57 protein-coding genes and 2 tRNA genes (1 of these 59 running past the window's edge) are annotated in these 56814 nt (G+C 68.9%); 40 read left to right on the forward strand and 19 right to left on the reverse strand.

Annotated elements, in window-relative coordinates:
• Positions 1-100: 100 nt before the first annotated feature.
• The 4 genes from QM693_RS24800 to QM693_RS24815 are packed head-to-tail and all read left to right on the forward strand — an operon-like array spanning position 101 to position 4546.
• Complete coding sequence (locus tag QM693_RS24800) at positions 101-1813, forward strand: thiamine pyrophosphate-binding protein (protein ID WP_283333643.1); 1713 nt, start codon at positions 101-103, stop codon at positions 1811-1813.
• Positions 1810-2469 carry an SRPBCC family protein gene (locus QM693_RS24805; protein WP_280782432.1) on the forward strand — a complete coding sequence of 220 codons (660 nt, stop codon included), beginning with the start codon at positions 1810-1812 and terminating at the stop codon, positions 2467-2469. Before QM693_RS24800 ends, QM693_RS24805 begins: the two co-directional genes overlap by 4 nt.
• Before the next feature lie 3 nt (positions 2470-2472).
• A complete protein-coding gene (locus QM693_RS24810) occupies positions 2473-3495 on the forward strand; it encodes a 3-oxoacyl-ACP synthase III family protein (RefSeq protein ID WP_283353693.1) in 1023 nt (340 codons plus the stop codon).
• A gap of 1 nt (position 3496) precedes the next feature.
• Positions 3497-4546 carry an aminotransferase class I/II-fold pyridoxal phosphate-dependent enzyme gene (locus tag QM693_RS24815; protein WP_283353694.1) on the forward strand — a complete coding sequence of 350 codons (1050 nt, stop codon included), beginning with the start codon at positions 3497-3499 and terminating at the stop codon, positions 4544-4546.
• Here QM693_RS24815 and QM693_RS24820 read toward each other — a convergent pair.
• The 6 genes from QM693_RS24820 to QM693_RS37900 all read right to left on the reverse strand — a co-directional run bounded on the left by QM693_RS24820 (position 4482) and on the right by QM693_RS37900 (position 10128).
• Positions 4482-5237 (reverse strand): sirohydrochlorin chelatase, encoded by a 756-nt coding sequence (locus QM693_RS24820; RefSeq protein WP_283353695.1) that lies wholly within the window; start codon positions 5235-5237, stop codon positions 4482-4484. The two genes, QM693_RS24815 and QM693_RS24820, sit on opposite strands and share 65 nt — an antisense overlap.
• A gap of 4 nt (positions 5238-5241) precedes the next feature.
• Positions 5242-6528: a sulfate adenylyltransferase subunit 1 gene (locus QM693_RS24825; protein ID WP_280782436.1), complete on the reverse strand. Its 1287-nt coding sequence runs from the start codon at positions 6526-6528 to the stop codon at positions 5242-5244.
• 2 nt (positions 6529-6530) lie between these two features.
• Positions 6531-7484: a sulfate adenylyltransferase subunit CysD gene (gene cysD / locus QM693_RS24830; protein WP_280782437.1), complete on the reverse strand. Its 954-nt coding sequence runs from the start codon at positions 7482-7484 to the stop codon at positions 6531-6533.
• Complete coding sequence (locus QM693_RS24835) at positions 7481-8221, reverse strand: phosphoadenylyl-sulfate reductase (protein ID WP_283333647.1); 741 nt, start codon at positions 8219-8221, stop codon at positions 7481-7483. The genes cysD and QM693_RS24835 overlap by 4 nt, the downstream gene beginning before the upstream one ends.
• Positions 8185-9906: a nitrite/sulfite reductase gene (locus QM693_RS24840; RefSeq protein ID WP_009473957.1), complete on the reverse strand. Its 1722-nt coding sequence runs from the start codon at positions 9904-9906 to the stop codon at positions 8185-8187. The genes QM693_RS24835 and QM693_RS24840 overlap by 37 nt, the downstream gene beginning before the upstream one ends.
• A gap of 120 nt (positions 9907-10026) precedes the next feature.
• A complete protein-coding gene (locus tag QM693_RS37900) occupies positions 10027-10128 on the reverse strand; it encodes an Ms4527A family Cys-rich leader peptide (RefSeq protein ID WP_368681006.1) in 102 nt (33 codons plus the stop codon).
• 129 nt (positions 10129-10257) lie between these two features.
• On the opposite strand from QM693_RS37900, the gene hemW reads away from it, so the two are divergent.
• Positions 10258-11481, forward strand: a complete 1224-nt coding sequence (gene hemW / locus QM693_RS24845) for a radical SAM family heme chaperone HemW (RefSeq protein ID WP_283353696.1) — start codon at positions 10258-10260, stop codon at positions 11479-11481.
• A gap of 18 nt (positions 11482-11499) precedes the next feature.
• Here hemW and QM693_RS24850 read toward each other — a convergent pair whose 3' ends face one another.
• A complete protein-coding gene (locus QM693_RS24850; protein WP_005261240.1) occupies positions 11500-11817 on the reverse strand; it encodes a type II toxin-antitoxin system VapB family antitoxin in 318 nt (105 codons plus the stop codon).
• 209 nt (positions 11818-12026) lie between these two features.
• On the opposite strand from QM693_RS24850, the gene hrcA reads away from it, so the two are divergent.
• The 10 genes from hrcA (at position 12027) to era (ending at position 20614) form a co-directional block, all read left to right on the forward strand.
• Positions 12027-13070, forward strand: a complete 1044-nt coding sequence (hrcA, locus tag QM693_RS24855; RefSeq protein WP_105415156.1) for a heat-inducible transcriptional repressor HrcA — start codon at positions 12027-12029, stop codon at positions 13068-13070.
• An 86-nt stretch (positions 13071-13156) separates the two neighbouring features.
• The gene (gene dnaJ, locus QM693_RS24860) at positions 13157-14308 is read left to right on the forward strand and encodes a molecular chaperone DnaJ (protein ID WP_005247937.1); all 1152 of its coding nucleotides are present in this window, start codon (positions 13157-13159) and stop codon (positions 14306-14308) included.
• A gap of 2 nt (positions 14309-14310) precedes the next feature.
• Positions 14311-15072, forward strand: a complete 762-nt coding sequence (locus QM693_RS24865; protein WP_280782440.1) for a 16S rRNA (uracil(1498)-N(3))-methyltransferase — start codon at positions 14311-14313, stop codon at positions 15070-15072.
• Positions 15073-15078: 6 nt separating this feature from the next.
• Positions 15079-15840: an alpha/beta hydrolase family protein gene (locus QM693_RS24870; RefSeq protein ID WP_280782441.1), complete on the forward strand. Its 762-nt coding sequence runs from the start codon at positions 15079-15081 to the stop codon at positions 15838-15840.
• Positions 15841-15966: 126 nt separating this feature from the next.
• Positions 15967-16293: a hypothetical protein gene (locus QM693_RS24875; protein WP_283333650.1), complete on the forward strand. Its 327-nt coding sequence runs from the start codon at positions 15967-15969 to the stop codon at positions 16291-16293.
• A 95-nt stretch (positions 16294-16388) separates the two neighbouring features.
• Entirely contained in the window at positions 16389-17462 is a 1074-nt protein-coding gene (locus QM693_RS24880) for a PhoH family protein (RefSeq protein ID WP_005247930.1), read from the forward strand.
• A 36-nt stretch (positions 17463-17498) separates the two neighbouring features.
• A complete protein-coding gene (ybeY, locus tag QM693_RS24885; RefSeq protein WP_054248715.1) occupies positions 17499-18041 on the forward strand; it encodes an rRNA maturation RNase YbeY in 543 nt (180 codons plus the stop codon).
• 21 nt (positions 18042-18062) lie between these two features.
• A complete protein-coding gene (locus tag QM693_RS24890) occupies positions 18063-19379 on the forward strand; it encodes a hemolysin family protein (protein WP_283353697.1) in 1317 nt (438 codons plus the stop codon).
• Positions 19372-19704 (forward strand): cytidine deaminase-like protein, encoded by a 333-nt coding sequence (locus tag QM693_RS24895; protein ID WP_105415158.1) that lies wholly within the window; start codon positions 19372-19374, stop codon positions 19702-19704. The genes QM693_RS24890 and QM693_RS24895 overlap by 8 nt, the downstream gene beginning before the upstream one ends.
• Positions 19697-20614, forward strand: coding sequence for a GTPase Era (era, locus tag QM693_RS24900; RefSeq protein ID WP_011594322.1), 918 nt, complete (start codon positions 19697-19699; stop codon positions 20612-20614). Before QM693_RS24895 ends, era begins: the two co-directional genes overlap by 8 nt.
• A gap of 43 nt (positions 20615-20657) precedes the next feature.
• Here the strand turns inward: era and QM693_RS24905 are convergent, their stop codons facing one another.
• From QM693_RS24905 to pdxR, 3 genes are read right to left on the reverse strand one after another with little or no spacing between them, the layout of a single operon-like run.
• Entirely contained in the window at positions 20658-21230 is a 573-nt protein-coding gene (locus tag QM693_RS24905) for a TetR/AcrR family transcriptional regulator (RefSeq protein ID WP_061045285.1), read from the reverse strand.
• Between the two features lie 3 nt (positions 21231-21233).
• Positions 21234-22679 (reverse strand): amidase, encoded by a 1446-nt coding sequence (locus QM693_RS24910; RefSeq protein WP_164060555.1) that lies wholly within the window; start codon positions 22677-22679, stop codon positions 21234-21236.
• A gap of 39 nt (positions 22680-22718) precedes the next feature.
• Positions 22719-24167: a MocR-like pyridoxine biosynthesis transcription factor PdxR gene (gene pdxR / locus QM693_RS24915; protein WP_164060556.1), complete on the reverse strand. Its 1449-nt coding sequence runs from the start codon at positions 24165-24167 to the stop codon at positions 22719-22721.
• A 79-nt stretch (positions 24168-24246) separates the two neighbouring features.
• Between pdxR and QM693_RS24920 the strand changes: the two genes are divergently transcribed.
• The 12 genes from QM693_RS24920 to QM693_RS24975 all read left to right on the forward strand — a co-directional run bounded on the left by QM693_RS24920 (position 24247) and on the right by QM693_RS24975 (position 36398).
• Positions 24247-24876, forward strand: a complete 630-nt coding sequence (locus QM693_RS24920; RefSeq protein ID WP_164060557.1) for a pyridoxamine 5'-phosphate oxidase family protein — start codon at positions 24247-24249, stop codon at positions 24874-24876.
• A gap of 241 nt (positions 24877-25117) precedes the next feature.
• A complete protein-coding gene (locus QM693_RS24925; RefSeq protein WP_005561976.1) occupies positions 25118-25216 on the forward strand; it encodes a potassium-transporting ATPase subunit F in 99 nt (32 codons plus the stop codon).
• The gene (gene kdpA, locus QM693_RS24930) at positions 25216-26931 is read left to right on the forward strand and encodes a potassium-transporting ATPase subunit KdpA (protein WP_283353698.1); all 1716 of its coding nucleotides are present in this window, start codon (positions 25216-25218) and stop codon (positions 26929-26931) included. Before QM693_RS24925 ends, kdpA begins: the two co-directional genes overlap by 1 nt.
• Positions 26928-29033 carry a potassium-transporting ATPase subunit KdpB gene (gene kdpB / locus QM693_RS24935; RefSeq protein ID WP_164060559.1) on the forward strand — a complete coding sequence of 702 codons (2106 nt, stop codon included), beginning with the start codon at positions 26928-26930 and terminating at the stop codon, positions 29031-29033. Before kdpA ends, kdpB begins: the two co-directional genes overlap by 4 nt.
• Before the next feature lie 6 nt (positions 29034-29039).
• Entirely contained in the window at positions 29040-29690 is a 651-nt protein-coding gene (locus QM693_RS24940; protein ID WP_164060560.1) for a potassium-transporting ATPase subunit C, read from the forward strand.
• A 7-nt stretch (positions 29691-29697) separates the two neighbouring features.
• The gene (locus QM693_RS24945; RefSeq protein WP_164060561.1) at positions 29698-32235 is read left to right on the forward strand and encodes a DUF4118 domain-containing protein; all 2538 of its coding nucleotides are present in this window, start codon (positions 29698-29700) and stop codon (positions 32233-32235) included.
• Positions 32232-32912, forward strand: coding sequence for a response regulator (locus QM693_RS24950; protein ID WP_164060562.1), 681 nt, complete (start codon positions 32232-32234; stop codon positions 32910-32912). The genes QM693_RS24945 and QM693_RS24950 overlap by 4 nt, the downstream gene beginning before the upstream one ends.
• A 96-nt stretch (positions 32913-33008) precedes the next feature.
• Complete coding sequence (locus QM693_RS24955; protein ID WP_164060563.1) at positions 33009-33299, forward strand: DUF1905 domain-containing protein; 291 nt, start codon at positions 33009-33011, stop codon at positions 33297-33299.
• Positions 33300-33388: 89 nt separating this feature from the next.
• A complete protein-coding gene (locus QM693_RS24960; protein ID WP_164060564.1) occupies positions 33389-34351 on the forward strand; it encodes an alpha/beta fold hydrolase in 963 nt (320 codons plus the stop codon).
• A 58-nt stretch (positions 34352-34409) separates the two neighbouring features.
• On the forward strand, positions 34410-35225 hold the full coding sequence (recO, locus tag QM693_RS24965; protein WP_283353699.1) for a DNA repair protein RecO: 816 nt from the start codon (positions 34410-34412) through the stop codon (positions 35223-35225).
• Positions 35191-36000, forward strand: a complete 810-nt coding sequence (locus QM693_RS24970) for an isoprenyl transferase (RefSeq protein WP_164060565.1) — start codon at positions 35191-35193, stop codon at positions 35998-36000. The genes recO and QM693_RS24970 overlap by 35 nt, the downstream gene beginning before the upstream one ends.
• Positions 35997-36398 (forward strand): hypothetical protein, encoded by a 402-nt coding sequence (locus tag QM693_RS24975; protein ID WP_283353700.1) that lies wholly within the window; start codon positions 35997-35999, stop codon positions 36396-36398. Before QM693_RS24970 ends, QM693_RS24975 begins: the two co-directional genes overlap by 4 nt.
• Before the next feature lie 3 nt (positions 36399-36401).
• Here QM693_RS24975 and QM693_RS24980 read toward each other — a convergent pair whose 3' ends face one another.
• Both QM693_RS24980 and QM693_RS24985 read right to left on the reverse strand, forming a co-directional pair.
• The gene (locus tag QM693_RS24980; protein ID WP_283353701.1) at positions 36402-36827 is read right to left on the reverse strand and encodes a Fur family transcriptional regulator; all 426 of its coding nucleotides are present in this window, start codon (positions 36825-36827) and stop codon (positions 36402-36404) included.
• Positions 36828-36832: 5 nt separating this feature from the next.
• Positions 36833-37177, reverse strand: a complete 345-nt coding sequence (locus tag QM693_RS24985) for an ArsR/SmtB family transcription factor (protein ID WP_009473928.1) — start codon at positions 37175-37177, stop codon at positions 36833-36835.
• A gap of 221 nt (positions 37178-37398) precedes the next feature.
• Here QM693_RS24985 and QM693_RS24990 point away from each other — a divergent pair, with 221 nt between their 5' ends.
• Positions 37399-38790, forward strand: a complete 1392-nt coding sequence (locus QM693_RS24990; protein ID WP_005571613.1) for a glycine--tRNA ligase — start codon at positions 37399-37401, stop codon at positions 38788-38790.
• 7 nt (positions 38791-38797) lie between these two features.
• Here QM693_RS24990 and QM693_RS24995 read toward each other — a convergent pair whose 3' ends face one another.
• Positions 38798-39472, reverse strand: a complete 675-nt coding sequence (locus QM693_RS24995) for a hypothetical protein (RefSeq protein WP_283353702.1) — start codon at positions 39470-39472, stop codon at positions 38798-38800.
• A 161-nt stretch (positions 39473-39633) separates the two neighbouring features.
• Positions 39634-41691 carry a TPM domain-containing protein gene (locus QM693_RS25000; RefSeq protein WP_283353703.1) on the reverse strand — a complete coding sequence of 686 codons (2058 nt, stop codon included), beginning with the start codon at positions 41689-41691 and terminating at the stop codon, positions 39634-39636.
• A gap of 69 nt (positions 41692-41760) precedes the next feature.
• On the opposite strand from QM693_RS25000, the gene QM693_RS25005 reads away from it, so the two are divergent.
• The 4 genes from QM693_RS25005 (at position 41761) to dnaG (ending at position 47035) form a co-directional block, all read left to right on the forward strand.
• Entirely contained in the window at positions 41761-42453 is a 693-nt protein-coding gene (locus QM693_RS25005) for a YdcF family protein (RefSeq protein WP_009473925.1), read from the forward strand.
• A 7-nt stretch (positions 42454-42460) separates the two neighbouring features.
• Positions 42461-43759 carry a deoxyguanosinetriphosphate triphosphohydrolase gene (locus tag QM693_RS25010; protein ID WP_283353704.1) on the forward strand — a complete coding sequence of 433 codons (1299 nt, stop codon included), beginning with the start codon at positions 42461-42463 and terminating at the stop codon, positions 43757-43759.
• Positions 43760-43846: 87 nt separating this feature from the next.
• Positions 43847-45052 (forward strand): lipase family protein, encoded by a 1206-nt coding sequence (locus QM693_RS25015; protein ID WP_280782453.1) that lies wholly within the window; start codon positions 43847-43849, stop codon positions 45050-45052.
• A gap of 48 nt (positions 45053-45100) precedes the next feature.
• On the forward strand, positions 45101-47035 hold the full coding sequence (gene dnaG, locus QM693_RS25020) for a DNA primase (RefSeq protein WP_283333663.1): 1935 nt from the start codon (positions 45101-45103) through the stop codon (positions 47033-47035).
• A gap of 15 nt (positions 47036-47050) precedes the next feature.
• Here the strand turns inward: dnaG and QM693_RS25025 are convergent, their stop codons facing one another.
• A complete protein-coding gene (locus tag QM693_RS25025) occupies positions 47051-47299 on the reverse strand; it encodes a hypothetical protein (protein WP_283353705.1) in 249 nt (82 codons plus the stop codon).
• 138 nt (positions 47300-47437) lie between these two features.
• On the opposite strand from QM693_RS25025, the gene QM693_RS25030 reads away from it, so the two are divergent.
• Positions 47438-47510, forward strand: a tRNA-Asn gene (locus QM693_RS25030).
• A 125-nt stretch (positions 47511-47635) separates the two neighbouring features.
• On the forward strand, positions 47636-48805 hold the full coding sequence (locus QM693_RS25035; protein WP_280782456.1) for an AI-2E family transporter: 1170 nt from the start codon (positions 47636-47638) through the stop codon (positions 48803-48805).
• Here QM693_RS25035 and QM693_RS25040 read toward each other — a convergent pair.
• On the reverse strand, positions 48746-48976 hold the full coding sequence (locus tag QM693_RS25040; RefSeq protein ID WP_043778322.1) for a DUF6480 family protein: 231 nt from the start codon (positions 48974-48976) through the stop codon (positions 48746-48748). The genes QM693_RS25035 and QM693_RS25040 overlap by 60 nt on opposite strands.
• A 218-nt stretch (positions 48977-49194) precedes the next feature.
• Here QM693_RS25040 and QM693_RS25045 point away from each other — a divergent pair.
• Positions 49195-49268: transfer RNA gene (locus QM693_RS25045), tRNA-Ile, on the forward strand.
• A 94-nt stretch (positions 49269-49362) separates the two neighbouring features.
• On the forward strand, positions 49363-49845 hold the full coding sequence (locus tag QM693_RS25050; RefSeq protein ID WP_105415138.1) for an adenosine-specific kinase: 483 nt from the start codon (positions 49363-49365) through the stop codon (positions 49843-49845).
• Positions 49846-49861: 16 nt separating this feature from the next.
• Here the strand turns inward: QM693_RS25050 and QM693_RS25055 are convergent, their stop codons facing one another.
• Entirely contained in the window at positions 49862-50695 is an 834-nt protein-coding gene (locus QM693_RS25055; protein ID WP_283333667.1) for an MBL fold metallo-hydrolase, read from the reverse strand.
• 66 nt (positions 50696-50761) lie between these two features.
• Between QM693_RS25055 and QM693_RS25060 the strand changes: the two genes are divergently transcribed.
• The 4 genes from QM693_RS25060 to QM693_RS25075 all read left to right on the forward strand — a co-directional run bounded on the left by QM693_RS25060 (position 50762) and on the right by QM693_RS25075 (position 54017).
• Complete coding sequence (locus QM693_RS25060) at positions 50762-51280, forward strand: DinB family protein (RefSeq protein WP_283333668.1); 519 nt, start codon at positions 50762-50764, stop codon at positions 51278-51280.
• Positions 51281-51390: 110 nt separating this feature from the next.
• Entirely contained in the window at positions 51391-52518 is a 1128-nt protein-coding gene (locus QM693_RS25065) for an NDMA-dependent alcohol dehydrogenase (RefSeq protein ID WP_005247847.1), read from the forward strand.
• 45 nt (positions 52519-52563) lie between these two features.
• Positions 52564-53382 carry a serine hydrolase domain-containing protein gene (locus tag QM693_RS25070; RefSeq protein ID WP_283353706.1) on the forward strand — a complete coding sequence of 273 codons (819 nt, stop codon included), beginning with the start codon at positions 52564-52566 and terminating at the stop codon, positions 53380-53382.
• 125 nt (positions 53383-53507) lie between these two features.
• The gene (locus tag QM693_RS25075) at positions 53508-54017 is read left to right on the forward strand and encodes a DUF3145 domain-containing protein (protein WP_005247843.1); all 510 of its coding nucleotides are present in this window, start codon (positions 53508-53510) and stop codon (positions 54015-54017) included.
• Positions 54018-54089: 72 nt separating this feature from the next.
• On the opposite strand, the gene QM693_RS25080 is transcribed toward QM693_RS25075, so the two are convergent.
• Both QM693_RS25080 and QM693_RS25085 read right to left on the reverse strand, forming a co-directional pair.
• The gene (locus tag QM693_RS25080; protein WP_009473915.1) at positions 54090-55523 is read right to left on the reverse strand and encodes an acyl-CoA carboxylase subunit beta; all 1434 of its coding nucleotides are present in this window, start codon (positions 55521-55523) and stop codon (positions 54090-54092) included.
• A 94-nt stretch (positions 55524-55617) separates the two neighbouring features.
• Positions 55618-56814 carry the 3' portion of a KasA/KasB family beta-ketoacyl-ACP synthase gene (locus tag QM693_RS25085; RefSeq protein WP_005247840.1) on the reverse strand. The gene runs 54 nt beyond the window's last position, so the window shows 1197 of its 1251 coding nt (coding positions 55-1251); the start codon falls outside the window, past its right edge; the stop codon is at positions 55618-55620.

Below are 56814 nucleotides of genomic sequence, written 5' to 3' on the forward strand. Positions count from 1 at the left end.
TGTTCTGCCACCGGTGAACCCGACCGGTACGTCGTTCGTGTGTATATCCAGTGGGTGACCGCAGGTCGCCCCACCCGATCCACGACACGGGGGTCTGCCGATGAATCTCACGGATCACGAGCCACGGACAACCGGTCGGAACATGCGCGTCGCCGACTACATCGTCGCGGCGCTGGCCGCAGAGGGGGTCGAACACGTCTTCGGTGTGGGAGGCGCGAACATCGAGGACCTGTACGACGCGCTGCACCGCTCCCACGACGTCGAGGGCGTCGTCGCCAAACACGAGTTCTCGGCGACGACGATGGCCGACGGGTACGCCCGGACGTCGAACCGGATCGGTGTTGTCGCGGCGACGTCGGGCGGGGGTGCGCTCAATGTGATCGCCGGTCTCGGTGAAGCATTCACGTCGCGTGTGCCGCTTCTGGCGTTGGTCGGGCAACCACCGACGACGCTCGAAGGGATGGGCGCATTCCAGGACACGAGTGGACTGGCGGGGTCGATCGATGCGACCCGGTTGTTCGGTGAGGTGTCCGTGTACTGCGCGCGCGTCGAGTCGCCGCTCGACCTCGAACGCCAACTCGCCGAGGCGCTGGCCGCCGCGCGACGCGGCGGGCCCGCGGTTCTCCTGTTGCCGAAGGACATTCAGCAGTCGCTCGGTGAGTTCCCGGAACCACGTCGAGCGGTCCCGACCGCACCACGCACCACCGCGGCGGAGATCGCACGGCTCGCCGAGGCCCTCCGCGACGACTACGGCCGCGTCACCGTCATCGCCGGAGACGAGGTCGCGCGAGCCGGCGCGCGAGGGGAACTCGCGGAACTCGCGCACGTGCTCGGCGCCCGGGTGGCCGTCACGCCCGACGCGAGGGACGTGCTCGATCCCGCGGCGCCCGGTCGGCTCGGGGTCACCGGCGCGATGGGGAATCCGGATGTCGTCGACGCACTGCAGGATTCCGACGTCTGCCTGCTCGTCGGCACGCGACTGCCGGTGATGGCACGCGGAGGTCTGGACGGGGCGCTCGAGAAGACGCTGGTGTACAGCGTGGGCTCGGCGAAGCCGTATCTGCATGCCCATCACGTGCCGACGCGGGATCTGCGGGCGACGCTGCGCGGGCTCGTCACCGAAATCGGGTTTGCGGCCTCGCGGGCGCCCGTCGCGCAGAGCGAGCCGACCCCGATCGACGTGCCGTCGTCCGGCACGTCGGGCCTGGGCTACACGGACGCGGTGAAGGCGCTCGCCGCGGTGATGCCAGCGGGCGCCGACGTGTTCGCCGACGCGGGAAACACGGGTGCCGCTGTGGTGCATCATCTTCCGGTTCCGAGCGGAGGCCGGTTCGTGGTGGCGCTGGGAATGGGCGGGATGGGCTACACGTTCGGCGCCGCGATCGGTTCCGCCTTCTCACGGGGCCGCCGCACGTTCGTGATCGCAGGCGACGGTGCGTTCTACGCACACGGGCTCGAGATCCACACGGCCGTCGAGTACGACGTGCCGGTCACGTTCGTCGTGTTCAACAACAACGCCCACGCGATGTGCCTGACCCGCGAGCAGGTGTACTTCGAGGGCGCATACACGTACAGCCGGTTTCGTCCCGCCCACATCGCGGCGGGAGTCGGCGCACTGTTTCCCGGCTTGCCGTCCCACACGGTCGACACGCACGCCGGCCTGGCCGACTCGCTACGCGCCACGGCCGGCTCGGCGGGGCCCGCTGTCATCGAAGTCGCCTGCGACGCCGACGAGTTGCCGCCGTTCCTGCCGTTCCTGCCCGCACGACGCCCGACCGAGAGATCCGAATCCCGAGAAGGAGCACGCAGATGACCGCTCGAGAGATCGCCCCGCTGCCCGACCTTCCCGCCGACCTGCCCGGCCTCGTCCGCATCGAGACCTCCGACCGTCAGGCGACGACACCGATCATCATGGACATGCTGAGGTCGGTGTATCCGCACGACCAGGTGTTCGGAAAGTACTGCACTGTCAACGAATACATCGACTGCCCGCCGGACGAGGTGTTCCGTTACCTCTCCCACACCCGCAGCCTCGCGGAATGGACGTACAGCCTCCGCGGATTCACCCCGGCCGGAGAACCCGGGCTGTGGCTCGCGTACGACCGCCTGGGCGACACCACCGAGATCTACACGCGCACCGTGGCACACCCGGCCGCGATGACCGTCGACTATCACTGTGCCTGGGACCAGGGCAAACACCTGTGGATGGTGTATCTGATGCGGGTGGTGGACGCGCGCACGGTCCTGGACGTCGACGGATCCGTCGTGCTGTGGACCAACTGCCACCATCCGTTCTACGACGACAATCCCTACCCCGAGACCGCTCCCGCAGACCGGGTTCCGTGGGTGGGCGACTTCTGGGACATGTTCGCCGCCGGACACCGACTGGAGATGAGCAATCTCAAGGCGATCTGCGAATACCGGTGGGCGAACGACCTGCCCGTGACCCCGACCTGGATGAGTGAGTGAGACATGGACACCGTCAGCCTGATCGACATTGCCGGCTACCTACCCGAGAACCGGGTGGAAGCGGACTATTTCGCCCAGTTCGCCGCCTCCGACCGGCTCGCCGAGAACATCATGTTCCGGGCGCCGAAATTCCGCCACCACATCGCGAGCGACGAGAACGCCGTCGACATGGCGGAACGTGCAATCGCCCCGCTGGTCGAACGGAGCGGCGCCGAACTCGTCGCCAACGTGGACATTCTCATCACCCACACCCAGCTGCCCGACGTCCCGATCCAGGGCACCGGCGGAGAACTCGCGCGCCGGATGGGGATCACCCCGGAGTGGGTGGTGGACCTGCACAACGGCGGCTGCGCGTCGTTCGTGTACATGATCAAGCTGGCACGCCGGATCATGCAGACCGGGGACGCGTCGACCGCCCTGATCGTGTCGGTGCAGAACAGCGCCGGCCAGATCTTCACGCAATCGGACGTGCGCGCGCTGGCACAGTCGGCGGTGCCGGGTGACGGCGCGGGCGCATGCCTGCTGGTGAAGTCGGAGGCCGCACCGGTGCTGGGGCTGGAGTGCCGGACCTACCCCGAGTTCGCCGGAGACATGACGGCCGCCGTCGATCCGCCCCGCAAGTACTGGGAGGCGGGCACCGGCCAACTGCACATCGGGTTCACCGAATCGAGGATCGCGAAGGTCTTCGCCCGCGGAAACCGGCTCGTCCCCGAGGTGGCGCTCGCGGTGTGCAAGCAGATCGGCATCACCCCCGACGAGATCGACACCCTGGTCACCAACCAGCCCAACCGGCTGTTTCTCCGCAACTGGCGGGACGCACTCGAGCTTCCGGCGGAACGACACCCCGACACGTTCGACGAATGCGGGAACCTGTTCGGCGCCGCGATCCCCGTCACCCTCGACATCGAGAACCGGGCAGGCCGGATCCCCAACGGTTCGCTGGTGATGATGTCCGCGTTCGCGCACGCGGGCGACTTCGCCGGGGCCGGGGCGATTCGATGGGGCGCCGCCCCGGCGGGGGTGTGAGATGACGACGCCGACCATCGCGGGACCCGGTGTGAGATTCGATCTCGCGCTGAGCGAGAACCCGTTCGCCCCGTTGCCCTCCGTGCTCGACGCGCTCGACGGTGTGATGCGCCGGGCGCATCGGTATCCGGAATTCCTGCCCGAGAGGCTGATCGAGGTCATCGCGGATCACGAAGGGCTCGACGCCGATCAGGTGGTGGTGGGCGCCGGCGCCACCGGCGTCGCCCTGCAGGTCATGCGCTCCGTCGCCGGGCCGGGGGAGCGGATCGTGTTCACCGCGCCGACGTTCGACGGGTACCCGATCATGGCGCGCATCGCGGCACTCGACGCGGTACCGGTACCGATTCTCCCGGACGGCGGGCAGGATCTGGCCGCGATGGCGGCCGCCATCGACGATCGCACCCGGCTCGTCGTCGTCTGCCGCCCGCACAACCCCACGGGAACGCTCGTCGACCCCGCCGAGCTGGCGGACTTCCTCCGTCATGTTCCGGACCGGGTGGTCGTCGTCCTCGACGAGGCCTACGTGGAGTTCGTCGACCGCCGACAGGTCCTGGACGTGCATCGCATCATCGCCGAACACCCGAACGTCGTGTTCCTGCGAACGTTCTCCAAGGCGTACGGACTGGCCGGGTTGCGTATCGGATTCGGCTTCGCGGATGCGGCTCTGGCGCGGACGATTCGAACGCTGCAATTGCCGTTCGGGATGGGCAGCGCCGCCGTTCCCGCGGTCACGGCGTCGTACGCCGCCGAGCACGAGCTCCGTTCCCGGGTGGCTGCCATCGTCGCCGAGCGCGAGGAACTGTGGCGTACGGTGAGGGCGGCGGGAATTCCGGTCCCGCGCAGTCACGCCAACTTCCTGTACCTCCCCGGAGGGGACGTCGGTGACGCACTGGCCCGTGCCGGCATCCACGCGCGCACCTACCCCAATGGTGACGCGCGGATAGCGGTAGGGAACCCGGATGCCGGGCGTGCGGTGATCGACGCGCTCAGGCCGACAGTGCCCGGAACCGCTGCAGCTCCGTGTGGGTCTGCGAGTACCGGTCGAGCATGACATCGAGCAGCCGGGGGTGCGGTCCGATGGTGGCCGCGTAGGTGATGCCGGGGCCGCAGGATTCCGCCGCACGGCTCACCCGATCGGTGAGCAGTCCCGGCGCCAGGAACCACGGCGCGATCACGATGCGCTCGGCACCGGCCTGCCGCAGCGTCGAGATCGCCTGCTGCACCGTCGGTTCCGCCGACGTCGCGAAACACGTCACCGCTCCCGACCATCGGGTGCCCGCGACGAGCGATCCGGCCAGATCGCGAGTGCGGTCGTTCGCGGCCGGGTCGGACGAGCCGACCGCGGCGAGGACGATCCCGAGACCGGACTCACCGGCGGAACCGCCGGCCTCGCCGATGCGGTCACGGACGGCCTCGACCAGCCGCGCGTCGTGCCCGAGAACGTCGGCCTGCCGGACGTGCAGGTGCGGGTGACGGAGGCGGGCGGCGTCCAGGAGCGCAGGAAGATCGACGCGTGCGTGGAACGCGCTGCCCAGCAGCATCGGCACGATCACGGCGGAGGAATGCCCCTCGGCGGCGACCGTGTCGATCACCTGGTCCACGGACGGTGCGTTGAGGTCGAGGAAGCACAGCCGGACGTCGAGGTCCGGTCGCTTGGCCCGGAGCGCCGACACGGCAGCCGCCACCACCCGCGCACTGCGGGGGTCGCGACTGCCGTGGGCGACAGCGATCAGCGGGGTCATCGCACTAGACGCGCTCGCCGAGCTCCACCGCTGCGATGGCGTCTCCGACGAGGCCGGCCGCGAGCGTGTTGCCGCCGGCCGGATCGATCAGCAGGAAGCTGCCGGTGTGGCGGTTCACGGTGTAGTCGTCCGCCACGATCGGCTCGGCGACACGCACCGAGATCTTGCCGATCTCGTTGAGTTCCAACGACTCCGGGCTGGGCTCCGAGGTGAGCTCCTGCTCGTTGAAACGCTCGACGAGCGTGCCGACGATGGCCTGCGTGGTGCGGGTGCCGTGCTTGAGCAGCAGGCGGGCACCGGGACGCAGTGGCTTCTCGGCCAGCCAGCAGACCGTCGCGTCGAACTCGCCGAGCGGCTCCGGGGCGTCGGCGGGGGAGGCGATGACGTCGCCGCGGGAGACGTCGACGTCGTCGGCCAGCACGAGAGTGACGCTGCGGCCGGCGTGGGCGCTGTCGAGTTCGCCGTCCGCGGTGTCGATGCGGGTGACCGTGGTCCGGACACCGGACGGCAGGATCACCACCTCGTCGCCCGGAGTCACCTCACCCGCGGCGACCTGCCCGGCGTACCCGCGGTAGTCCGGGAACTCCGGGGTGCGCGGACGGATCACGTACTGGACGGGGAAACGGAGACCGACCCGGTGGGGTTCGGCGTCGACGGGCACCGACTCGAGATGCTCGATGAGCGTGGGGCCGTCGTAGTACGGGGTGTTCTCCGAACGCACCGCGACGTTGTCGCCGTGCAGGGCCGACACCGGGATCTCGACGACGTCCTCGGACGCCCAGCCGAGCGAACTGGTCAGCGAGTTGAACTCCGCCGAAATGTTCGCGAACACGGTGGCCGGATCCTCGACGAGGTCGATCTTGTTGACGGCCAGCACCAGCTTGGGGACGCCGAGCAGCGCGAGAACGGCGGCGTGCTTGCGCGTCTGGGAGATGACACCCTTGCGGGCGTCGACCAGCAGGATGACCATCTGCGCGGTGGACGCACCCGACACCGTGTTCCGGGTGTACTGCACGTGCCCGGGAGTGTCGGCGAGGACGAACGAGCGGCGGGGGGTCGCGAAATACCGGTACGCCACGTCGATCGTGATGCCCTGTTCACGCTCCGCGCGCAGACCGTCGACCAGCAGGGACAGGTCGGGGGTGGACAGCCCCTTGTCGACCGACGCCCGGGTGACGGCGTCGATCTGATCGGCGAGAACCGATTTCGTGTCGTACAGCAGACGGCCGACGAGGGTCGACTTGCCGTCGTCCACACTGCCGGCGGTGGCAAGCCTCAGAAGGTCGCTCATGATCAGAAATAGCCCTCTCGCTTGCGGTCTTCCATGGCCGCTTCGGAAACTCGGTCGTCGCCACGGGTTGCGCCGCGCTCGGTCAGCCGGGACGCTGCGACCTCGGCGAGGATCGCCTCGTTGTCGCCGGCGTCGGAAAGAACTGCGCCCGTGGTGGATCCGTCGCCGACGGTGCGGTACCGCACCGACAGCGTCTGCAGGTCCTCACCCTCGGACGGTCCGCCCCACACACCGGGAGTCATCCACATGCCGTCGCGCTGGTACACCTCGCGCTGGTGCGCGTAGTAGATGCTGGCCAGTTCGACGTTGTCACGGGCGATGTACCGCCAGATGTCGAGTTCGGTGAAGTTGCTGAGCGGGAAGACGCGGACCTGCTCACCGGGGGAGTGCTTGCCGTTGTACAGGTTCCACAGTTCGGGGCGCTGCTTCTTCGGGTCCCACTGGCCGAATGCGTTGCGCAGCGAGAAGATGCGCTCCTTGGCGCGGGCGCGCTCCTCGTCGCGTCGGGCGCCACCGAAGACCGCGTCGAAACGGTTCTCGGCGATGGCGTCGAGCAGCGGAACGGTCTGGAGGGGGTTGCGGATCCCGTCGGGGCGTTCGGTGAGCCGGCCGTCGGCCAGGTAGTCCTCGACCTTCGCCACGTGCAGACGCAGGTTGTACTTGGACACGACGTGATCGCGGAAGTCGAGGACCTCCTGCAGGTTGTGTCCGGTGTCGACGTGCAGCAGCGCGAACGGCAGCGGCGCAGGCCAGAACGCCTTGATCGCCAGGTGCAGCAGCACCGTGGAGTCCTTGCCGCCGGAGAACAGGATCACCGGGCGTTCGAACTCGCCCGCGACCTCACGGAAGATGTGGATGGCTTCCGACTCGAGGGCGTCGAGCGTGTCGAACTGCGACCCGTCCAACTGCGGCCGGACTGCGGATTCGGCGAGGGAATGGGAAATGTCGATGGTCATGAGGCGTGCAACCCGCATTCTGTCTTGGCCTGACCGGCCCAGCGGCCGCTGCGCGGATCGCTGCCGGGGGCTGGCTTGCTGGTGCACGGAGCGCACCCGATGGACGGATATCCCTCGTCGACGAGCGGATTCACCAGAATCGAGTGCTCGTCGATGTAGGACTGCATGTCTTCGTCGGACCACGCGGCGATCGGGTTGATCTTCACCAGACCGAACGCGTCGTCGAACGAGATCAGGGGGGCGTTGGCGCGGGTGGGCGCCTCGACCCGCCGGATGCCGGTGACCCACGCCTTGTAGCCGGAGAGGGTCTTCTTCAGCGGGGCGACCTTCCGCAGTGCGCAGCACCGGTTGGGTTCGCGGGCGAACAGATCCTTGCCCTCCGCCGCATCCTGTTCGGCGACACTCGCCTCGGCCCGCGCGTTGATCACGTTGACGCCGTACACCTGCTCGACGGCGTCACGGGTGCCGATGGTTTCCGCGAAGTGGTATCCGGTGTCGAGGAACAGCACGTCCACACCGGGATGGACCTGGGCGGCGAGGTGGACCAGAACGCCGTCCTGCATGTTCGAGGCGACGATGTAGTCGCTTCCGAACGTGTCCTCGGTCCACTGCAGCAGTTCCTGCGCAGAGGCGCCCTCGAGACTTGCCGCGCCCTGCGCGGCAAGGAGCCGTAGGTCGTCCTGGGTGGCTGTGGCGAGATTCAACGCAAGTCTCCTTCGTCTGCGCGCACGACCCATTCCGCGAAGCGTTCACCCTCGTTGCGGTGCTTCACGAAGTGGCGGACGACGCGATCGATGTAGTCACCGAGTTCGGTGCTGGTGACCTTGTGCTGGCGAAGCTTCCGGCCGAAGGCAGAATCGAATCCGAGGCTGCCGCCGAGGTGAACCTGGAAGCCCTCCACCTGGTTGCCCTCGCCGTCGTCGACGAGCATCCCCTTGAATCCGATGTCGGCTACCTGCGAGCGGGCGCAGGAGTTCGGGCAGCCGTTGATGTTGATCGTGATCGGCACGTCGAGCTGCGCGTTGATGTCGGCGAGCCGCTGCTCGAGTTCGGGAACGAGCACCTGCGAGCGCTTCCGCGTCTCCGCGAACGAGAGCTTGCAGAACTCGATGCCCGAGCACGCCATCAGGTTCTTACGCCAGTGCGACGGACGCGCGGGCAGGCCCACCTCGTCCAGGTCGGCGATCAGCTGCTCGAGCTTGTCGTCGGCGACGTCGAGAATGATCAGCTTCTGGTACGGCGTGAAGCGGATCTTGTCGCTGCCTGCCCGCTCCGCGGCGTCCGCGACCTTGGCCAGGATTGTGCCGGACACGCGACCTGCGATGGGGGCGACGCCGACGGCGTTGAGACCGTTGCGGGTCTTCTGCACACCGACGTGGTCGATCGGCCGGGTGGGCTTCTCCGGCGCGGGGCCGTCGATGAGCTTGCGCTTCAGGTACTCGGTTTCGAGGACCTCGCGGAACCTCTCGATACCCCAGTCCTTGACCAGGAATTTCAGGCGGGCCTTGTTCCGCAGCCGGCGGTAACCGTAGTCGCGGAAGATCGACACGACGGCCTCCCACACGTCGGGAACCTCGTCGAGCGGCACCCAGACGCCGACCCGCTGCGCCAGCATCGGGTTGGTGGACAGCCCGCCGCCGACCCACAGGTCGAGGCCGGGACCGTGCTCGGGGTGGTTGACCCCGACGAACGCGACGTCGTTGATTTCGTGCACCACGTCCTGCTGACCGGAGATCGCGGTCTTGAACTTGCGTGGCAGATTCGAGTACTCGGGCTTGCCGATGTAGCGGCGGACGATCTCATCGATCGCGGGAGTGGGGTCGAGGACCTCGGTCAACGACTCACCGGCCAGCGGTGAACCCAGGACGACGCGGGGGCAGTCACCGCACGCCTCGGTGGTCTTGAGGCCGACGCCTTCGAGGCGCTTCCAGATCTCCGGGACATTCTCGACCTCGATCCAGTGGTACTGGACGTTCTCGCGGTCCGAGAGGTCGGCGGTGTCGCGCGCGAACTCGGTGGAGATACCGGCGATGGTGCGCAGCTGCTCGACGTTCAGGGCGCCGGCGTCGCAGCGGACCCGCATCATGAAGTACTTGGCTTCGAGCAGGTCGATGTTCTCGTCACCGGTGAAGGTGCCGTCGTACCCCTGCTCGCGCTGGGTGTAGAGACCCCACCAGCGCATACGGCCACGCAGGTCACCCTTGTCGATGCTGTCGAAGCCCTGCTTCGAGTAGATGTTCTCGATACGGGCCCGGACGTTGAGCGGGTTGTCGTCCTTCTTGGCCTGCTCGTTGGCATTGAGGGGCTCGCGGTAGCCGAGGGCCCACTGGCCTTCGGCGCGTCGCCGAGCCGGCTTCGCCGTGCGCGTACGCGCGGGTGCTGCGTCAACGGCAGCGGGGGAGGCGTCGGTGGTCGACGTCATGGAGCACTCCTGAATCTCAAGATGCACCGGCTGAGGCCGAGGAGGAGGGCTGATCCTCGCTCGGGGCATTCGAATCCGGCCGGAAGTCGAGAAGAATGATGAACGGGCTGACAGGCTGAATTACTGCGCGATACAGGGCAGACAACAACAGCTGCAGACACGCTTGAGATCGACGTGACGACGCGCCACAAGTCGCACTCCGGGTCCGGTCATGCCGACCATTGTGCCACGTCAGATCGCTCACGCAGAGCCGGGCACCGATTTCCACCATTTTTGCGGGAAATATCACGAGGAGGGGCCCGCGACGGCCGGGTGGACACCGGAGGTGAGCCGACCATGGAGACTGTAAGGGTGAACGGAACGAGCACTACCACGGTCGGACGCGACGAGGCGGCGGCATTCGCGCTGCCCGGGAGTGCGTTGAAGGGTGTGGGGAGCCGCCCGTTCGGGATCTATGTGCACGTGCCTTTCTGTGCCACACGCTGCGGATACTGCGATTTCAACACGTACACGGCAGGCGAGCTGGGGACGTCCGCGTCGCCGCAGTCGTGGATGGAAGGGTTGCGCCGCGAACTCGACCTCGCCGCGCAGATGACGGGCGCCCCGGCCGTCGACACCGTGTTCGTCGGCGGTGGCACGCCGTCACTCCTCGGCGGCGACGGACTGTCGGACGTTCTCGGTGCGGTCCGCTCGAGCTTCGGCCTCGCGAAGGGCGCCGAAGTGACCACCGAGTCGAACCCGGAGTCCACGTCGCCGGAGTTCTTCGAGCGGTTGCGCGCCGGCGGATTCACGCGGATCTCACTGGGCATGCAGTCGGCGGCGCAGCACGTGCTGAAGGTGCTCGACCGCACCCACACACCCGGACGTGCGGTGGCCGCGGCGCAGGAGGCGCGGGCCGCCGGGTTCGAGCACGTCAATCTCGACCTCATCTACGGAACGCCGGGGGAGCGCGACGAGGACCTCGACCTCTCGCTGGACGCCGTGCTGTCCGCCGGGGTGGACCACGTATCCGCTTACGCGCTTATCGTCGAGGACGGCACGGCGCTGGCGAGGAAGGTGCGCCGCGGCGAACTGCCCGCGCCCGACGACGACGTCCTGGCGTCGCGGTACGAGCGCATCGACGCGCGGCTCGCGGAAGCGGGCCTGACCTGGTACGAGGTGTCGAACTGGGCATCGGCTGACGCCGCGACGGGGGAATCACGTTGCCGGCACAACCTGGGGTACTGGGACGGCGGGGACTGGTGGGGCGCCGGGCCGGGCGCGCACAGCCACGTCGGCGGAGTCCGCTGGTGGAACGTCAAGCATCCGGCGCGCTACGCGGACCAGCTGGCGGCGGGAAGTCTGCCCGTCGGTGGGAGCGAACAGCTGACCACGGAGGACGTCCACGTCGAGCGGGTGATGCTCACCGCGCGGCTGCGGACCGGACTACCGGTGGCGGAGCTGGATGCCGCGGAGCAGCGCGCGGCCCAGACGGTGGTGGCCGACGGACTGCTCGTGCGCGAGGGCGAGCACCTGGTGCTGACCGACCGCGGGCGGCTCCTCGCCGACGCCGTGGTCCGGACGGTGCTGCGCTGACGCTCAGCCCCCGACCGCTCAGGCCGTGACGATGCCGGGCATCTCGTCGTAGTCGAAGACGCGGGCATGCAGCACCACGCGGTTTCGCAGTGCCGAACGCACGGCCCGGTGCAGCCCGTCCTCGAGATAGAGCACCCCGTGCCACTGGACCGCGTGCGGGAAAAGGTCGCCGTAGAACGTCGAGTCCTCCGACAGCAACCGGTCGAGCTCGAGAACCTTGGTCGTGGTGACGATCTCGTCGAGCCGCACCTGCCGGGGTGGGATCTTGGACCAGTCGCGCAGCGACAACCCGTGGTCCGGGTACGGCTTGCCGTCCATGACACCTTTGAAAATCATCGCCTCGTCATCCGCCCGTGGTCGTTGCCTCTGCTCGTCTCCGGTCACCACAGTAAGGCCTGAACCGGTATCGGCGGCGCGGCGATTAGACTGGACCGAGCCGAGATGCACGTGCATCTGCACGTAGCTCAGGGGATGTGGCGGCCGATCCGAACGAAGGTTCGGTGACGCCGCTGCCCGTGATGATCGAGAACTGGAGGTGGACGGCGATGTCGAGTACGGACGACAGACGGTTCGAGGTTCTCCGCGCCATCGTCGCCGACTACGTCTCGACCCAGGAGCCGGTGGGATCGAAGGCGCTGGTCGAGCGGCACAACCTGGGCGTTTCCAGTGCGACGGTCCGCAACGACATGGCGTTTCTCGAGAGCGAGGGCTACATCGCCCAGCCGCACACGAGTTCCGGTCGTGTTCCCACGGACAAGGGCTACCGGCAGTTCGTCGACCGCATCGCCGACGTGAAGCCGCTGTCGACGGCGGAGCGGCGCGCGATCCTCGATTTCCTCGAATCCGGCGTCGACCTGGACGACGTCCTCCGGCGTGGTGTGCGCCTGCTCGCGCAACTCACACGCCAGGTCGCGGTTGTGCAATATCCCACACTCTCGGCGTCGTCGGTCCGGCACCTCGAGGTTGTCGCGCTGACGCCTGCCCGCCTGCTGCTCGTGCTCATCACCGATTCGGGCCGAGTGGATCAGCGCATCGTCGAACTCGGCGACGTGCTGGACGACGAGGATCTGGCACGGCTGCGCGGGTTGCTCGGCGGCGCCCTCGACGGCAAGCGGCTGGCGGCGGCGTCCATCGCGGTCTCGGAGCTGGCCGACGAGGCCCCGGAGGATCTGCGCGATGCCGTGATCCGTTCGGCGACCGTGCTGGTGGAGACGCTCGTCGAGCACCCCGAGGAGCGGCTGGTCCTCGGCGGCACCGCGAATCTGACCCGCAACGCCGCCGACTTCTCGGGAATCAGCGGATTCCCCGGTTCGCTGCGGGCGGTCCTCGAGGCGCTGGAGGAGCAGGTGGTGGTGCTCAAGCTGCTGGCCGCCACGCAGGACGCGGGCACCGTGACGGTGCGGATCGGTGAGGAAACCCAGGTGGAGCAGATGCGCGGCACCTCCGTCATCTCGACCGGTTACGGTGCGGCAGGCACCGTGCTCGGTGGAATGGGCGTCCTCGGACCCACCCGAATGGACTATCCGGGAACAATTGCGTCGGTGGCAGCCGTTGCGAGATACATCGGCCAGGTGCTCGCCGAGCGGTGACGGCCGGCCCCGGCGACAGCGCCACCGTGAACGAGCACACGTACCGGTAGCGAGATAACGAAGTAGAGAAGGACGAGAGACTCAACGTGGCACGGGATTACTACGCAACGCTCGGCGTCGATCAGAAGGCGACCGATCAGGAGCTCAAGCGCGCGTACCGCAAGCTTGCGAGGGAACTGCATCCCGACGTGAACCCCGACGAGGCGGCGCAGGCCCGGTTCCGGGACATCTCGACGGCCTACGAGGTGCTGTCCGATCCGGAGAAGCGTCGCATCGTCGACCTCGGCGGCGACCCCCTCTCCTCGGGTGGCGGCGGAGGTGGAGCCGGCTTCGGCGGCGGTTTCGGTGGCGGCCTCGGCGACGTGTTCGAAGCGTTCTTCGGCGGTGGAGGCGGTGCGGGCCGCGGGCCCCGCGGCCGCGTCCAGCCGGGCGCCGATTCACTCCTGCGCACCAGGCTGACGCTGGCGGAGTGCGCGACCGGCGTGAGCAAGCAGGTCACCGTCGAGACGGCGATCCTGTGCGACAGCTGCACCGGTGCGGGCACCAACGGCGACTCCAAGCCGGTGCGCTGCGAGACCTGTGGCGGCGCCGGCGAGGTCCAGTCGGTGCAGCGTTCGTTCCTCGGCCAGGTCATGACGTCGCGGCCGTGCCCCACGTGCCGCGGCGCCGGCGAGACGATCCCCGACCCCTGCCACAAGTGTGGCGGCGACGGCCGGGTCCGCGCCCGCCGCGACATCACGGTGAAGGTGCCCGCAGGCGTCGCAGGCGGAATGCGGATCCGGCTCGCCGCGCAGGGCGAGGTCGGCCCCGGTGGCGGACCTGCAGGCGACCTGTACGTCGAGGTGGTCGAGCAGGCGCACGAGGTGTTCGTGCGCGACGGTGAAGACCTGCACTGCACGATCCGGGTTCCGATGATCGACGCCGCCCTCGGCACGACCGTGACGATCGACACGATCATCGACGGGCCCAAGGAGATCACCATCGAGCCGGGGACCCAGCCGGGATCGGTGACGGTCCTGCGCGGGCACGGCATGCCGAAGCTGCGTTCCGGTATCCGCGGCGACGTGCACGCCCACCTCGAGGTCGTGGTTCCGTCGCGACTGGACCACAAGGAGACGAAGCTTCTGCGCGAACTCAAGGACCTGCGCGACCGCGACGTCGCCGAGGTCGTCTCCACCCAGTCGCAGCACAGCGGCGGATTGTTCTCACGCCTGCGCGAAGCGTTCAGCGGTCGCTGACCGTGGCGGCGACGGTCTTCTTCCTCGACCCGCTGCCCGAGGTGGGGAGCACCGCGGTCCTGGACGGCCCGGAGGGCAGGCACGCCGCGACGGTGCGCCGGATCGGCATCGGGGAGCGGATCGTGCTGGCCGACGGCCGGGGTGGTCTCGCCGACACCGAGGTGACGGCGGCCGCCAAGGACCGGCTCGAACTCACCGTTCACGAGCGTCGTCAGGTGTCCGCGCCGTCGCCGAGTGTGACTGTGGTGCAAGCGCTTCCGAAGGCGGAGCGGTCCGAGTTGGCGGTCGAGCTGGCCACCGAGGCCGGCGTCGACGCGATCGTGCCGTGGCAGTCCTCGCGGTGTGTGGCGCGGTGGGAGGGCCCCAAGGTCGCGAAGGGTGTCGCTCGCTGGCGCAGCGCGGCGCTCGCCGCCGCCAAGCAGTCCCGGCGGCCGATCGTCCCCGAGGTGTCGGAACTGCACCGCACCGCCGGAATGCTCGCCGTCGTCCGTGAGGTGGTCGGCCGGGGCGGTGTCGTCGCCGTGCTGCACGAGGCGGCCACCCAGGGCCTCGCCGAGCTTCCGCTGCGCTCGGCGGCCGAGATCGTGCTCGTCGTCGGCCCCGAGGGCGGAATCTCCGAGGAGGAGATCGCCGCACTGACGGACGCCGGCGCCGTCCCGGTGCTGCTCGGCCCGCACGTTCTGCGGACCTCGACCGCCGCGGCCGTCGCGCTGGGCGCCATCGGTGTCCTCACGGACCGCTGGGGTGCGGCCCCGCTAGCCTGACTGTCCGTGGACCGCATTCGCATCGCCTACGGAACCGAACCGCAGCAGTTCGGGCACTTCTACCCGCCCGAGGAGCCCGTGGCCGCCGCGGTCCCGGTGGTGATGGTCGTCCACGGCGGCTTCTGGAGCGGGAAGTACCACCTGAACCTGGGCACGAGCTTCGCGGTCGACCTCGCCCGCCACGGCGTCGCCGTCTGGAACATCGAATACCGCAGGCTCGGTGCGGGCGGCCGGTGGGACGAGATGTCCGCCGACGTTCTCGCCGCGCTCGAGGCGATCGCCGGTCCGGTCGCCGAGCAGTCGCCCGTCCCGTTCGACCTGTCGAAGGTCCGGGTCGTCGGCCACTCGGCCGGCGGACAGCTCGCGGTGTGGCTCGCCGGGGAGAAGCGGACGGCCGTCCGGCCGGAGCGGGTCGTCTCCCAGGCAGGCGCCCTCGACCTCGCGTCCGCGGGCGAGCGGGGCCGGCGGATCGGCTACATCGAGGATCTCCTGGGAGTCCCCTTCGACGAAGACCCCGACCGGTACCGCGCCGCGTCCCCACTGCACCGCATCCCCACCGGGGTGCCCGTGGTGTGCGTCCACGGCACGGAGGACGCGCAGGTTCCGGCGAAGGTGAGTGTGCGGTACAGCGAGGCCGCGCGGGCGGCCGGGGATCCGGTCGCGCTGCATGTCGTCGACGGCGAAGACCACTACGCCTTCCTGAATCCCGAGACCGACTGCTGGAAGATCTCGCGGGACGCCCTACTGTCCGACGCCGGCGAGTTCTGAACCGCGGTCGCCGGATTCGGGCGTCACCGGGCGTCCGGGCAGGACGAGGGCCACGATCGCGGCCCCGATTCCCTGGCCGTTCCCGTCCAGGAGTGCCGGGAGGTGCTCGGCGCGGGTGATCGATCGGTGACCGGTTCCGCATGCTGTGTGTCGTTCGCCCGCCGCGAACTCGACGAGCAGCGCATCCAGATCTCCTCGGGGTGGTGCGCAACCGGGACGTGCGGGTCGTCGAGCGGGTCAGCGTTCCCGGGTGTTCTCGTCGTACCTCTCGCGGAATCGACGACGATCACCCTGCTGGACCAGGCGAATTCCGGCGAAGTGCAGGATTCGGGGGCATCGTGCGCGGTCGCGTACCTCGCGGTGCTCGGGCCGACGGGGCCCGCGTCGTGGACGAGGCGCGGCACCGGTTGCGCGAGCATCAGGACGTCCCGAAGTGGTGACGGCGTCGCGTAATCGGGTGGGCGCCGTGACCTGCGAGCGATAGACTTCCCTCATCACGACGACCGTCGTGACCGCCCAGGAACCGGGAAGAAGGCCATATTCCTCACGTGAGCGAACAAGACCAGAACGGCGAGACGTTCGGCGCCACGCGTCCGGCGGAACGCACCGTGCGTTCGAGTATCGATCTCCCACCCGAAACGGTCCCGCCTCTCCTCGGTTCTTCCGACGAGAATCTGCGCGCTCTCGAACGGGTCCTGGACGCAGACATCCATGTACGCGGCAACGCCGTCACACTGACGGGACGGCCCGGCGACGTCGCGCTCGCCGAACGGGTCATCGCGGAACTGGGCTCCATCGTCGGTCGCGGGCAACCGCTGACCCCCGACGCGGTGCGTCGCACGGTCGGCATGCTCACGCAGGGGCTGAGCGAATCGCCCGCCGAGGTCCTGACCCTCGACATCCTGTCGCGGCGCGGCAAGACGATCCGGCCGAAGACGCTGAACCAGAAGCGCTACGTCGACGCGATCGACGCCAACACCATCGTGTTCGGCATCGGGCCCGCCGGTACCGGCAAGACCTACCTCGCCATGGCGAAGGCGGTGCAGGCCCTGCAGACCAAGCAGGTATCGCGGATCATCCTCACCCGCCCCGCGGTCGAGGCGGGGGAGCGGCTCGGGTTCCTGCCCGGCACGCTGCACGAGAAGATCGATCCGTACCTGCGCCCGCTGCACGACGCGCTCCACGACATGATGGACCCCGAGGCCATCCCGAAGCTGATGCAGTCGGGTGTCATCGAGGTGGCGCCGCTGGCGTACATGCGTGGCCGCACGCTCAACGACGCGTTCATCATCCTCGACGAGGCGCAGAACACCACCGCCGAGCAGATGAAGATGTTCCTCACCCGGCTGGGCTTCGGCTCCAAGGTCGTGGTCACCGGCGACGTCACGCAGGTGGACCTGCCGGGCGGTGCCCGGTCCGGGCTCCGCGCGGCCACCGAGATCCTCGGTGACATCGACGACATCTACTTCGCCGAACTCAACAGCAGCGACGTGGTCCGGCACCGGCTGGTGTCCGACATCGTCGACGCGTACGAGCGTTTCGAGGCGGACCGGGACGGCAAGGTCGAGCTCGGGAACCGCGCACAGCGGAGAGCGGCGCACTCGCGTTCTCCACGACGGTAGGGTGAGTGTCGCCGGAACCAGGAGGAAGCGACACACATGAGCATCGAAGTCTCGAACGAATCGGGCATGGACGTCTCCGAAGAGGAGCTGATCAGCGTTGCCCGCTTCGTGATCGCGAGGATGGACGTGCACCCCGCGGCCGAGTTGTCGATGGTCCTCGTGGACTCGGCCACCATGGCCGACCTCCACATGCGGTGGATGGACCTGCCCGGTCCCACCGACGTGATGTCGTTCCCGATGGACGAGCTCGAGCCCGGCGGTCGCCCGGACTCGCCCGAGCCCGGCCCGTCGATGCTCGGTGACATCGTGCTGTGCCCGTCCTTCGCCGCGGACCAGGCCGACAAGGCCGGTCACCCGCTCGCTCACGAACTCGCTCTGCTCACCGTGCACGGTGTGCTCCACCTCCTCGGCTACGACCACGCCGAACCGGAGGAGGAGAAGGAGATGTTCGGCCTGCAGAACCAGTTGCTCGAAGACTGGTACGAGGATCTTCGCAGGGCCGAACGCGACGCCGCACTCGCTGCCCGGGATCAGAAGCTGCTCGGCAAGGCCGGCTTCTTCGACTCACCGGACCAGTAACCGCCACGTGAAGGGTCTTCTGTGAGTAGCGCCATCGCGCTGATCGTCCTCGCGATCGTCCTCGTCCCGCTCGGTGGTGTCTTCGCCGCCGTCGATTCCGCACTCAACACGATCTCGTCCGCGCGCATCGAGGAGATGGCGAAGGAGGATCGCCCCGGAGCTACCCGCGTGCTCCGCATCCTGTCGGATCGCCCGCGTTACGTGAATCTCATGGTGCTGCTGCGCATCCTGTGCGAGATCACGGCCACGGTGGTGCTCGTCGGTGGCCTGTCCGATCTCCTCGAGCCCGTGTGGGCGCTCACGTTCACCGCGATCATCATGGTGCTCGTCGACTACGTGGTGATCGGGGTCGGCCCCCGGACGCTCGGTCGCCAGCACGCCTACTCGATCGCGTTGATCACGTCGTTTCCCCTGCAGGTCATCGGAACTCTGCTCGGTCCGATCAGCCGCCTCCTGATCCTGATCGGTAACGCGATCACCCCGGGTAAGGGATTTCGCAACGGCCCCTTCGCTTCCGAGATCGAACTGCGCGAACTCGTCGACATGGCGCAGGAGCGCGGCGTGGTGGCCGACGAGGAACGCCGGATGATCCAGTCGGTGTTCGAACTCGGCGACACGTCCGCCCGCGAGGTGATGGTGCCGCGCACCGAGATGGTGTGGATCGAGAGCGACAAGAGCGCCGGACAGGCGACGTCGCTGGCTGTCCGCAGCGGACATTCGCGGATCCCCGTGATCGGGGAGAACGTCGACGACGTGCTCGGTGTGGTGTACCTCAAGGATCTCGTGCAGGAGACGTACCACTCGCGCGACGGCGGACGCAGCGTCCGCGTCGCCGACGTGATGCGGCGCGCCGTGTTCGTGCCCGATTCCAAGCCCCTCGACAGCCTGCTCGCCGAGATGCAGCGCGACCGCAACCACATGGCCGTGCTGGTCGACGAATACGGCGGAATCGCCGGGCTCGTCACCATCGAGGACGTCATCGAGGAGATCGTCGGTGAGATCGCCGACGAGTACGACCAGGACGAGACACCGCCCGTCGAGGATCTCGGCGACGGCATGTACCGGGTCTCCGCGCGTCTGCCGATCGAGGATCTCGGCGAACTGTTCGGCATCGAGGTCGAGAACGACGAGGTCGAAACAGTCGGCGGGCTCATCGGTTACGAGCTCGGCAGGGTGCCGCTCCCGGGGTCGGAGGTCGTCTCGCACGGTCTCGTCCTGCGCGGCGAGGGCTCACCCGACGTGCGCGGGCGGGTGCGCATCAGCACGGTCTTCGTGCAACGCGCCCCCATCGACGAGGACGACAGTGGCGACGGCGACCGGGAGGACGGCGATGACTGAACTGGGCGACGAAGACGCCAAACTGGTCGTGCTCGCGCGAGGAGCGTTCGGCCGCACCGGAAGTGGTCAGGGCGCGGCCGTCCGCGATCTCGACGGCCGCACCTACTCGGCGGGCGCGGTCGCGCTGGCGGCGCTGTCGCTGACCGCGCTGCAGGCTGCTGTCGCGGCGGCGGTGTCGAGTGGCGCCGAGGGATTCGAGGCCGCAGTCGTGATCGGCGGCGACCCGGAAGACCCGGGCATCGCCGCCCTACACGAAGTCAGTGCGCAGGCGGCCGTCGTCTTCGCGCGAACCGATGGATCCGTGATCGAGGAGCAACATGAGTAAAACCGAATTCCGTTCCGGATTCGTCTGTTTCGTCGGACGGCCCAACACGGGCAAATCCACGCTGACCAACGCGCTGGTGGGCAGCAAGATCGCGATCACGTCCTCGCGTCCGCAGACCACCCGCCACACCATCCGCGGCATCGTGCACCGCGACCACGCGCAGCTGATCCTCGTCGACACCCCGGGGCTGCACCGCCCCCGGACGCTCCTCGGCCAGCGCCTCAACGACCTCGTGCGCGACACCTACTCCGAGGTCGACGTGATCTGCCTGTGCATCCCGGCGGACGAGAAGATCGGCCCCGGCGATCGGTGGATCGTGCAGCAGGTCCGTCAGATCGCGCCGAAGACCACGCTCATCGGCATCGTCACGAAGATCGACAAGGTCAGCAAGGACATGGTCGGGCAGCAGTTGCTGGCCGTGTCCAAGCTCCTCGGTCCCGAGGCGGATGTCGTGCCCGTCTCCGCCGCCTCCGGTGAGCAGGTAGAGGTGCTGGTCGACGTCCTCGCGTCGAAGATGGAGGAGGGCCCGGCGTTCTACCCGGACGGCGAGCTCACCGACGAACCCGAAGAGACGCTGATGGCGGAACTCATCCGCGAGGCCGCGCTCGAGGGGCTCGGCGACGAACTGCCGCACTCCCTGGCCGTGGTCATCGAGGAGATCATCCCCCGCGAGGGACGCACCGAGAAGCAGGGCGAACTGCTCGACGTCCACGCCCTGCTCTACGTCGAACGCCCGTCCCAGAAGGGCATCGTGATCGGCAAGGGCGGCGCCCGCCTCCGCGAGGTGGGGACCAAGGCGCGGCTGCAGATCGAGAAGCTGCTCGGCACCAAGATCTTCCTCGAACTGCACGTCAAGGTTGCCAAGGACTGGCAGCGCGACCCGAAACAGCTGGGCCGCCTGGGGTTCTAGGCGGCTGCGCCGCCCGTGCGCGGTTGACGAGCCCTGAGACTCGTCAACCACTCACGGGGCCGGCGGCCCTCAGAAGGAGGAGCACCGACGTCGCGAAGTCCTGATCGCCGTCGCTTCCGGTCGCGAGTCTCCTGAGCTGCAGGCCGGCGATGGTGGCGACGATGGTCGGGGCGACGGACGCCGCGTCCGGGACGCCGAGGGCGGTGAGGATCGTCACCGTCAAATCGTCGTACGCGGCGAAACATTCGGCGGCGGCCTGACGCAGCTCGTGGTCGCGTCCCGCCTGGATGTACAGCTCGAACGGGGCGATCCGCTCGGCGGAGAACGCCAGATCCTTCGCGACCTTCCCGGTGAGTGCCGCGGCGTCCTCGAGACTCAGCCCCTTGTCCCGGTATCCCTCCGCCAGCTCCGACAGCCGCTGCGTCTCCTCCGTCACGAACCCGGACAACGCGGCGCGCAACAGGTCCGTCTGCGTGGGGAAGTGGTACGTGATGGAGCCGAGCGACACCCCGGCCTGCGCGGCGATCCGCCGATTGGTCACGCCCGGAATGCCTTCCGTGCCGACGATGTGCAGCGCCGCCGCGAGGATGCGGTCACGAACGTCCGTCGAAGCCATCGGTCACCACCACTTCTCGGGACGTTCCAGGTCCCACCGCAACACCGACTCGAGCTGGGCCGCAACCGACACCAGCAGCGGCTCGGCATCGCCCGGTCCCATCAGCTGGGCTCCGGTCGGCAGGTTGCCGGACGTGAACCCGGCCGGGACGTTCACGGCGGGCCAGCCCAGCACGTTCCACGGCCACGCGTACGGGCAGACCGCGGTGATCACCTTGTCCGTGGCCCAGGAGCTGATGCCGTCGATCCCCTCGACCCTCGGTGGGGGAGTCGCGGTGGTCGGGGCGAGGACGAGGTCGTACTCGTCGAAGATCGCGCCGACTCGTCGCTGCATCCTCGGCTCGGCGGCACGGGCGGCGCGTAGCGGTGCCCCGCGCAACAGTCGTCCGGTCCGGGCGTTGCCCTTCGTGCGGGGGTCGACGAGTGACGGGTCCGGGACCTTCCGCACCCAGTCGTCGATGCCGACCATCGACCGCGGGAGGAAGCCGAGCCCGAACATGATCCCGTAGTCGGGGTCGTCCACCACGACGCGATGCCCGAGCCTGCGCAGCGCCTCGGCGATCCGTGCGACGCCCTGGCGGACCTCGGGATGCAGCGACGTGGGGGTCGCGGTGAACGGGATCCGCAGCGACAACGCGATGCGCAGCGGTCCGGGGTCGCGGCCGACCGCGTCGCTGACGGTGACCGGTGCGGGCGTGTGCAGGTCGCCCTCGTGCGGTCCCGATGCGACGTCGAGAAGCAGGGCCGCGTCGGCGACCGTCCGGGCCAGCGGGCCGTTGACGGTGAGGCCGTAGAACGCCTCGGCAGCAGGCCAGGTGGAAATACGGCCGCGTTGAGGCTTGATCCCGACGAGGTTGGTCCAGGCGGCGGGGATGCGGATGGACCCGGCGCCGTCCGAACCGATCGCCGCGGACACCACACCCGCGGACACGGCCGCCGCGGCGCCGCCGGACGACCCTCCGGGGGTGTGGTCACCGTTCCAGGGATTGCGGGTGTACCCGAAGGCGGGTCCGCCGGTGAGCGGCCACTGGCCCAGCTCGGGACTGTTGGTCTTGCCCACGACGACGGCGCCGGCGGCGCGCAGTCGTCGCACCAGCTCGGAGTCGCGCGCCGCGGGCGGGAAGTCGCCCGGGCACCCGAACGCGGTCGGCTCGCCGGCCACGTCGACGTCGTCTTTCACGGCGATCGGGACCCCGAGTAGCGGCAGGCGCTCACCGGCGGCGATCCGGCGGTCGGCCTCGGCGGCTTCGGCCAGTGCCGTGTTCCGGCGGATCACCTTGAACGCGTTGAGCGTCCGCTGGCTCGCGTCGATGCGGTCGAGGGCGGCGCGGGTGGCAGCGACCGACGTCGTGGCGCCGGAGGTCAGCGCCGTCACCTGCTCGACGAGTCCCGGGGCCCGATCCCCGTCGTCGTCGCGCTGCCGTCGATCGTCCAATTGTTCCGCGCTCATGTCGCCCCTCCCCGTGACTGTTCGTTCGAACGAACAGTATCAGCCGAGATGTCGCCGGACTAGCCCGCCGATCGCCTCGGCTGCCTCGCGGGCCTGCGATTCGGGAAGCCGGGCGTACCCGCACACCAGTCCCCGCGGTCCGTCCGGGATGGTGCGGTAGTCGGCGAGGCTCGGAACCGTCACACCGTGTTCCCGCAGCTCAGCCGACAGGGCGACGTCGTCGACGGAACCGGGCAGCGTCAGGACGACGTGGAGACCGGCCTCGATGCCGGCGAGCCCGGCACCGCCCGTGTGGACCGCAGACAGTTGCCGCTGCAGTGCCGTGACGAAGGCGGCCCGGCGGGCCGAGTAGGTGCGGGAGGCGCGGGCGAGGTGCCGTGACAGCGCACCCGAGTCGATGAAATGCGCCAGCGCGAGGGCGGTGATCGAGCAGCACGCCTCGCCGCTCGCGTCGAGGGCCCGGACGAGTCCCGGCCGCAGCGCCGGAGGGGCGATCACCCACGCCACCCGGATCGAGGGCGTGAGGATCTTCGACGCGGTGCCCACGTACGCCACGCATTCGGACCCGCGGTCGATGCTGCGCAGGGCGGGCAGCGCCGACACGTCGTAGCGGAACTCGCCGTCGTAGTCGTCCTCGATGATCACCGTTCCGGACGCCGCGGCGTCGGCCACGAGCCGAGCCCTGCGGCCCACCGGCATCCGGGCACCCATCGGATACTGATGGGCAGGCGTGCAGTACGCCGCGGCGTCGGACGCACGCAGCAGCGCGGGGTCGAGGCCGTCGCCGTCCACGGACACGCAGCGCGTCCGCACCCCCGAACCGTCGAGGACGGTGCGGGCCCGGCTGTAGCCGGGCTCCTCGAACACCACGTCCCGGCCGCCGAGTCCTGCTGCGGCGACGAGAGTGCGGAGCGCAGCGCCCACTCCGGGGACGATCACCAGTTCGTCGGGGCGCGCGGCGATCCCCCGGGTGCGGCGTAGATGCGCCGCGAGAGACCGTCGCAACTCCGGGTGCGCGCCGGGGCCCAGGACGTCCGACGTCACGGCCGCGGCGGCGGCCGACCGCCATGCCCGGCGCCAGTCGACGGTGGAGATCAGGGCAGGATCGGGGTGACCCGGAGTGAGATCCCACAGCGCCGCCGGCTTCTCGGGGGCAGCGAAGGAGGCCCGCTCCGAGGATCGGGTGATCGTGTGCGAGGCGACGTGCGCGCGGGCCGCCACGTCGGCGCCCGGTGCGATCCGCGTGCCGGAACCGGCGCGGGCGTTCGCGTATCCGGACGAGCAGAGTTCGTCGTAGGCGTCGACCACCGACGCCCGCGCGACCGTCAGGTGTTCGGCGAGCGCCCGCGTGGAGGGCAGGGGGTCGCCGGGCCGCAGGCGACCCACGCGGATCTCGTCGAGTATCGACTCCGCGATGCGGTGCCGAAGCGGCGCGTCGGTGTCGGGGAGCCGCAACGTCAGGTGCAGTTCGGGGCTGATCCGGGGCATGGTCCTGACAATACTGGTCTGCCGATAATGGGGATTGTGGATCTGGAGGGGTGATCCACATGGGGGTGAGGATGGTCTCGTGGACAAGATCATGAGATACCCGGACCGTGCCCGCACCGAACGACCGCAACTCGACGCCGTCCTCGACGCCGCGCCGATGGGCACCCTCGCCACCGTCGTCGACGGGCTGCCGTGGGCCGTGCCGATGCTCTACGCCCGCGACGGCGACAGGATCCTGCTGCACGGCTCCACCGGGGCCGGCGCGCTGCGGCAGGTGGCGGCGGGCGCACCGGCGGCGCTGTGCGTCGCGATGCTCGACGGAATCGTCGTCGCGGACACCCTGTTCGACTCGTCCGCCAACTACCGTTCGGCGGTGGTGCGGGGCAACCTCGTCACCCTCGGCGAAGACGAATCCGCCGACGCATTGAACGCGCTGTCGGACGTGCTGATCCCCGGCCGCAGCACGGAGGTCCGGGGGCACCGGCGCAAGGAACTCGCCGCGACACTGGCCCTCGCCCTCCCGATCACGCCGGGCCAGTGGACCGTCAAGGTGCGGGACGCACCACCGGGTGAACCCACCGAAACCAGCAGCGCCTGGGCCGGCGTGGTCCCCGTGCGGTCGGTCGCCGGTGCGCCCGTCCCGGCACCGTGGGTGGCGAGCGGCACACCCGTGCCCGCGTCCGTGTCGCGGCTGACCCGGACCGCGTAAGGAAAGCGTCAAGAGCCGTAGGAGCCCCGTAAGCGCTTCGTCAGCGCCGCCTCTGTCGCCGAGATCGCGCGTGATGCTGGCATGACACCCCACAACCGTGGGGTGTCATGCCTGCGCTGAACCGCAGGATCAGTACGAAGAGGGATCCTCACATGGCCGATGTGGCCTACGTCGCGCTCGTCCTCGGCGGATTCGCCTGTTGCGCGCTCGTTCTCCGTGCCCTGCAGACCGGACGCGTGAAATGACGGGCGCCGGAATACTCGCGGTCGCGCTCGTCGCGATCGCCGCCGCGCTCGTCGTGTACCTCCTGATCGCGCTCATCGACCCGGAGCGGTTCTGATGACGCCTGCCCTGGCGGCCGGACTGCAGGTCGCTTTCGTCCTCGCGGTACTCGCGGTCGCATACGTGCCGGTGGGCGACTACATGGCGCGAGTGTACGAATCACGCCGTCACCTTCGGGTCGAATCCGTGCTGTACCGCCTGTGCCGCATCAACCCCCACATCGAGCAGACCTGGTACGGCTACGCGGGCAGCGTGCTGGGATTCTCGGCGGCGAGTGTGCTGTTCCTCTACGCCCTGCAGCGCATCCAGGGAGTGCTGCCGCTGTCCGGGGACCTCTCCGGGGTCAGTCCCGCGGTGGCGTTCAACACGGCCGTGTCGTTCGTGACCAACACCAACTGGCAGTCGTATGCGCCTGAAACCACGATGAGCAACCTGACCCAGCCGGTCGGGCTCGCCGTGCAGAACTTCGTGTCCGCAGCGGTGGGCATGGCCGTCGCAGTGGCGCTGATCCGCGGGTTCGTCCGGGTGTCGCGCGGCGGTGAGATCGGCAATTTCTGGGTGGACCTCACCCGCGGCAGCCTGCGCATTCTGCTGCCGCTCTCCTTCGTGATCGCACTGATCCTGCTGAGCCAGGGCGTGATCCAGTCCTTCCACCCGGGCTTCGCGTCCACCGGTCTGGACGGCAACTCCGTCAGCAACGCGCTCGCACCCGTCGCCTCACAGGAAGCGATCAAGGAACTCGGCACCAACGGCGGCGGGATCCTCGCCGCCAACTCGGCGCATCCGTTCGAGAACCCGACGCCGGTCAGCAACATCGTCGAGATCCTCGCGATCCTGCTGATCCCGGTCTCCCTCACCCGCACGTTCGGCACCATGGTCGGCGATCCTCACGACCGAGCGAGCGAGGTGTCCGGGCACCGCCAGGGGCTGACCCTGCTCGCCGTGATGGGCATCCTGTGGGGATCGCTCCTCGCGGTCACGCTCGCGGCGGAGTCGGGTCGGCGCGGCGTCGCCGCCACCGCCGCGGGCGCGATGATGGAGGGCAAGGAGGTTCGTTTCGGAATTCCCGGTACGGCACTGTTCGCCGTGAGCACCACCGGAACGTCCACGGGCGCGGTGAATTCGGCGCACGACAGCCTGTCGCCACTCGGCGGCGGAGCCGTTCTGCTCAACATGCTGCTCGGTGAGATCGCGCCCGGCGGTGTCGGCACCGGGCTCTACGGAATCCTCGTCCTCGCCCTTATCGCCGTCTTCGTCGGCGGACTCCTCGTCGGCCGCACACCCGAATACCTGGGCAAGAAGCTGCGGCAGCGGGAGATCACGCTCGCCGCCCTGTCCGTGCTGGTGATGCCGGCGCTGGTCCTGATCGGCACCGGGATCACCGTGATCCTGTCCTCGACCACCGGCTACCAGGGCAACAGCGGCGACCCCGGAAGTCCCGGATCCATCCACGGGTTCTCGGAAGTGCTGTACGCGTTCGCGTCGGCCTCGAACAACAACGGCAGTGCGTTCGGCGGGCTGACGGTGACGAGCGACTGGTTCCAGACCGCTCTCGGCCTGTGCATGCTGTTCGGCCGGTTCCTGCCGATCATCTTCGTCCTCGCGCTCGCCGGATCCCTGGCGTCGCAGAAGAAGACCGCCGCGGGCGCCGGAACCCTGCCGACGGCGGGCCCGATGTTCACCGGGCTCCTCACCGGCACCGTCGTGCTCGTCGCGGCGTTGACATTCTTCCCGGCCCTCGCGCTGGGACCGATCGCGGAGGCTCTGCAATGAGTGTGAACGTGACCAGTCGTCCGGAAACCGGGGCGGCGACCATGACGCCCGAGGCCGGTCACGACCCGGCGCTCGTGAAGGCGGGAATCTTCAGCCCCGCTCAGCTGGTGACGGCGCTACCGGGCGCCCTGCGCAAACTCGACCCCCGGCACCTCGCCCGCAACCCGGTGATGTTCGTGGTGTTCGTCGGTTCCGTCGTCACCACCGTCATGGCCGTCGCCGACCCGTCGGTGTTCTCCTGGGCTGTCGTCGCCTGGTTGTGGTTCACCGTGTTGTTCGCGAATCTGGCCGAGTCGGTCGCGGAGGGGCGGGGCAAGGCGCAGGCGGCGAGCCTGCGGAAGGTGAAGCAGGACACGGTCGCCCACCGGATCACGGTGAGCGGCCGGGTGGAGTCGGTGGCGGGTACCGAACTCACCGTCGGCGACCGGGTCGTCGTCGAGGCGGGTGAGGTGATACCTGGCGACGGCGACGTCGTCGACGGCATCGCGACCGTGGACGAGTCGGCCATCACCGGCGAATCGGCGCCCGTCGTCCGCGAATCCGGCGGCGATCGGTGTGCCGTCACCGGTGGCACGACCGTGCTCTCCGACCGGATCGTCGTCCGCATCACCGCGGCCCCCGGACAGTCGTTCGTGGACCGGATGATCGCCCTCGTGGAGGGGGCGGCGCGGCAGAAGACGCCGAACGAGATCGCGCTGAACATCCTGCTGGCGTCGCTGACGATCATCTTCCTGCTGGCCGTCGTCGCGATCGGTCCGATGGGCCTGTACGCGGGCCAGGAGCAGGATCCGATCAAGCTGATCGCGCTGCTGGTGTGCCTGATCCCCACCACGATCGGGGCCCTGCTGTCGGCCATCGGCATCGCCGGGATGGACCGGCTGGTGCAGCGGAACGTCCTGGCGATGTCGGGGCGGGCGGTGGAGGCCGCCGGCGACATCGACACACTGCTGATGGACAAGACCGGCACCATCACGTTCGGTAACCGGCAGGCCACGGCCTTGCATCCCGCACCGGGGGTTTCCGCGATCGAGTTGGCCACGGCCGCACGGTTGTCCAGCCTCGCGGACGGCACCCCCGAGGGTCGCAGCATCGTGGACCTGTGCGCCCGCGACTTCGGGCTGGACCCGGCACCGTCCGAGGTGGAGAGAGCAGCGGAGTTCGTGCCGTTCACGGCGCAGACCCGGATGAGCGGACTCGACATCGACGGCGCCCGGATCCGCAAGGGCGCGAGCGACGCCGTGCTGACCTGGGTGCAGGCGCTCGGCGGGCACGCGGCGCCCGCGGTCGCCGACAGCGTGAACCAGATCGCGCAGTCCGGGGGGACGCCGTTGGTGGTCGCCACCGTTCGCGGAGACGCGGCGACCGTCCTCGGCGTGATCGCGCTGTCGGACGTGGTGAAGCCGGGCATCGCCGAGAGGTTCGCGGAACTGCGGGCCATGGGGATTCGCACGGTGATGATCACCGGCGACAACCCGTTGACGGCGAAGGCCATCGCGGCCGAGGCCGGAGTCGACGACTTCATGGCCGAGGCGACACCCGAGGACAAGCTCGCGCTGATCCGGAGGGAACAGGAGGGCGGCCGGCTCGTCGCGATGACCGGGGACGGCACCAACGACGCTCCGGCGCTGGCCCAGGCGGATGTCGGGGTGGCGATGAACACCGGCACGTCGGCGGCGAAGGAAGCCGGGAACATGGTGGATCTCGATTCGGATCCCACCAAGCTCATCGAGGTGGTCGAGATCGGCAAGCAACTACTCATCACGCGCGGTGCGCTCACCACGTTCTCGCTCGCCAACGACCTGGCCAAGTACTTCGCGATTCTCCCCGCCCTGTTCAGCGGCATCTATCCGCAGCTGGACACGCTGAACATCATGCGGCTGGCCACCCCGGAATCGGCCATCCTGTCGGCGGTGATCTTCAACGCCGTGGTGATCGTCGCGCTGATCCCGCTGTCGCTGAAAGGCGTTCGCTACCGTCCGGCGTCCGCGTCGACGCTGCTGGGCCGCAACCTGCTGATCTACGGCCTCGGCGGTGTGATCACACCGTTCGCCGGTATCTGGCTCATCGACCTCGTCGTTCGTCTCATTCCCGGAATTGGGTGATCCCGCATGCGATTTCTCATCGGCCTGCTCCGGCAGACCTGGGCCGGACTACTCGTCCTGCTCGCACTCACAGCAGTCCTCGGTGTGCTCTATCCCGCCGCAGTGTGGGGGGTGAGCAGGATCGGCGCCGGAGCGGCCGAGGGGTCTCCGGTGCGCGACAGCACCGGCTGCATCGTCGGGAGCCGGTGGGTCGGTGTCGACCCGCAGGTGCCGGCGGGGGAGCCGGATCCGTTCTTCCACAACCGGGTCACCGGGTCGGTGGCCGATCAGGATCCGTTCGCGCCGGGAGACCCCGCCACCGCCCTGCCCACCAATCAGGGGCCGAGCAGCGAGATCCTGGCGACGTTCATCGCCGACCGGCGGGCGGCGATCGCCACCCGGGAAGGGGTGGACCCCGCCGAGGTACCGGCGGACGCGGTCACCGGTTCCGGCTCGGGCATCGACCCGCACATCAGCCCCGCATATGCGGCGTTGCAGGTGCCGAGGGTGGCGGCGGAGAACGGCCTCAGCGAGACCCGGGTCCGGCAACTCGTCGACGAGAACACCGAGGGAAGACAACTCGGCTTCCTCGGTGAGGAACGGGTGAACGTCCTCGAACTCAACCTGGCCCTCGGCCTGACCGCTCCTGAGTGCACGGCCCCGGCCGCTGGTGGATGATGGCGAGGTGAGTGGTACCGGAACCGACGGCGAGCGCCGGGACGTCGAACGCCGCCGCGGTGAACTGCGCATCTATCTCGGTGCCGCACCGGGCGTCGGCAAGACGTTCGCGATGCTCGGTGAGGCGCACCGCCGCCGGGAGCGGGGGTGCGACGTGGTCGCGGCCGTGGTGGAGACCCACGGCCGCGACCGCACGGCGGCGCAGCTCGGCGACCTCGAACTGATTCCGCCCAAGCTGATCGCCTACCGGGGCACGCTCGGCCGGGAACTCGACGTCGAGGCGGTACTGGTCCGCAGACCGGCGCTGGTCCTCGTCGACGAGCTCGCGCACACGAACACGCCGGGCAGCGTCCACGAGAAACGCTGGCAGGACGTGGAGATACTCCTCGCCGCGGGGATCGACGTCCTCTCGACGCTCAACGTCCAGCACCTCGAAAGCCTCAACGACGTGGTCCAGCGGATCACCGGCGTGGTGCAGCAGGAAACGGTTCCCGACGAGGTGGTGCGCGCCGCCACCCAGGTCGAATTGGTCGACATCACGCCGGAAGCTTTGCGCCGCAGGCTGTCCCACGGCAACATCTATGCCGCGGACAAAGTCGACGCGGCGCTGAGCAACTACTTCCGGAAAGGGAATCTCACCGCACTCCGCGAACTCGCCCTGCTGTGGGTGGCCGACCAGGTGGATGCCGCACTCGCGAAATATCGTGCGGAGAACAAGATCACCGACACGTGGGAGGCCCGGGAACGGGTGGTGGTCGCGGTGACGGGCGGACCGGAATCGGAGACGCTGGTTCGGCGCGCCGGCCGGATCGCGTCGAGATCCAGCGCCGAACTGATCGTCGTGCACGTCGTGCGCGGCGACGGCCTCGCGGGTGTCTCGGCTCCGGAGATGGGCAAGGTACGGACCCTCGCCGCGAATATCGGCGCGAGTCTGCACAGCGTCGTCGGCGACGACGTCCCGACCACGTTGCTCGACTTCGCCCGGACCGCGAACGCCACACAACTGGTGCTGGGCACGTCGAGACGTTCACGGTGGGCGCGGATCTTCGACGAGGGCATCGGCGCAGGCGTGGTGCAACAGTCCGGGTCGATCGACGTGCACATGGTGACGCACGGCGAATCCCACCGCCCGAGGCGGTTGTCGCCGGTGGGATCCCGTTCGCGCACGGCGATCGCCTGGATCGCCGCGGTCCTCGTACCGACGGTGGCCACGCTGGTGATGAGTGCCGTCGACCGGTGGCTCGGATTGGTCGGCGAGGGAGCCCTGTTCTTCATCGTGGTGCTGCTCGTCTCGCTGCTCGGCGGTGTCGCCCCCGCCGCGTTCTCCGCGCTGATCTCGGGTCTGTTCCTCAACTACTTCTTCACGCCGCCGGTGCGGAGCTTCACCATTGCCGAGCCGGACAACTTCATCACCACGGTCGTGCTGCTCGTGGTGGCCGTCGCCGTCGCGGTCCTGGTCGACGCGGCCGCCAAGCGGTCACGGGAAGCCCGCCGGGCGTCGCAGGAAGCCGAGTTGCTGGCACTGTTCGCCGGATCGGTGCTGCGCGGCGCCGACCTCGACACGCTGCTCGAGAAGGTGCGCGAGACCTACGGCCAGGATTCGGTCAGCGTGCTGCACCGCGACCGCGGTCCGGTGGGGTCCGTCGGGCCGCACCCACCGGTGAGCATCGCCGACGCCGACACGGTCTGCGAGGTGGGGGAAGGGGAATACGCACTCGCTCTGCGCGGCAGCGAACTGCACGCCCGGGACCGTCGGGTGCTGCTCGCCGTCGCCAACCAGGCGGTGGGCATGATCCGCCAGACCGAGCTCGCGCAGGAGGCGGGGCAGGCGCAGGCGCTGGCCGAGGCCGACCGGTTGCGGCGGTCGCTGCTGTCCGCCGTCAGCCACGACCTCCGGACCCCGCTGGCCGCGGTCAAGGCCGCCGCGTCCAGCCTGCGCAGCGACGACGTCGACTTCTCCCCGGAGGACACCGCCGAACTGCTCGCGACCATCGAGGAATCGGCCGACGTGCTGACCTCACTCGTCGGGAACCTGCTCGACTCCTCCCGTCTCGCGGCGGGAGTGGTGACCCCGACGCTGCGGCCGGTGTACCTCGACGAGGTGGTGCACCGGGCGCTGGTGGGTCTGGGAATCGGCGGCCGGACCGGGACCCGGGCCCGGGAAAGGGTGGAAGTCGACGTCGGAACGGTCACGGCGATGGCGGATTCGGGCCTGCTCGAGCGGGTGCTCGCCAACCTGATCGACAACGCACTCCGCTACGGTGAGGACTCCGTGATCCGGGTCGGTGCCGCGGCGGTGGGCGACCGCGCCGTCATCACCGTCGCCGACACGGGGCCGGGAATTCCGCGTGGGCGGGCAGACGAGATGTTCGCCCCGTTCCAGCGGCTGGGAGACCGCGACACGACCACGGGAGTCGGGCTCGGGCTCTCCGTCGTCCGCGGATTCGTCGACGCGATGGGCGGGACCATCAGCGCCACCGACACCCCCGGCGGTGGTCTGACGATGGTGGTGGAGCTGGCCGGGGCGGGAGGGGAGCATTCATGACGAGAGTTCTCGTCGTCGACGACGAACCGCAGATTCTCCGCGCCCTGCGGATCAATCTGAGCGTGCGCGGGTACGACGTGGTGACGGCCGCGTCCGGGGCGTCCGCCCTGCGCGCCGCGGCCGAGCGGCCGCCGGACGTGATCGTGCTCGACCTCGGGCTACCCGACATGGACGGGACCGAGGTGCTGGCCGGCCTCCGCGGGTGGTGCCCCGCACCGGTCATCGTGCTGTCGGCCCGGACGGATTCCGCGGACAAGGTCGAGGCTCTCGACGCCGGCGCGGACGACTACGTCACCAAGCCGTTCGGGATGGACGAGTTCCTGGCCCGGGTGCGTGCGGCCGCCCGCCGGGCGACGACGGCCGTCGACACGAGTGAACCTGTGGTGGAGACGGATTCGTTCACGGTCGATCTGGCGGCGAAGACGGTGCGGCGGGCGGGGGCCGAGGTGCACCTGACACCGACCGAGTGGGGGATGCTCGAGATGCTCGTGCGCAACAAAGGCAAGCTGGTGGGGCAGAAGGAACTGCTGCGGGAGGTGTGGGGCCCGGCGTACGCCACCGAGACCCACTACCTGCGGGTGTATCTGGCGCAGCTGAGGCGCAAACTGGAGGACGACCCGTCCCATCCGCGTCACCTCATCACCGAGGCCGGGATGGGGTACCGGTTCCAGGTGTGAGTCGGCGACGTGATCCTGCTCACGACCGATGATTCCGGCCGGCTCCGGGAGTCCTACCTTCGACCGCAGCATCACACTCGACCGGAGGAGCCACGAATGCCCGCACCGAAGACCCCGCAACCACTCGCGCACACCTTCACGGCGCCGATCCAGAAGGACGGGGCGTTCGCGACGTACGTGACCGTGCCGGACTCCGCCGAACTTCTCGGAACGCGGCGGCCGGTGAAGGTCGGCGGGACGATCGACGGCCACCCGTTCAACGCGACCCTGATGCCCTCGGGCGAGGGTCCGCACTGGCTTCCCCTGAAGATCGCGCTGTGCAAGTTCATCGGCAAGGACGCGGCCGGCGTCGAGGTGTCGGTGCATCTCGACCAGCGGCTGAGCTGACCGGGGGGCGCCGCCGTTTGAACGCAGCTGACCGGGGTATGGAACCCCCGGGAGCGCGGTGCGTTTCCGGACCGGTTCCGAGGTGTGTCGTGCCGAACAGGCAACGGTTGTCGAGGTGGCTCCCGGCAGTGGGCGTCGTGTTGCTCGTCGCCGCGTGCGGAACCGATGACGGCGACGGCGCGAGCAAGGATTTCGCGGGCACCGTCGACATCGGCGGGGACCGCCACATCTACTTGGAGTGCGCGGGCACGGGATCACCGACGGTGGTCTTCGAATCGGGTCTGCGGTTCGGCGCCGATCAGTGGACGACGACGGCCGATCCGGCCGCCACCTCGGCCTTCGACGGGGTCGCCGAGTTCACCCGAGTCTGCTCGTACGACCGGCCGGGAGTCGTGCTGGGCGACGACGCATTGAGCCGCAGCGACCCGGTTCCGCAGCCGATCACCACCACGGACGCGGTCGCCGACCTCCAGTCGCTGCTGGGCGCCACGGGCGAGGCCGGCCCCGGCCCCTACGTGCTGGCCGCCCACTCCTACGGCGGTCAGATCGCGAGACTCTTCGCCGGCACCCATCCCGACGAGGTGGCGGGCATGGTGCTGATCGACGCGCAGTCGGAGGAGCTGCAGACGCTCCTGCCCCCGGAGCAGTTCGAGGAGTTCCTGCGGCTCAACACCCCGCAGCAGGACAGTCTCGACGAGTACCCGGACCTCGAGCGTGTCGACTTCGTCCGCAGCTTCGACGAGATCCGCGCCGCCGAACCGATCCGGCCCCAGCCGCTCGTCGTCCTCTCCGCCGACCGTTCGGTGGCGCCGCAGATCGCGGAGGGCATTGCGAACGGAAGCCTCCCCGCCGACATCGATCCCGGCTACGGCCCGGCCCTCGACGCCGTGCAGCCGAAGGCGCAGGCGGATCTGGCACAACTCGTCCCGGGTGCCACGCATGTCACGAACACGAACAGCGGCCACAACATCAACATCGAGCAGCCGCAACTCGTCATCGACGGAGTCCGCGACGTCGTCGACGCCGTGCGCGACGGGCGCACCGAGCCCTGACCGTCGCACGCGGGTCGGCCTGCGGAATGCGGTCGCCTCGACGTGGGAGACTGGACCGGTGAGGTTGTATCGAGACAATGCGGTGGTCCTGCGGCAGCACAAGCTGGGCGAGGCCGACCGTATCGTCACACTCCTCACCCGGCAGCACGGTCTGGTGCGCGCGGTCGCCAAGGGGGTGCGCCGCACGAAGTCCAAGTTCGGTGCCCGGCTCGAGCCGTTCGCGCACATCGACGTGCAGCTCTACCCCGGCCGCAACCTCGACATCGTCACCCAGGTCCAGACGGTCGACGCATTCGCGACCGACATCGTCGACGACTACTCCCGGTACACCACGGCGTGCGCGATCCTCGATACCGCCGAGCGTCTCGCCGGTGAGGAACGGGCTCCGGCGCCGCAACTGCATCGCCTGACGGTCGGGGCGCTGCGGGCCGTCGCCGAGCACAACCGCCCGTGCGAGCTGATCCTCGACGCCTTCCTGTTGCGGGCCATGGGTTTTGCGGGATGGGCTCCCGCCCTCGACGACTGCGCGCGGTGCAGCGCCCCCGGACCGCACCGGGCATTCCACGTGGCCGCCGGGGGAGCGGTGTGCGTCCATTGCCGGCCGCCGGGCGCCGCCACGCCGTCACCGGGTGTCCTCGACCTGATGGATGCGCTGATCCGCGGCGACTGGGCGAGCACGGAGGACGTGCCCGAGTCGTTGCGGGGGCAGGCCAGCGGTCTGGTCGCGGCGCACCTGCAGTGGCACCTCGAACGGCAACTCCGCACTCTCCCGCTGATCGAACGCGCACGACCGCATGCGGCGGTAGGGGTGGAGAATTCGGTCAGGCAGGATGGGGACCGTGATTCGACGACGCGAACCTCGAGCCCCGCATAATTCCGGGGCCGAGCGCCAGATCCGGCCGCCGGACCCGCACCCCTCGGGTGCTCGCCCGCCGGGCCTGCAATCCGAACTCGTGCCCCGGCACATCGCGCTGGTGATGGACGGCAACGGCCGCTGGGCGCAGGAGCGGGGACTGCCCCGGACCGCGGGCCACGAACGCGGCGAGGCCGTGTTGATGGACGCCGTCTGCGGGTGCATCGAGATGGGCGTCGAATGGTTGTCGGCCTACGCGTTCTCCACCGAGAACTGGAAGCGCAGCCCCGAGGAGGTCCGCTTCCTGATGGGCTTCAACCGCGACGTGATCCGTCGTCGCCGCGACGAGATGCACGAGATGGGGGTGCGCGTGCGGTGGGCGGGCCGCCGTCCCAAGCTGTGGCGCAGCGTCATCAAGGAACTCGAGATCGCCGAGGAGCTGACGAAGCACAACACGGTCATGAACCTGACCATGTGCGTCAACTACGGCGGGCGCGCGGAGATCGCCGACGCGGCGAAGGAGATCGGCAGGCGGGTCGCGGCGGGGCAACTCGACCCGGAGAAGATCACCGAGGCGACCGTGGCCCGGTACCTCGACGAGCCGGACATGCCGGACGTCGACCTGTTCCTCCGGCCGTCCGGCGAGCAGCGCACGTCCAACTTCCTGATCTGGCAGTCGGCCTACGCCGAGATGGTGTACCAGGAGAAGCTGTTTCCGGATTTCGACCGCCGGGACCTGTGGGCGGCGTGTGTCGAGTACGCGTCGCGTGACCGTCGGTTCGGTGGTGTGAAATGACCGTCGACGGGGCGTCCGCGCTGCTCGGGCGGGCGGCGGACGCGCTCGAGCACTTCGCCACCGTCACCCGGGCGGAGGACGGTTCGCTGAGTTTCGAGTACGCCGGGGCGCTGTGCTCGATCAGTGCGATGACCCTCACCGAGGGCCTCGATGTGTTGTCGATGACGTGCGTGCTGGCCTGGGATCGTCCGGTCAGCGCGTCGCTGCACAAGAAGGTCGCGCAGCGGAACGGCGCACTGCAGTTCGGTTCGATCGCGGTGTTCGGTCACGGCCGGCTCGCGGACGTCATCCTGCGCTACACGTTCCCGGCTGCCGGGCTCGAGGACGAGGCACTGACCACGATGCTGCTTCTCGTGTTGAGCGGGGCCGACACCGCACGGCAGGGGCTGATCCCCTGACGCTCACTGCGTTGCGGTGCAGTCCTTGCAGACGCCGAAGATCTCGATGGTGTGGCTGACGTCGGAGAAGCCGTGTGCGTCGGCGATCGACTGCGACCACTGCTCGACGGTGGGCCCCTCGACCTCGACGGTGTAGCCGCAGGCACGGCAGACCAGGTGATGGTGATGTCCGGACGAGCAGCGCCGGTACACGGATTCACCGCTGTCGGTGCGCAGGACGTCGACCGTTCCGGCGTCGGCGAGCGTTTGCAGGGTGCGGTAGACGGTGGTCAGCCCGATGCCCTCGCCGCGCTTGCGGAGTTCGTCGTGCAGTTCCTGCGCCGACCGGAACTCCTCGATGTCGTCGAGGAGCGCGGAGATGGCGCTGCGCTGCTTGGTGGCGCGTACTCCCACGACGACGGGCTTGCGCTGGCCGGTGTTCTGGGTCAAGGCTTCTATCCTTCCTCGGCGTGCGCGACGGCGTCCACGACGATGTGGGCGAGGTGGTCGTCCACCAGGCGGTAGAGGACCTCACGTCCGGTGCGTTCGCCGCGCACGACGCCCGCGGCCTTGAGCACGCGAAGATGCTGGCTGATCAGTGGCTGGGTGACTCCGAGGGCCCCGACGAGTTCGTGCACGCACCGTTCCGATTCGCGGAGCTGGAGGACGATCGCGATCCGGACGGGGGCCGCGAGGGCGCGCAGGATGTCGCCGGCCGCCGCAAGGGTCTCCTTCGACGGCACGTGGGCGGGCGCCGCCGCCTCGAACGGATGCAGATCCCCGGGATCGATGACGCTCACCAGTGATCTCCTTCGGAGTGCCGGACAATGGACGGGACCGTGGCCGCGAGGCCGTCGGCCCGGGAGGATCACCCTCACCTTATTGCAAATCGATTCCATTTTGATATGCACGAATACGCATGTCAACCGGGTGGGTGAACCGACCGCGGTCGGGCAGATAGGCTGGGCTCCGAAAAGCGCACGTGAACCATGCATCTATTACCCAGATGGAGAGCACCCGAGTGGCACCGAAGTCCAAAGTCGAAACCGTCGTCAATCTCGCCAAGCGTCGTGGCCTGGTCTACCCGTGCGGTGAGATCTACGGAGGCACGAAGTCGGCCTGGGACTACGGCCCCTTGGGCGTCGAGCTCAAGGAGAACATCAAGAAGCAGTGGTGGCGCAACATGGTCACCAGCCGCGAGGACGTCGTCGGCCTCGACTCCTCGGTCATCCTGCCCCGCGAGGTGTGGGTGGCGTCCGGTCACGTCGGCGTGTTCAACGACCCGCTGGTCGAGTGCCTCAACTGTCACAAGCGTCACCGTCAGGACCACCTGCAGGAGGCCTACGCGGAGAAGAAGGGCCTCGACAACCCGGACGACGTCCCGATGGACGTCGTGGCCTGCCCCGACTGCGGCACGGTCGGTCAGTGGACCGAGCCCCGCGACTTCAACATGATGTTGAAGACGTACCTCGGCCCGGTCGAGAGCGAAGAGGGCATGCACTACCTCCGCCCCGAGACCGCGCAGGGCATCTTCGTGAACTTCGCGAACGTGCTCACCACGTCGCGCAAGAAGCCCCCGTTCGGCATCGGCCAGATCGGCAAGAGCTTCCGCAACGAGATCACGCCCGGAAACTTCATCTTCCGCACTCGCGAGTTCGAGCAGATGGAGATGGAATTCTTCGTCAAGCCCGGCGAGGACGAAGAGTGGCACCAGTACTGGATCGACTACCGCATGGACTGGTACACCGGGCTCGGCATCAACAAGGACAACCTGCGCCTGTACGAGCACGCCCAGGACAAGCTGTCGCACTACTCCAAGCGCACCGTCGACATCGAGTACCGCTTCCACTTCCAGGGCAGCGAGTGGGGCGAGCTCGAGGGTGTGGCCAACCGCACCGACTTCGACCTGTCGACCCACTCGAAGCATTCGGGCACCGACCTCAACTACTACGACCAGGCCACCGGTGAGCGCTACACGCCGTACGTCATCGAGCCGGCAGCCGGTCTCACGCGGTCGCTGATGGCGTTCCTCGTCGACGCGTACACCGAGGACGAGGCGCCGAACGCGAAGGGCGGCGTCGACAAGCGCACCGTGCTGCGTCTGGACCGTCGTCTCGCCCCGGTGAAGGCCGCGGTGCTGCCGCTGTCGCGTAACGCGGATCTGACGCCGAAGGCCAAGGATCTCGCCGCGACGCTCCGCCAGCACTGGAACGTCGAGTTCGACGACGCCGGCGCGATCGGCCGCCGCTACCGCCGTCAGGACGAGATCGGCACACCGTTCTGCATCACCGTGGACTTCGACACGCTCGAGGACCACGCCGTGACCGTGCGTGAGCGTGACTCCATGGCTCAGGAGCGGGTCGCGCTCGACCAGGTCGAGGGTTACCTGGCGCAGCGCCTCATCGGTTCCTGATCCGCCGTCACCTGCGCGCGCCGCAGGTCGCGGTCAGATAGTTCGTCAGGATTCGCCGGTTCTCCTCGGACACCGGGATGCGTGAGTATTCCGGTGCCGAGGAGCCGACGGCGATCCACAGCGGAAAGACGAAGGGCTTCTTCGCCTCCGCGAGGGCATGGGGGTCGCAGCGCGCCGCGTCGATCGTGAGGTCGACGCTCAGCCGGTCCTCGCCCGCCCGCATGGTGGCGGGCAGCGCGCCGTGCAGCGCATACAGGACGCTGCCGCCGATCTCGTCCACCCGGATGTCACCCGACGCCGTTCCCCGGCTCACGACGAGCTGGGCGGGCAGGGGTGCGGTCGGCTCGGGCGGAGCCGCCGCCGGGATCAGTGTCACCGGTACGGCCCGCGCCAGATCCTCTGCGGCGCAGTCGCCGTCGTGGATTCGGCCGAGGACGTCGTAGGGGGCTGCGAGCGGCACCCGTACGGGCGAGCCGTTCCGATCGGCGACCCCGATCAGGGCGTACGCCGGCTCCGGGGGTGTGTCGCAGCGCACCGGGCCGTATTCGGCCTCGACATCGATCCGGCTGCCGGGTCCGAGTTCGACCACGCGCCGGGTCGCGGGCGCCGCCTCGAAGCCGGGACTGTCCAACGCCACGGATGTCACGGCGACGGGCGCATCGCCGGTGTTCGCGATCCGCACGTGAATCCGCCCACCTGCCGCGTCGTCCTCCCGGCTGCGATAGGCCTCAGCCGACAGCGGGATCGCGTCGTCCTCGGCCGGGTCCCCGCCCTCGCAGCCCGACAGGACGCCGCAGGCGGTGGCCGCGACGCAAGCGAATGCGACGAAGACTCGGGAGGACGTCAGAATCGGCCGCCCCCACTGATCCGGCCGGAGCTGCTCGGGCCGCCGAAGGACCGCGGGCCGCTGCTGCGGCCACCGCCGGAGCCGCGGCTTCCCCAGTTGCTGCCGCCGCTGAATCCGCCGCGCAGGATGCTGTCGATCAGGATGCCGCCGAGGATCGCGCCGGTGGCGTTCCCGCCACCGCTTCCGGGCCCTGGGCGCTGGCGGGACTCCCAGCGGCTCACGTCGTTCTGCGCCAGGCGCAGTGCGTCGGCCGCCAGGGCGGCCGCGGCCTGGGCGTGCTGAAGCGCGCGGGAGGCGTCGGTGCCGCGGAGTTGCTGCGCGCCCGCCAGGTGCCGCTGCGCCTCCGTGAGGCGGGTCCGGGCGTCCGCTCCCACCGCGCCGCGTCGGGTGCCGATGAAGTCCGACGCTGCCGTGACCTGCGACTGCGCGGCCACGATGTCCTGCTCGAGACGCTGCTGTGCGCGCTCGGCCTGCTGCCGGGATTCCTGCGCCTCGGCGAGGACGGCGTCGAGTTCCGCGTCTGCCTTGACGATCTGGGTGAAGCTGCCGAGCGGGTCGGTGTCCGCGGCGGCCCGCGCCGCCGCCAGCGCTGCCTCGGCCGCGGCGCGGGCCGACGCGAGCCGGTCCCCACCCTGCTCGGTGAACTGGGCGGCGGCCGCGATCCCAGCCTCCACGTCGGTGATCGCGGCCGGCAGCGTCGCGATGGCGTGCCGGATGTCTTCCGCGGCGTGGTCGACGGCGTCGAGCAGCGTCCGGGCCTGTTCGAGGGCGCCCTCGGCTCCGCGGATCGCCGACACCGCCGGTCCCTGCTTCCCGGGCGGCAGGGCGACCGCGTCCCGTCCGTCGGCCACGGCCCGTTCCGCGAACGCGAGCCGCTCCTCCGCCATCGTCACGTTGTGGGCGACGGAAGCGAGTGCGGCGGCCGGGAATTCGGTCTGCAGGGTGGCGAGCGTCTGCGTGGAATCGGGGATGCGCACGGTCAGCGCGACCATGTCCCGGGTGAGCCCGTCGAGTCGGTCGGGGGCGTTGATCAGCAGGTCCCGGAGTCCGTCGAACTCCTGGACCCGCTCATTGAGTTCGCGGTCGGCGCGCCCGCACGAGGTGATGATGTCGATGAGCATCTCCCGTTGCTGCTGCGGGGTCTCGGGGATCGCGTCGTCGAGTCGCTGACGGACGGTGAACGCGGCCGCGAGCGTCGCCTTCGCCGTGTCGAACGCCGCCGTGAACGATGCTGTGGCCTGCTCGCCGAATTCGCCGCGGGCCAGGTCGAGTTCCTCCTGACTCGTACGCAGCGCGTCGTCGGTCTCGACGAGCACCTCCTTGGCGCGCTCGTCCAGCGTCGGCAGCGGGAGCGCCGTCAGCGCGGCGGTGTCCTCGGGGCTGATGCTGCGCGCCGCCTCGACGCCGGCACGGGTGCGGTCGTGCTTCTTCTTCCGCGAATACAGCACCACGCCACCCGCACCCACGACGACCACACCGCCGCCGATCAGCAGTGTGCGCACCGACATTCCTTCGCCCGGAGTCATCGCGTCGCCCAGGCCGCCTGCTGCGGCGATCGCGCCTCCGGCCCAATCCTCCTCGCGCAGGGCGGGTTCCACCGCATCCACCCGGATCGACTCGGCCTCGTCGCTGGTGATCTCCGACAGTCCGTCCGGCGCGATGAGGGCGTACTCGCGGTCGACCGTCGCGACCGCGAGCAGGGCGTCGCGGTCGCCGAGCGAGGACGCCTGCGCCGTCTGATCCGCCCACGGACCGGCGCCGAGCCCGTTGAAGTCGGGCACGTACACCACCCACAACCGCACCTTGTGCTCGTCGTACAGCTGGTCGATCGCGGCCTGGACGTCGCTCTGCTGGTCGGCGTCGAGCACGCCGACGGTGTCCGTGATCTGCCCGGGAAGACGGAACGGTGCGTCCGCCGAGGCGATCGCGGGAGAGAACAAGATCGCCACGAGAGTCAGGAGTGCGGAGACGCCGCCGACGGCGGCGAACCGCCGAGCACGGGGAAGTCGGGAGCGGAACGACGGCGTCTGCTCGAGGCGCGGTGCGAGTGGCATGGCAGCAAATCTATCGGGTGTGGCGAGTCGTCATCGGGACAGTTCGGCGACAGCTGGCAGAATCAGGGAGTGAATTCTGCACCGAGCCGTGAACGCCACGATCTCCCGCGCCGTCCTGCGCGCCTGGGGTTCGCCGGCACGCTGGCCCGGTGGACCCGCCGGATCATCGCCGGCGTGGTCCTCCTCGCCGCCGCGCTGGTGCTCGGCACCGCGGTCCGGGTGTGGCAGGTCGCGCGGATCGACGACACGTCCGCCGCCGACGCGATCGTCGTGCTCGGGGCCGCCCAGTACTCGGGAACCCCGTCGTCGGTGTTCGAGGCCCGGCTCGAGCAGGCGTACAAGCTGTACGAGCGCGGGGTGGCCCCCGAGGTCATCACGGTCGGCGGCAAACAGGAGGGCGACGAGTACACCGAGGCGGCGTCCGGCAAGAACTATCTGATCTCGCGCGGCGTCCCCGCCGACAGCATCACCGCGGTCGAGGAGGGGTCCGACACCCTGCTCAGCATCGAGGCGGTGAGTGAGGCGATGGGGGCGCAGGGCATCGATTCGGCGGTCCTGGTCAGCGACCCGTGGCATTCGCTGCGGACGCGGACGATGGCACGCGACGCCGGACTCGACGCGTGGACGGCGCCCACCCGGCAGGGGCCCGCCGTGTTCACCCGCGAATCCCAGTTGCACGGAATCGCCCGGGAGACAGGGGCGTTGATCTGGTACCAGCTCACCCACTTCTCGGCCGACTTCCCCTACACGGCGGGACAGTAGACATTCGATGACAGCACACACGACACCCCTCGGCGACGTGTACTCCGCGCACGACGTCGCCCGCCGGGTCCGCGAGGCACCGAAACGGGCGGGAATCCCGGGCAGCCAGATCGCGGCCGCGCAACACCGATCCGTCTTCTCCCGCGACCGCGCCCGCGTCCAGCACTCGGCCGCGCTCCGCAGACTCGCCGACAAGACCCAGGTGGTGGGCCCCCGGGACGGTGACACTCCGCGGACACGGTTGACGCACTCGATCGAGGTTGCGCAGATCGGTCGCGGAATCGCCGACGGTCTCGGCTGCGATCCCGATCTGGTGGACCTCGCCGGCCTCGCGCACGACATCGGCCACCCGCCGTACGGTCACAACGGGGAGAAGGCCCTCGACGAGGTCGCGGAAAGCTGCGGGGGGTTCGAGGGCAACGCCCAGAATCTGCGCATCCTCACGAGCCTCGAACCGAAGGTGCTCTACCCCGACGGAAGCAGTGCCGGGCTCAACCTGACCCGCGCGTCGCTGGACGCGGCGATCAAGTACCCGTGGACCCGGCCGCGCCCCGGCGCGAAGTTCGGGGCCTACGACGACGACGCCGACGTGCTCGCGTGGATCCGCGAGGGTGCCCCCGACGGCCACCAGTGCCTCGAGGCGCAGGTCATGGATTGGGCCGACGACGTCGCCTATTCCGTGCACGACGTCGAGGACGGCGTGATCGACGGGCGCATCGATCTGCGTTCACTGGCCGATCCGGTGGATCAGCGGGCGCTCGCCGAATTCGGTGCGTCGGAGTTCCCGGGCCTCGACGTGGAGGAACTGGTCGAGGCCGCGACGCGGTTGAGTCGTCTGCCCGTCGTCGTCGAGGTGGGCAGCTACGACGGCACGCTCAGCAGTTCGGTCGCCCTGAAGAACCTCACCAGCGAACTGGTAGGCCGGTTCGCGACCGCCGCGATCATCGGGACCCGCGACATCCACGGCGACAAGCCGGTCGCCCGGTACGACGCCGACCTGGTGGTCCCGCCGGTGGTGGCGGCGGAGGTGGCGCTGCTCAAGACGTTCGCACTGAACTACGTGATGTCGGATGCCGGCCACCGGGCGCGGCAGGCACGCCAGCGTGACCGCGTGCACCGCGTCGCCGAATGGCTGCTCGCGACCGCACCCGCCGGTCTCGACCCCATCCTGATTCCCGCCTGGAACGCCGCGGCCGACGACCCCGCACGGGTCCGGGTCGTCGTCGACCAGATCGCCTCCTACACCGAGAGCCGTCTCGAACGGGTCGACAAGTCCAGTCTCGGAGCACAGGCGAGCTGGGGCTGACAAAGTTCGGAAGCCGGACCCATCCTGCCGCCGCGGTGCTACGAATAGGTCTAGAGACAGCTCGCACCCAATGGTCAGGGAGACCGGATGAAGTCTGCAGTGCGCAAGATCATCGGTTCGACGTCCGCAGCGCTGGCGGTGGCGGTCGGTGCCGCCCTACTGGCCCCACCCGCGGCGCACGCCGCGCCCGCGTACCCGTTCGCGGACCCCGACCCGTTCTACGGTGCGCCCGCCGACGTCGGGGCACGCGCCGACGGTGACGTGCTGGCGAGCCGACCGGTCGCCGCCACCGGTTTCCCCACCGCCGACGCCTGGCAGGTGAAGTACAAGTCGACCAACTCCGCCGGAGCGCCCATCGCCGCGATCACCACGGTGCTGGTGCCCCGCGGCACCCCCGCCAACCGGCCGCTCGTGTCCTATCAGCCCTTCGTCAACGCGCTCGGGCTCGAGTGCGCGCCGTCCCATCAGCTGTTCAACGGCGGAATCCAGGAGGGGCCCGCCCTCAACGCCCTGCTCGCGCGCGGCTGGGCCGTCGCCGTGCCCGACCACCTCGGACCGACCAGCGCATACGGCGCCGCGAAACTCGGCGGCCGGCTCGTCCTCGACGGTGTCCGCGCCGCGCAGCGGCTCCCGGAAGCAGGACTCGGTGGCAGTCCGGTCGGGCTGGCCGGCTATTCGGGCGGCGCCATGGCGACCAACTGGGCTGCGGCGCTCGCACCCACCTACGCCCCGGAACTGAACATCGTGGGCGTGGCCCAGGGCGGCACACCGGTCAACATCGGTGAACTGGCCGACCGGCTGGGCAGCACCCGCTCGCAGGCGTTCGGCCTGGGATTCGCGGCCGCCATCGGTCTCGAGCGTGAATACCCGACGCGGTCACCGCTCGGAGACGGCCTCAACGGCGACGGACTCGCCCTGCGGGCGCAGATGAGCAACATGTGCACGGATTCGATCCTCGGCGCCGGTGCGGGGAAGTCGCTACCCGACCTGACCAACGGTCCCGGCATCCTCGCCGATCCGTCCGGCCGCTCGGTGATGGACGAGAACAGCGTCGAACTGTATCCGGGAGTGCCGAGGACGCCGATGTTCGTCTGGCACGGCAGCGCGGACCCCCTCGTCGCCATCGGGCCGGTACAGAACACCGTCGCCCGGTACTGCTCACAGGGTGTGCCGGTGCAGTTCGACGTGATCCCGGGCGCCGACCACGGCACCGCCACCATGCTCGGTGCCGGTCCCGCATTCGGCTATCTCGGCGACCGATTCGCCGGGATTCCCGCCCCGTCGAACTGCTGACCCCGAGGCGGAAGTTCGGGCTGCGGCGGAGCGCCTAGACTGTCGTTCGTGGCTGGCAGAATCCCTGATCGTGACGTTGCGGCCATTCGCGAGCGCACACGGATCGAGGACATCGTGGGGGAGTACGTCTCCCTCAAGCGCGCGGGCGGCGACTCCATGAAGGGGCTGTGCCCGTTCCACGACGAGAAGTCGCCGTCGTTCCACGTGCGGCCCAATCACGGGCACTACCACTGCTTCGGGTGCGGCGAGGGCGGCGACGTCTACTCCTTCCTCCAGAAGATCGACCACATCAGTTTCGTCGAGGCCGTCGAGCAGCTCGCCGACCGGTTGAACTACACCATCTCGTACGAGGGCGGCGGCACCTCGGTGCAACGCGACCGCGGCACCCGCTCCCGGCTGGTCGCGGCCAACGCGGCCGCGCAGGAGTTCTACTCGGCGCGCCTGCAGGAACCCGACGCGCAGGCGGCCCGCGACTACCTGACGGAACGGAACTTCGACGCGCAGGCCGCGCAGCAGTTCGGGTGCGGGTATGCACCCGACGGCTGGGACATCCTCACGAAGCACCTGCTGGGCAAGGGTTTCGACGTCAAGGAGCTCGAGGCTGCGGGCCTGTCGAAAGCCGGGCGGCGTGGTCACATCGACCGCTTCCACCGGCGCCTGCTCTGGCCCATCCGGAACCTGTCCGGCGACGTCATCGGGTTCGGCGCCCGCAAGTTGTTCGACGACGACACCATGCCCGGCAAGTACGTCAACACGCCGGAAACCATGCTGTACAAGAAGTCTCAGGTGCTGTTCGGGCTCGACCTCGCCAAGCGCGACATCGCCAAGGGGCATCAGGCCGTGGTGGTCGAGGGATACACCGACGTCATGGCGATGCACCTGGCCGGGGTCAAGACCGCCGTCGCCGCCTGCGGCACCGCGTTCGGTGAGGACCACCTCGCGATGCTGCGGCGACTGCTGATGGACGACAGCTACTTTCGCGGCGAGATCATCTACACGTTCGACGGGGACGCCGCGGGCCAGGCCGCGGCGATGAAGGCGTTCGAGGGTGACCAGAAGATGGCCGGGCAGACGTTCGTCGCCGTGGCACCCGAGGGCATGGACCCGTGCGAGTTGCGGCAGAAGTCCGGTGACGCCGCCGTCCGCGACCTGGTGGCGCGTCGCACACCGATGTTCGAGTTCGTGGTCAAGTCGATCCTCACCGAGCACGACCTCGAGACCGCCGAGGGCCGGGTCGAGGCGCTGCGGCGCACCGTGCCGGTGGTCGCGCAGATCAAGGAAGCGACGCTGCGGGACAGTTACGCCGTCCAGTTGTCCGGCTGGGTGGGCTGGGACGACATCGCCGCCGTCCGGCAGCGGGTGCGGGACGAGGCGCGCAAGCGGGCGTCCACCCGCGGGTCGCTGCCTGCGCCGCTCAAGAAGAAGGCCGCCCGGGACGAGGACCAGGACACACCGCAGTTGCCGGTCGGGCTCACCCGGCCCCGGCCGAACGATCCGACGCTGTGGGCGCAGCGCGAGGCACTGAAGGGTGCGTTGCAGTACCCGGCGATCGCGGGCACCGTATTCGACTCGCTGCCGGTGGAGACGTTCACGCATCCGACGTACGTCGTGATCCGTGAGTCGATGATCGCGTCCGGCGGCACCAGCGCGGGACTCGGCGGCGGCGAGTGGGTCGACGCGGTCAGCCGCGGTGTCGACGACGTCACCGCGGCGTCGCTCGTGTCGGAACTCGCCGTCGAGCCGTTGCCCGCCGAAGAGGACACCGTGCCGCGATACATCTCCGGCGTGATCGCACGCCTGCAGGAGGTGTGGGTGGGGGAGCAGGTGGCGGAACTGAAGTCCAAGCTGCAGCGCATTTCACCGGCCACGGCGTCGGACGAGTTCCATTCGCTGCTCGGCGACCTCGTCGCCCTGGAGCAGTACCGCCGCAGCCTGCTCGATCAGGCGATCGGCGACACCAACCGGGACGGGATGGCCGGCTGACCCGGCCGCCGCCGGCTACTTCTTCTTGAGCTGATCCTGGGGAACCAGGATGGTCGTTTCCTCGTCGAGCGGCTTCATGGGCTCGAGCTTCGGCTGAGTGTTCAGGGAGTCGGACAGCTTCTGACGCGAGATCTGCAGCACCTTCTTCGTGGCCGGGCTGGTGGCCACGGCCTTGGTGGCCCGGCTGATCTGTTCGTAGCGCACACGTCCTGCTCGCGTACCCAGCACGTACCCCGCAGCGATACCGATCAACAACCGCATCATTCCCGCTTCCTCCCGACGCACAACGACCTGCACCCATCCTGCCTGATGCGTCGACAGGCAGGCGATTTGGTACTGGGGTGGGGCTATGCGCTACAGTTTCTCTCGCATCGCCGGGAACGGCGAAGCACAGCAGAATAATCCCCTGTAGCTCAATTGGCAGAGCTTCCGACTGTTAATCGGACGGTTGCTGGTTCGAGTCCAGCCGGGGGAGCACCGAAACCCCGTCCGGTTCATCCGGGCGGGGTTTTCTGCTGCGCCCGGCCAATTCGGACAGGTGCACCCTCCGGGGCGAGTACATTCCCGCTGTATCGGCAGCAATCGATCGCGGGGTGTGCGATGAGCGAGGACGGCCGCGAAACCGGGCGGACAGGGTCGATCGGGCGCTTCGGCACAGGCGACGCCCCGCGGTGGCTTCTGCCCTCGATCCTCTACGTCCTGCTGGCCGTCGCCGCCTACCAGTTGTCGGGGTGGCTGTTCGTCAACCTGCGGAGCTTTCTGGGGTTGCTGTTCCTCGCGTGGTTGTTCAGTATCACCATCGAACCGGTCGTCGACTGGCTCGAGCGCCGGGGGTTGCGGCGCGGAGCCGCCACCGGGCTCGTCCTGTTCGCGCTGTTCGTCTTCGCCATCGGGTTCCTGGCACTCTTCGGGACACTGCTCGCCCAGCAACTCGCCCAGCTCCTCAAGGCCCTGCCGGGTGCGTTGTCCTCGGTCACCGACTGGTCCAATCGCGTGTTCGACACCGACTTCGCGACCGGCGAGGATCTGATCCACCTCACACCCGAGACCATCCGAGACCTCGCCGAGCGGTTCACACCGGGAGTTCTGGGTGTGTTGTCGTCGCTGCTCGGCGTCGTGTTCCAGATGCTGACGCTGCTGCTGTTCGTGTTCTACATGTCCGCGCAGGGGCCTGCCCTTCGCCGCACGATCTCGAGCTGGTTCCCGGCGCGGCAACAGCGGGCCATCTCGGTGGTGTGGGAGATCTCGGTCGAGAAGGCCGGCGGATACGTGGTGTCACGGCTGATCCTCGCTGCGGTGAGTTCGGTCGCCACGGGCATCTTCCTCGTGGCGATCGGCGTGCCCTACTGGTTGCCGCTGGCGCTGTGGACCGGCATCGTCTCGCAGTTCGTCCCCACCCTGGGCACCTACCTCGCGATCGCCCTCCCCGCAATCATCGCAGCGGCGTCCCAGCCGATGGACGGTGTGTGGGTGATCGTGTTCGGGACCGTCTACCAGCAGATCGAGAACTACGTGCTGCACCCGCGCATCACCTCCGCGACGGTCTCGATCCACCCCGCGGTCGCGTTCGGATCGGTGATCGTGGGCGCCTCGCTGTTCGGCCCGGTCGGCGCCCTGGTGTCGGTGCCGGTGGTCGCCGCGATCCAGGCCCTCGTTGAAACGTACGGGCGACGGTACGAACTCGTCGCAGACGCGTCCGCGCCGGTCACCTCAGTCGAACAACGCAAACACGCGGGCGACGAAGAAGGCCGCGACCGCGAGGACGAGTAGACCCACCACGATGAACGCGAGGATCGGCACCGTCCGGCCCGGCATCGGCTGCGGATGCGACAACCCCGAGGTCTGGCCGGCATCCGGTGGCGTGTCACCCGGCCGAACGCCCCCTCCGTCGTCGAGCGCCGGTGCATCGTCCGGTTCGGGTCCTGGTCGTTCGACGCTCATCCTGTGCTCCCGTCTCGTGGTCCTCCGCAGTGCGGATCACATCCGCGTACCCCGGAAGACGCGTTCGCACACACGGCGACGGGGCAGTGCCCACGTCGGGACACGATTCGGTTCGCCGACCACGAAAAGTCCTGTCAGGGCGGGCTTCGTCCCGGCTACGCGCCCACGGCGGGCGCACGGTAACATCGGCACGCCGCGATCGCGAGTAGTGCGGCGATGGGGCGGTAGCTCAGTCGGTTAGAGCCGTGGACTCATAATCCATTGGTCGCGGGTTCGAGCCCCGCCCGCCCCACCGTTGTCCGCGGATCCCCGAAGTCGAACGCCCGCTCCGTCGTTGTTCTCCGTGCCGGAGCGGGGCAGACTGAAAGGCATCCGAGGAGGCCATCGTGGATCTGCAGATCGTGGCGATCGACAAACCCGACGACATGAACGTGATCGTCGGACAGTCCCACTTCATCAAGACCGTCGAGGACGTGCACGAGGCCCTGGTCGGAGTGAGCCCGCACCTCCGGTTCGGTGTCGCGTTCTGCGAGGCCTCGGGTCCTCGCCTCGTGCGCTGCTCCGGCAACGACGACCGTCTCGTCGAGTTGGCCACCCGCAACGCCGTCGCGGTCGGCGCGGGACACTCGTTCTTCGTGTTCCTGGAGGACGGCTACCCGGTCAACGTCCTGAACACGCTGAAGCAGGTGCCGGAGGTGTGCGGCATCTTCTGCGCCACCGCCAACCCCCTCGAAATCATCGTGGCCGAGACGGAACTCGGCCGGGGCATCGCCGGCGTGATCGACGGACGCCCACCCGCCGGTGTCGAGACCGATGCCGACGTCGCCGACCGCAAGGCGTTGCTCCGGACGATCGGTTACAAGCTCTGAGCGAGCGAAGCCCGGACTAGGCCAGCGGATCGACTCGTTCCCAGGCAACCGGGAGTTGCACGTCGACACCTTCGGCCAGGCCTCTCTCGGTGAGAAACCGCAGGGACCGCCGGAAGTTGTCGGCGAAGCGGGGGAGCGGTGTCAGCGGCCGGTCGAGTGGCTTCCAGAAGTTGTCCCAGTGGATCGGGATCACCCGCCGTGCGCCGGTCCGGGTCACGAGTGCGTCCCAGTAGTCGCGGCGGAAGCGGTCGGACTGCTTGCCGAGTGTGCCGATGCCGAGATAGACGGTGTCGGCGTCGTATCCGTCGAGCGCGCCGGGAACGAAGTTCGCACTGGCGTGGACGAGGACGCGGCCGTCGGGGTGCGCGAAATGGAACGAGAAGCAGTCGCCCTGCGCGTATTCGCCGATCGATGCCGGTGGGTGCACCGCGTGTTCGATCGTGCCCGGGAACTTCGCCCGGGGGCTGTGCTCGGCGGGTAGAGCCGTCACCTCGAATGCGCCGTACCTCACGGGAGTTCGCACCTGGATCGTCCGGAACCGGTCCATCGCGAACCCGTAACCCTCGGCGATGTGACGCGTCGACGGCGAACCGACGAGTTCCGCACCGGTGCGCTCCGCAACCGTGGGGGAGTCCATCGCGTGGTCGTAGTGCGAGTGCGCGACGAGGACGGCGGCGAGGCGGTCGGTTCGAGTTCGCGTGAGGGCCCGGTCGACGGCGGCACCGTCGGGGCGCAGCGGCCGGAGTACCGAGCGCAGGAGCGGCGGCCTGGAGAAGAACCCGTCCGTCATCAGCGACGTCTCGCCGTCGGACAACAGGATCGTGGAAACACCGAGGAAGGTGGCGTGCATGCTCGCGACCGTACCGGTGGGCGGCATTCGCACGGCGGGACCTGTGGCCGTTCTACGATGACCGCCATGGCGATCACTCCCGACACGAAGAACTGGACCTGGGTCCTCGACCGGGCGTGCCCCGACTGCGGGTTCGACTCGGCGGCAACCCGGTACGAGGACATTCCGGCGCTGGTCCGGGCGAACGCGGAGGCATGGTCGCCGGTCCTCACCCGCCCCGATGTGAGGGTCCGGCCGGACGAGCAGACGTGGTCGGCGCTCGAGTATGCCGCACACGTTCGCGACGTGTTCCGGATCTTCGACGTCCGGCTCCGGATCGTGCTCGACGAGACGGATCCACTGTTCCCGAACTGGGATCAGGACGAGACCGCGGTCGCCGGGCGCTACAACGAGCAGGATCCGGCCGTCGTGGACGCCGAGCTGCGTGCGGCCGGTGCGGCGGTGGCGGACGCCTTCGAGGCCGTCGCGCCGGAATTCCGGGTGCGGACCGGGCGGCGGAGCGACGGCGCATCGTTCACGGTGGAGTCGCTGGCCAAGTACTTCGTCCACGATCCGATCCACCATCTCCACGACGTGTCGGGGTAACAGTTTCGGATTCCCGGACCCGATTCGGTAGAACGTGTTCCAATTCGGACCGTTTGTGTCTATCGTCACATCAGCAGATGCGCAGACATGAATGAAGGGTTGGAAGTCACATGAAGACCAAGGGTGCGATCCTGTGGGGCCTGAACGAGCCGTGGTCGGTCGAGGAGATCGAGATCGGTGATCCGGTTGCGGGCGAGGTGCAGATTCGCATGGAAGCCGCCGGAATGTGCCACTCCGACCACCACATCGTCACCGGTTCGATGCCGATGGCGTCCTTCCCGGTGATGGGCGGTCACGAAGGGTCCGGCGTCATCACCAAGTTGGGGCCGGAGGTGAAGGACCTCGAGGTCGGCGACCACGTCGTGCTCTCGTTCGTGCCCGCCTGCGGACGCTGTCCGGCGTGCTCGGCCGGACACCAGAATCTCTGTGACCTCGGAATGGGACTCCTGAGCGGGCTGGCGATCAGCGACGGCACCTTCCGCATCCACGCGCGCGGCGAAAACGTCATCCCGATGTGTCTCCTCGGGACGTTCTCGCCCTACATGGTCGTGCACGAGACGTCGGTCGTGAAGATCGACAAGGACATTCCGTTCGACGTCGCCGCCCTCGTCGGCTGCGGCGTACCCACCGGCTGGGGTTCGGCGACGCGGATGGCGGAGGTGAAGCCGGGCGAATCCGTCGTCATCATGGGGGTCGGCGGCGTCGGCATGAGCGCACTGCAGGGCGCGGTGGCGTCCGGGGCGCGTCAGATCTTCGCCATCGACCCGGTGCCGTGGAAGCGGGAACAGGCACTGAAGTTCGGGGCCACCCACGCGTTCGAGAGTGCCGCGGCCGCAATCGAGCCGATCATCGCGCTCACCAACGGGTTGATGGCGCAGAAGACGATCATCACGGTCGGGGAGATGCACGGCGAATACGTCGAGGAAGCACTGTTGCTCACCAGCAAGTTCGGCACGTGCGTCGTCACGGCCATGGGTGCGATGACCGACATGGACGTCAAGCTGAACCTGTTCCTCTTCTCGATGCTGCAGAAGGACCTGAAGGGCACCATCTTCGGCGGCGGAAACGCCCGGGTCGAGATCCCGAACCTGCTGGCCATGTACAAGTCGGGGCAGCTGAACCTCGACGACATGATCACCCGCACCTACACCCTCGAAGGTGTCAACGACGGGTATCAGGACATGCTCGACGGCAAGAACATTCGCGGCGTCATCCGGTACACCGAAGCCGACTGGTGACGGCTCGCCGCAGCCGACCGCGGGCCGCTCTCGTAGGCTGACCGGGTGCAGAGTCTCGATCAGATTGCCCGATGGCCCGTGGACAACGCTGCGGCGGTGGTCCTGTCGCACGACGAAGGGGTGATCGGCGAGTACGGCGACCAGCAGCGCGTCTTCCCCCTGGCCTCGGTGACCAAACTGTTCTGTGCGTACGCAGTCCTGGTGGCCACCGAGGAGGGGGCCGTCGAACTCGACCAGCCCGCAGGCCCGGAGGGCTCGACCGTGCGTCACCTGCTGGCGCACGCGTCGGGTCTCGCGTTCGATGCGAACCGGGTGCAGACGGCACCGGAGCGCAAGCGGATCTACTCGAGCGCCGGCTACGAGGTGCTCGCCGACTTCCTCACCGCCGAGACGTCGATCGATTTCGCCGACTACGTCGCGGAATCCGTCTTCGCCCCACTGTTCATGAGCGCGTCCGCGCTCGTCGGGCCCGCCGGCCACGGAGCGCAGGCGTCGGCGGGCGATCTCGGCCGGTTCGCAGCAGAACTGTTCCGCCCGGCCCTCATTTCGCCTCAGACGTTCGCGGACGCCACCTCCGTGCAGTTTCCCGGGCTGGACGGAATCCTGCCCGGATACGGCTCACAGCGGCCCAACGACTGGGGTCTGGGATTCGAGATTCGTTCGGGCAAGAGCCCGCACTGGACGGGCACCGGCAACTCGCCGCGGACGTTCGGCCACTTCGGGCAGTCCGGCACCTTCCTGTGGGTCGATCCGGCCGCCGGACTGGCGTGCGTCGCATTGACGGACCGGGATTTCGGCGACTGGGCCAAGCCCCTGTGGACCGAGCTGAGCGACGGTATCCTCTCGGAACGCAGAAGACGATGACACACCGATTGCTCGAATCACTGGCGCAACACAGGCATCACAAGGCACACTGGTCAACCGAGCCCGCTGCACACACCGACTGAGGCCGTTGGGGAAGACGTCCCTCGTCGAAGCAGGAGGCTCGAGTGCGCGCATTGAATCAGTTCGCGGACGCGACGGCTGGTGTTGTCTACATCCACTCGTCGCCCGCCGCGTTGTGCCCCCATATCGAATGGGCGTTGACCGCGACCCTCGACTGCCGAGCCAACCTGAAATGGACCTCGCAGCCGGCCTCCAACGGCGTTCTGCGCGCGACCACCAGCTGGGTGGGGCCTGTCGGCACCGCCTCACGGCTGGTCAACGCGCTCCGCGCCTGGCCGATGCTGCGCTTCGAGGTCACCGAGGACGCCAGTGAGGGCGTGGACGGCGAACGGTACAGCCACGTGCCCGGCATGGGTCTGTGGCACGGCTCCACCAGCGCGAACGGCGATGTCGTCGTGGGGGAGATGCGGCTACGGGCACTGATGCAAGCGGGCGGCGACATCGCCGCCGAACTGGACTACGCACTCGGAACCGCGTGGGACGAGGCTCTCGAGCCGTTCCGCAGCGGCGGAGAAGGCGCCGAGGTCACCTGGTTGCGCCGCGACGTCGGCTGACACCCCGCTCACGGACGCGAAAAGGCCCCCGCCACAACAACGGCGGGGGCCTTCTCTCGACCAGAGCTCAGATCACAGCGGGATGTTCTTGTGGTCGCCGCGGCTGGAGGGGGCGGCGGCGAGGGCGGCGGTGACGACACTGCGCGTCTTGGCAGGGTCGATCTCTTCGTCCACCACACCGATCGCGACGGCGCGGTCGACGCCACCGGCGATGCTCTCGTGCTCGACGGCCAGACGCTCGTGCAGGGCCTCACGCTCGTCTTCCGGCGCTGCGGCCAGGGCGCGCTTGTGCAGGATGCCGACAGCGGCCTTGGCGCCCATGACGGCGACCTCGGCATCGGGCCACGCGTAGACGGCGGTGGCGCCGAGCGCGCGGGAGTTCATGGCGATGTAGGCACCGCCGTAGATCTTGCGGGTCACGACCGTCACGCGGGGAACGGTCGCTTCGGCGAACGCGTGGAGCAGCTTGGCGCCGCGACGCACGACGCCTTCCCATTCCATGCTCACACCGGGGAGGTAGCCGGGCACGTCCACGACCACGACGAGCGGGATGCCGAATGCGTTGCACAGCCGGACGAAACGAGCCGACTTCTCGGCGCTCTCCGAGTTCAGGCAGCCACCCAGGCGGAGCGGGTTGTTGGCGATGACTCCGACGGTGCGGCCGCCGAGGCGTCCGAGACCGGTGACGATGCTGCGGGCGTAATTGCCCTGCAGTTCCTCGAAACTCGACTCGCCCTCGACGTTGTCGAGAAGTTCGTGAACGATCGGGCGGACGTCGTAGGCGCGCTTCGCCGACTCGGGCATGAGCGCGCGGAGATCGGTGTCGCCGTGCGCGGCCGCGGCCTGATCGAACTCGCCCTGTTCGCAGAACATCGACACCAGGCGGCGTGCCCGGTGCAGGGCGTCGCCCTCGTCGTGGGCGGCGATGTGCGCGACACCCGACTTCTTCGTGTGCGTGTCGGGACCGCCGAGGGACACCATGTCGACCTGCTCACCGGTGACACTGCGGACCACGTCCGGTCCGGTGACGAAGACGCGGGCCTCGGGCGCCATGATGACGATGTCGGTCAGCGCAGGACCGTACGCCGCACCGCCGGCCGCGAAGCCGAGGACGACGGAAATCTGTGGGACGCGGCCGGACGCGCGGACCATGGCCTCGAAGACCAGTCCGACGGCGTGCAGGGCCTCGACGCCCTCGGCGAGACGCGCGCCACCCGAGTGCCAGAGACCCACGATCGGGGCGTCTTCCTCGAGGGCGGTGTCGATCGCCGTCACGATGTGCTTGCAGCCTTCGACGCCCATGGCGCCGCCCATGACGGTGGCATCGGAGCAGTATGCGATGGTGCGGACACCGTCGATGTTGCCGGACGCGGCCAGCACACCGGACTTGTCACGCGGATGCAGGGGGACGACCGTCCCGGCGTCGAACAGCTTCTCCAGGCGCGCAAGGGGATCGCGCGGATCGATTGACGCATCGGACTTAGTCGCGGGTGCCAAGATTGTCATCGCGTCCTCCTTGTGGCGGGCCCGGGTGGGCTGTCGATGGGTGGAGACCCCTTCAGAGAAGGGGTCTCCACCCGCGAGCTAGCAGGACCGGCTGTCAGGCCCGGCCGAAGGCGAGCGCGACATTGTGCCCACCGAAACCAAACGAGTTGTTGATCGCGAAATCGATCTCGCCGTAACGGGCTTCACCCTTGACGACATCCAGGTCGATCTCTGGATCCTGATTCTCGAGATTCAGCGTGGGCGGAATGACTCCGTCACGCAGACTCAGGACCGTGAGCACCGCCTCGAGCGCACCGACGGCGCCGATCGAGTGCCCCAACGCGGACTTCGGTGCGTACACCGCAGCATGGTTGCCGACGGCAGCCTTGATGGCGTTCGCCTCTGCCGTGTCACCGATCGGCGTGGCCGTGGCGTGCGCGTTGATGTGCTGGATGTCCGTCTTCGTCAATCCGGCAGTCTCGATCGCCCTCGTCATGGCCCGCGCAGCGCCCGAACCCGAAGGATCGGGAGCGACGATGTGGAACCCGTCGGAGGTGATTCCCGCGCCCAGCAGACGGGCGTGGATGGTGGCACCGCGAGCCTTGGCGTGCTCCTCGGTTTCGAGGACCATCATCGCTCCGGCCTCACCGAACACGAAGCCGTCACGATCCTTGTCGAACGGCCGCGAAGCCGCCTTCGGATCGTCGTTGCGGGTGCTCAGCGCGCGCATCATCGCGAAGCTCGCGATCGGCACGGCGTCGAGGTAACCCTCCACACCACCGGCGACGATGATGTCCGCGTCGCCCATCACCAGCATGCGGTACGCATGGGCGATGGCCTCGGAACCCGAGGAACAGGCCGACACGGGAGTGATCACTCCGGCGCGGGCCCCGAGCTCGAGTCCGACGGTGGCCGACGGACCGTTGGGCATCACCATCTGAACGGCGAACGGCGACACCTTACGGTACCCACCGGCCTTCATCTTCTCGACGGCGTCGATCAGAGCTTCGCCGCCGCCCAGTCCGGTGCCGATCACGACGCCGAGGCGATCCTTGTCGACCTCCGGGCTGCCGGCGTTCTCCCAGACCTGACGGCCCAGGACGAGCGCCAGCCGCTCGACGAAGCTCATCCGGCGGATCTCGACCCGGGACAGCGACTCGTCGGGCGACACCTTGAGCTTGCCGCCGATCGTCACCGGAAGGTCGTTCTCCGTGACGAAGGCTTCCCGGATGGTGTCGATGCCGCTCTCGCCGGCCAACAGGCCTTTCCACGTGGCATCCACGTCACCAGCGATCGACGTCGTGGCCGCGAG

It is taken from the genome of Rhodococcus sp. IEGM 1305 (assembly GCF_030058635.1).
Classification (GTDB): Bacteria; Actinomycetota; Actinomycetes; order Mycobacteriales; family Mycobacteriaceae; genus Rhodococcus_F; species Rhodococcus_F opacus_D.

Coding starts and splice junctions, on each gene's coding strand:
- QM693_RS24925 (WP_005561976.1), top strand. CDS start 25,118: ATGACGGGCGCCGGAATACTCGCGGTCGCGCTCGTCGCGATCGCCGCC.
- QM693_RS24975 (WP_283353700.1), top strand. CDS start 35,997: ATGACCGTCGACGGGGCGTCCGCGCTGCTCGGGCGGGCGGCGGACGCG.
- QM693_RS24840 (WP_009473957.1), bottom strand. CDS start 9,906: ATGACGTCGACCACCGACGCCTCCCCCGCTGCCGTTGACGCAGCACCC.
- QM693_RS24820 (WP_283353695.1), bottom strand. CDS start 5,237: ATGACCCCGCTGATCGCTGTCGCCCACGGCAGTCGCGACCCCCGCAGT.
- QM693_RS24815 (WP_283353694.1), top strand. CDS start 3,497: ATGACGACGCCGACCATCGCGGGACCCGGTGTGAGATTCGATCTCGCG.
- QM693_RS25080 (WP_009473915.1), bottom strand. CDS start 55,523: ATGACAATCTTGGCACCCGCGACTAAGTCCGATGCGTCAATCGATCCG.
- ybeY (WP_054248715.1), top strand. CDS start 17,499: ATGAGCATCGAAGTCTCGAACGAATCGGGCATGGACGTCTCCGAAGAG.
- kdpA (WP_283353698.1), top strand. CDS start 25,216: ATGACGCCTGCCCTGGCGGCCGGACTGCAGGTCGCTTTCGTCCTCGCG.
- kdpB (WP_164060559.1), top strand. CDS start 26,928: ATGAGTGTGAACGTGACCAGTCGTCCGGAAACCGGGGCGGCGACCATG.
- cysD (WP_280782437.1), bottom strand. CDS start 7,484: ATGACCATCGACATTTCCCATTCCCTCGCCGAATCCGCAGTCCGGCCG.
- QM693_RS24955 (WP_164060563.1), top strand. CDS start 33,009: ATGCCCGCACCGAAGACCCCGCAACCACTCGCGCACACCTTCACGGCG.
- QM693_RS25040 (WP_043778322.1), bottom strand. CDS start 48,976: ATGAGCGTCGAACGACCAGGACCCGAACCGGACGATGCACCGGCGCTC.
- QM693_RS24825 (WP_280782436.1), bottom strand. CDS start 6,528: ATGAGCGACCTTCTGAGGCTTGCCACCGCCGGCAGTGTGGACGACGGC.
- QM693_RS25035 (WP_280782456.1), top strand. CDS start 47,636: ATGAGCGAGGACGGCCGCGAAACCGGGCGGACAGGGTCGATCGGGCGC.
- QM693_RS24950 (WP_164060562.1), top strand. CDS start 32,232: ATGACGAGAGTTCTCGTCGTCGACGACGAACCGCAGATTCTCCGCGCC.
- QM693_RS25015 (WP_280782453.1), top strand. CDS start 43,847: ATGAAGTCTGCAGTGCGCAAGATCATCGGTTCGACGTCCGCAGCGCTG.
- QM693_RS24940 (WP_164060560.1), top strand. CDS start 29,040: ATGCGATTTCTCATCGGCCTGCTCCGGCAGACCTGGGCCGGACTACTC.
- QM693_RS25060 (WP_283333668.1), top strand. CDS start 50,762: ATGGCGATCACTCCCGACACGAAGAACTGGACCTGGGTCCTCGACCGG.
- QM693_RS24905 (WP_061045285.1), bottom strand. CDS start 21,230: ATGGCTTCGACGGACGTTCGTGACCGCATCCTCGCGGCGGCGCTGCAC.
- QM693_RS24800 (WP_283333643.1), top strand. CDS start 101: ATGAATCTCACGGATCACGAGCCACGGACAACCGGTCGGAACATGCGC.
- QM693_RS25010 (WP_283353704.1), top strand. CDS start 42,461: ATGACAGCACACACGACACCCCTCGGCGACGTGTACTCCGCGCACGAC.
- QM693_RS25025 (WP_283353705.1), bottom strand. CDS start 47,299: ATGATGCGGTTGTTGATCGGTATCGCTGCGGGGTACGTGCTGGGTACG.
- hrcA (WP_105415156.1), top strand. CDS start 12,027: ATGTCGAGTACGGACGACAGACGGTTCGAGGTTCTCCGCGCCATCGTC.
- QM693_RS24850 (WP_005261240.1), bottom strand. CDS start 11,817: ATGATTTTCAAAGGTGTCATGGACGGCAAGCCGTACCCGGACCACGGG.
- QM693_RS25000 (WP_283353703.1), bottom strand. CDS start 41,691: ATGCCACTCGCACCGCGCCTCGAGCAGACGCCGTCGTTCCGCTCCCGA.
- pdxR (WP_164060556.1), bottom strand. CDS start 24,167: ATGCCCCGGATCAGCCCCGAACTGCACCTGACGTTGCGGCTCCCCGAC.
- QM693_RS25065 (WP_005247847.1), top strand. CDS start 51,391: ATGAAGACCAAGGGTGCGATCCTGTGGGGCCTGAACGAGCCGTGGTCG.
- QM693_RS24895 (WP_105415158.1), top strand. CDS start 19,372: ATGACTGAACTGGGCGACGAAGACGCCAAACTGGTCGTGCTCGCGCGA.
- QM693_RS24835 (WP_283333647.1), bottom strand. CDS start 8,221: ATGGGTCGTGCGCGCAGACGAAGGAGACTTGCGTTGAATCTCGCCACA.
- QM693_RS24910 (WP_164060555.1), bottom strand. CDS start 22,679: ATGAGCGCGGAACAATTGGACGATCGACGGCAGCGCGACGACGACGGG.
- QM693_RS37900 (WP_368681006.1), bottom strand. CDS start 10,128: ATGGTCGGCATGACCGGACCCGGAGTGCGACTTGTGGCGCGTCGTCAC.
- QM693_RS24810 (WP_283353693.1), top strand. CDS start 2,473: ATGGACACCGTCAGCCTGATCGACATTGCCGGCTACCTACCCGAGAAC.
- QM693_RS25055 (WP_283333667.1), bottom strand. CDS start 50,695: ATGCACGCCACCTTCCTCGGTGTTTCCACGATCCTGTTGTCCGACGGC.
- QM693_RS24805 (WP_280782432.1), top strand. CDS start 1,810: ATGACCGCTCGAGAGATCGCCCCGCTGCCCGACCTTCCCGCCGACCTG.
- era (WP_011594322.1), top strand. CDS start 19,697: ATGAGTAAAACCGAATTCCGTTCCGGATTCGTCTGTTTCGTCGGACGG.